General features: G+C 33.5%; 39 protein-coding genes and 2 other annotated features. Of the genes, 5 read left to right on the forward strand and 34 right to left on the reverse strand.

The annotated features are described in order from the left end of the window. The 4 genes from CAB05_RS21255 to nadB form a co-directional block, all read right to left on the reverse strand. Window positions 1–1,037, reverse strand: a 1,037-nt coding sequence (locus tag CAB05_RS21255) for a SafA/ExsA family spore coat assembly protein (protein ID WP_142283147.1), incomplete at its 3' end; no start/stop codon positions are given. A gap of 215 nt (window positions 1,038–1,252) precedes the next feature. Further along, complete coding sequence (gene nadA / locus CAB05_RS21260) at window positions 1,253–2,347, reverse strand: quinolinate synthase NadA (protein WP_488168249.1); 1,095 nt, start codon at window positions 2,345–2,347, stop codon at window positions 1,253–1,255. 39 nt (window positions 2,348–2,386) lie between these two features. Beyond that, the gene (gene nadC, locus CAB05_RS21265) at window positions 2,387–3,214 is read right to left on the reverse strand and encodes a carboxylating nicotinate-nucleotide diphosphorylase (protein WP_088004110.1); all 828 of its coding nucleotides are present in this window, start codon (window positions 3,212–3,214) and stop codon (window positions 2,387–2,389) included. Between the two features lie 12 nt (window positions 3,215–3,226). Further along, window positions 3,227–4,708, reverse strand: a complete 1,482-nt coding sequence (gene nadB, locus CAB05_RS21270) for an L-aspartate oxidase (protein WP_088004112.1) — start codon at window positions 4,706–4,708, stop codon at window positions 3,227–3,229. Window positions 4,709–4,847: 139 nt separating this feature from the next. On the opposite strand from nadB, the gene CAB05_RS21275 reads away from it, so the two are divergent. Continuing rightward, complete coding sequence (locus CAB05_RS21275; RefSeq protein WP_088004114.1) at window positions 4,848–5,999, forward strand: IscS subfamily cysteine desulfurase; 1,152 nt, start codon at window positions 4,848–4,850, stop codon at window positions 5,997–5,999. After that, window positions 5,996–6,535, forward strand: a complete 540-nt coding sequence (locus tag CAB05_RS21280; RefSeq protein ID WP_088004116.1) for a transcription repressor NadR — start codon at window positions 5,996–5,998, stop codon at window positions 6,533–6,535. Before CAB05_RS21275 ends, CAB05_RS21280 begins: the two co-directional genes overlap by 4 nt. 36 nt (window positions 6,536–6,571) lie before the next feature. On the opposite strand, the gene obgE is transcribed toward CAB05_RS21280, so the two are convergent. The 20 genes from obgE to CAB05_RS21380 all read right to left on the reverse strand — a co-directional run bounded on the left by obgE (window position 6,572) and on the right by CAB05_RS21380 (window position 26,910). Next, on the reverse strand, window positions 6,572–7,858 hold the full coding sequence (obgE, locus tag CAB05_RS21285) for a GTPase ObgE (RefSeq protein ID WP_088004118.1): 1,287 nt from the start codon (window positions 7,856–7,858) through the stop codon (window positions 6,572–6,574). A gap of 14 nt (window positions 7,859–7,872) precedes the next feature. Beyond that, window positions 7,873–8,415, reverse strand: coding sequence for a Spo0B C-terminal domain-containing protein (locus CAB05_RS21290; protein ID WP_088004120.1), 543 nt, complete (start codon window positions 8,413–8,415; stop codon window positions 7,873–7,875). 236 nt (window positions 8,416–8,651) lie between these two features. After that, entirely contained in the window at window positions 8,652–8,942 is a 291-nt protein-coding gene (rpmA, locus tag CAB05_RS21295; protein ID WP_025672162.1) for a 50S ribosomal protein L27, read from the reverse strand. A gap of 16 nt (window positions 8,943–8,958) precedes the next feature. Then, window positions 8,959–9,294 (reverse strand): ribosomal-processing cysteine protease Prp, encoded by a 336-nt coding sequence (locus tag CAB05_RS21300; RefSeq protein WP_088004122.1) that lies wholly within the window; start codon window positions 9,292–9,294, stop codon window positions 8,959–8,961. A 9-nt stretch (window positions 9,295–9,303) separates the two neighbouring features. Next, window positions 9,304–9,612 carry a 50S ribosomal protein L21 gene (rplU, locus tag CAB05_RS21305; protein WP_088004124.1) on the reverse strand — a complete coding sequence of 103 codons (309 nt, stop codon included), beginning with the start codon at window positions 9,610–9,612 and terminating at the stop codon, window positions 9,304–9,306. Between the two features lie 14 nt (window positions 9,613–9,626). After that, window positions 9,627–9,700 (reverse strand) — a sequence feature (ribosomal protein L21 leader region). Between the two features lie 77 nt (window positions 9,701–9,777). Continuing rightward, window positions 9,778–11,223 (reverse strand): Rne/Rng family ribonuclease, encoded by a 1,446-nt coding sequence (locus tag CAB05_RS21310; protein ID WP_088004126.1) that lies wholly within the window; start codon window positions 11,221–11,223, stop codon window positions 9,778–9,780. Between the two features lie 112 nt (window positions 11,224–11,335). After that, window positions 11,336–11,689: a hypothetical protein gene (locus CAB05_RS21315; protein ID WP_088004128.1), complete on the reverse strand. Its 354-nt coding sequence runs from the start codon at window positions 11,687–11,689 to the stop codon at window positions 11,336–11,338. A gap of 780 nt (window positions 11,690–12,469) precedes the next feature. Next, complete coding sequence (locus tag CAB05_RS21320; RefSeq protein ID WP_088004130.1) at window positions 12,470–13,330, reverse strand: site-2 protease family protein; 861 nt, start codon at window positions 13,328–13,330, stop codon at window positions 12,470–12,472. Beyond that, window positions 13,323–14,093 (reverse strand): M23 family metallopeptidase, encoded by a 771-nt coding sequence (locus CAB05_RS21325; protein WP_088004132.1) that lies wholly within the window; start codon window positions 14,091–14,093, stop codon window positions 13,323–13,325. The genes CAB05_RS21320 and CAB05_RS21325 overlap by 8 nt, the downstream gene beginning before the upstream one ends. A 98-nt stretch (window positions 14,094–14,191) precedes the next feature. Then, window positions 14,192–14,986, reverse strand: a complete 795-nt coding sequence (minD, locus tag CAB05_RS21330) for a septum site-determining protein MinD (protein WP_088004134.1) — start codon at window positions 14,984–14,986, stop codon at window positions 14,192–14,194. 2 nt (window positions 14,987–14,988) lie between these two features. Beyond that, window positions 14,989–15,675, reverse strand: a complete 687-nt coding sequence (gene minC / locus CAB05_RS21335; protein ID WP_088004136.1) for a septum site-determining protein MinC — start codon at window positions 15,673–15,675, stop codon at window positions 14,989–14,991. A gap of 47 nt (window positions 15,676–15,722) precedes the next feature. Beyond that, complete coding sequence (gene mreD, locus CAB05_RS21340) at window positions 15,723–16,241, reverse strand: rod shape-determining protein MreD (protein ID WP_088004138.1); 519 nt, start codon at window positions 16,239–16,241, stop codon at window positions 15,723–15,725. A 7-nt stretch (window positions 16,242–16,248) separates the two neighbouring features. After that, window positions 16,249–17,100: a rod shape-determining protein MreC gene (gene mreC / locus CAB05_RS21345; RefSeq protein ID WP_088004140.1), complete on the reverse strand. Its 852-nt coding sequence runs from the start codon at window positions 17,098–17,100 to the stop codon at window positions 16,249–16,251. 156 nt (window positions 17,101–17,256) lie between these two features. Next, window positions 17,257–18,288 carry a rod shape-determining protein gene (locus tag CAB05_RS21350; protein WP_088004142.1) on the reverse strand — a complete coding sequence of 344 codons (1,032 nt, stop codon included), beginning with the start codon at window positions 18,286–18,288 and terminating at the stop codon, window positions 17,257–17,259. Between the two features lie 133 nt (window positions 18,289–18,421). Beyond that, a complete protein-coding gene (radC, locus tag CAB05_RS21355; RefSeq protein WP_088004144.1) occupies window positions 18,422–19,108 on the reverse strand; it encodes a RadC family protein in 687 nt (228 codons plus the stop codon). Window positions 19,109–19,129: 21 nt separating this feature from the next. Next, window positions 19,130–19,690: a Maf family protein gene (locus CAB05_RS21360; RefSeq protein ID WP_088004146.1), complete on the reverse strand. Its 561-nt coding sequence runs from the start codon at window positions 19,688–19,690 to the stop codon at window positions 19,130–19,132. Between the two features lie 340 nt (window positions 19,691–20,030). Next, window positions 20,031–20,984 (reverse strand): hypothetical protein, encoded by a 954-nt coding sequence (locus tag CAB05_RS21365; RefSeq protein WP_088004148.1) that lies wholly within the window; start codon window positions 20,982–20,984, stop codon window positions 20,031–20,033. A 159-nt stretch (window positions 20,985–21,143) separates the two neighbouring features. Further along, window positions 21,144–22,862 carry a sensor domain-containing diguanylate cyclase gene (locus CAB05_RS21370; protein WP_088004150.1) on the reverse strand — a complete coding sequence of 573 codons (1,719 nt, stop codon included), beginning with the start codon at window positions 22,860–22,862 and terminating at the stop codon, window positions 21,144–21,146. 29 nt (window positions 22,863–22,891) lie between these two features. After that, the gene (locus CAB05_RS21375) at window positions 22,892–24,193 is read right to left on the reverse strand and encodes a bifunctional folylpolyglutamate synthase/dihydrofolate synthase (protein ID WP_088004152.1); all 1,302 of its coding nucleotides are present in this window, start codon (window positions 24,191–24,193) and stop codon (window positions 22,892–22,894) included. A gap of 74 nt (window positions 24,194–24,267) precedes the next feature. Beyond that, window positions 24,268–26,910, reverse strand: coding sequence for a valine--tRNA ligase (locus tag CAB05_RS21380; RefSeq protein WP_088004154.1), 2,643 nt, complete (start codon window positions 26,908–26,910; stop codon window positions 24,268–24,270). A gap of 52 nt (window positions 26,911–26,962) precedes the next feature. After that, window positions 26,963–27,206, reverse strand: a binding site (T-box leader). 228 nt (window positions 27,207–27,434) lie between these two features. Here CAB05_RS21380 and CAB05_RS21385 point away from each other — a divergent pair. Then, window positions 27,435–28,199 (forward strand): sporulation protein, encoded by a 765-nt coding sequence (locus CAB05_RS21385; RefSeq protein ID WP_088004157.1) that lies wholly within the window; start codon window positions 27,435–27,437, stop codon window positions 28,197–28,199. A gap of 133 nt (window positions 28,200–28,332) precedes the next feature. Here the strand turns inward: CAB05_RS21385 and ysxE are convergent, their stop codons facing one another. The 8 genes from ysxE to hemA all read right to left on the reverse strand — a co-directional run bounded on the left by ysxE (window position 28,333) and on the right by hemA (window position 37,722). After that, on the reverse strand, window positions 28,333–29,361 hold the full coding sequence (gene ysxE / locus CAB05_RS21390) for a spore coat protein YsxE (RefSeq protein WP_088004159.1): 1,029 nt from the start codon (window positions 29,359–29,361) through the stop codon (window positions 28,333–28,335). Between the two features lie 86 nt (window positions 29,362–29,447). Next, window positions 29,448–31,220 (reverse strand): stage VI sporulation protein D, encoded by a 1,773-nt coding sequence (spoVID, locus tag CAB05_RS21395; protein ID WP_088004161.1) that lies wholly within the window; start codon window positions 31,218–31,220, stop codon window positions 29,448–29,450. 287 nt (window positions 31,221–31,507) lie between these two features. Beyond that, window positions 31,508–32,797 (reverse strand): glutamate-1-semialdehyde 2,1-aminomutase, encoded by a 1,290-nt coding sequence (gene hemL / locus CAB05_RS21400; RefSeq protein ID WP_088004164.1) that lies wholly within the window; start codon window positions 32,795–32,797, stop codon window positions 31,508–31,510. A 6-nt stretch (window positions 32,798–32,803) separates the two neighbouring features. Continuing rightward, complete coding sequence (gene hemB / locus CAB05_RS21405; protein ID WP_088004166.1) at window positions 32,804–33,790, reverse strand: porphobilinogen synthase; 987 nt, start codon at window positions 33,788–33,790, stop codon at window positions 32,804–32,806. Window positions 33,791–33,820: 30 nt separating this feature from the next. After that, window positions 33,821–34,567 (reverse strand): uroporphyrinogen-III synthase, encoded by a 747-nt coding sequence (locus CAB05_RS21410; protein ID WP_188483312.1) that lies wholly within the window; start codon window positions 34,565–34,567, stop codon window positions 33,821–33,823. Window positions 34,568–34,580: 13 nt separating this feature from the next. After that, window positions 34,581–35,513 (reverse strand): hydroxymethylbilane synthase, encoded by a 933-nt coding sequence (gene hemC / locus CAB05_RS21415; RefSeq protein WP_088004170.1) that lies wholly within the window; start codon window positions 35,511–35,513, stop codon window positions 34,581–34,583. A gap of 13 nt (window positions 35,514–35,526) precedes the next feature. Beyond that, window positions 35,527–36,360: a cytochrome c biogenesis protein CcsA gene (gene ccsA / locus CAB05_RS21420; RefSeq protein ID WP_088004172.1), complete on the reverse strand. Its 834-nt coding sequence runs from the start codon at window positions 36,358–36,360 to the stop codon at window positions 35,527–35,529. A 9-nt stretch (window positions 36,361–36,369) separates the two neighbouring features. Continuing rightward, window positions 36,370–37,722: a glutamyl-tRNA reductase gene (hemA, locus tag CAB05_RS21425; protein WP_088004174.1), complete on the reverse strand. Its 1,353-nt coding sequence runs from the start codon at window positions 37,720–37,722 to the stop codon at window positions 36,370–36,372. 224 nt (window positions 37,723–37,946) lie between these two features. Between hemA and CAB05_RS21430 the strand changes: the two genes are divergently transcribed. Beyond that, window positions 37,947–38,429, forward strand: a complete 483-nt coding sequence (locus tag CAB05_RS21430; RefSeq protein ID WP_088004176.1) for a LiaF transmembrane domain-containing protein — start codon at window positions 37,947–37,949, stop codon at window positions 38,427–38,429. Between the two features lie 49 nt (window positions 38,430–38,478). Continuing rightward, complete coding sequence (locus CAB05_RS21435; RefSeq protein WP_235821579.1) at window positions 38,479–39,510, forward strand: ion channel; 1,032 nt, start codon at window positions 38,479–38,481, stop codon at window positions 39,508–39,510. 70 nt (window positions 39,511–39,580) lie between these two features. Here the strand turns inward: CAB05_RS21435 and yihA are convergent, their stop codons facing one another. Both yihA and lon read right to left on the reverse strand, forming a co-directional pair. Further along, window positions 39,581–40,165, reverse strand: coding sequence for a ribosome biogenesis GTP-binding protein YihA/YsxC (gene yihA / locus CAB05_RS21440; protein ID WP_088004180.1), 585 nt, complete (start codon window positions 40,163–40,165; stop codon window positions 39,581–39,583). Then, the gene (gene lon, locus CAB05_RS21445) at window positions 40,162–42,486 is read right to left on the reverse strand and encodes an endopeptidase La (RefSeq protein WP_088004182.1); all 2,325 of its coding nucleotides are present in this window, start codon (window positions 42,484–42,486) and stop codon (window positions 40,162–40,164) included. The genes yihA and lon overlap by 4 nt, the downstream gene beginning before the upstream one ends. Window positions 42,487–42,678: the final 192 nt, after the last annotated feature.

The raw sequence follows: 42,678 nt of genomic DNA on the forward strand, positions 1-42,678 counted from the left end.
ACTTGTTGATTTGGTTTTCCTGTTTGGACTGGTGACACTTGTTGATTTGGTTTTCCTGTTTGTACTGGCGACACTTGTTGATTTGGTTTTCCTGTTTGTATTGGAGATACTTGCACATTTGGCTTTCCCGTTTGTATAGGAGATACTTGTTGGTTTGGCTTACCTGTTTGTACTGGTGATACTTGTTGATTTGGCTTACCTGTTTGTACTGGTGACACTTGTTGATTTGGTTTTCCTGTTTGTACAGGAGATACTTGTTGATTTGGTTTTCCTGTTTGGACTGGAGATACTTGTTGGTTAGGTTTTCCTGTTTGGACTGGAGATACTTGTTGGTTAGGTTTTCCTGTTTGTACAGGAGATACTTGCTGGTTTGGTTTTCCCGCTTGTACTGGTGACACTTGTTCTTTTGGATTAGATGTTGATGGAGAAACTAACGATCCTGGGAAGTAGTTGTTTTTCTCTGACATGTTTTGTCCTCCCTTGGTGTTCACTTTTAAATTATTTTCATTTATTGGTTTTTTATCTGCAACTGGCATGACAGCTTGCGGTATATTCGCATTTGGCTTTCCAGTTTGAACAGGAGATACTTGTTGATTACTATTATTTGTTGCAGGAGATACAGTTGGTTTCGCAGGTGGAATCGGTACTTGAATGACAGGTTTTATGTTTTTTGTAGGCGAAACTTCTACATTAATATTAAATGTATTATCAACAGGTTTCGTTGTTGGTTGGACAGCAGGTTTTGGTTGTTCAGCAACAGGTGCTGGCTGTTCTGTTACAGGTTGAACTTGTTCTTTCTCATCTACGTCCAATTTAATACTCGTTTTTGGTTCCTTTGAAAGCTGTACCTCTTTTTGAGAACCTAAAGGTGCCTGCTTTTCTTTCATCTTTTCAGGTACTTTAATTTTCATACCTGGATAGATACTTTCTGGATTGCTTAATTGCGCATTTAATTTTACTAATTCGTCGTAATCGATGTTATATTTTTGTGCAATGCTCCAAAGGGTATCGCCCTTTTGAACTATATGAATTCTCACCTTTTCCCCTCCTGACCAATTGCCTCTACGTTGGATTGTACAGTTAGTACCTCACAACAATGTATGTCTGTAAATTTGTATTTATGATTGAAGGAATTTGAAAATATATTATTAAGCTTGTATAAGTATTTACTTTTTTCTAGTTTTTTCTATAAAAAAATCATTTAGCCAAATATGACTAAATGATTTTTATGATGAACTAAGAATTATTATGCTTAGGCAAGTTCCAGCATTTTATCAAGCGCTTTTATTGCATCACTTGCAGTTTCTTTATCTACTGTAATAATGTTTTGAATGTTGCCTTTTTCGATATTTTCTAAAGACCATAATAAATGTGGTAGATCGATACGATTCATTGTTAGACATGGACACATAAAAGGATTTAATGAAATAATTTCCTTGTCTGGATGATTTTTTATAATTCTTTGTACTAGGTTCATTTCAGTACCAATTGCCCATTTACTTCCTGCTGGTGCAGCTTCGATTTGGTCAATAATATATTTAGTTGAACCATTATCATCACTTGCAGCTACAACCTCTCTAGAGCATTCTGGATGCACAATGATTCTCATATCTGGATGGTTTTTTCTTACATTCTCGATATTTTTTACAGTGAAGTTTTCATGTACTGAACAATGTCCCTTCCAAAGAATTACTTTTATATCTTGAATATCACCATCATACTCTAATGTATCTGTAATTGGATTCCAAATAGCCATATGTTCTAGCGGCACGCCCAATTCATATGCAGTATTACGTCCTAAGTGTTGATCCGGTAAAAATAAGATTCGTTCCTTTTGAGTAAATGCCCATGATACTACTTTCTTTGCATTTGAGGATGTCACTGTCGCACCATCATTTTTCCCAACAAATGCTTTAATTGCGGCTGTTGAATTGACATAAGTTAATGGTACGATCGTATCTCCGAAAAGCTCTTGTAATGCTAACCAAGCACGATCAGTTTGATGATGGTCGGCCATATCAGCCATGGAACAACCTGCACGCATATCTGGTAATATGACAATTTGATCATCCTCAGTTAATATATCCGCTGTTTCCGCCATAAAGTGAACACCACAGAATACAATATACTTTGCTTTTTTATTGTTTGCAGCTACTTGAGCTAATTGAAGCGAGTCACCTGTTGAATCTGAAAACACAACAACTTCTTCTTTTTGATAATGATGACCTGGGATAAACAATTCCTCGCCTAGTCTTTCTTTTATCTCTCTAACTCTTTTTTCCATTTCTTCAGTTGATAACGTGTAGTATTCATCGGGAATTTGATATCCCTCATTTTTTTGAATCATATCTAATACATTCATATTTTTCACTCCATTCCCCATTACTTACAAATAAAAACTGATATCTAACGCTTTAACTGAGTGAGTTAAACATCCTAACGAAATCACATCTACCCCACAATTTTGAAAGCTTGCTAAATTATCTAAAGTAATCCCACCAGAAGCTTCTGTTTTAATTGTTTCAGGTACTAATGTAACAAATTGTTTAATCTCATCTGGCGTCCTGTTATCAAACATGATTACATCTGCGCCCGCCTCTACTGCTTCACGAACTTGTGCTTCATTCTCAGTTTCCACTTCAATCTTAATCATATGTCCAAGTTTATGTCTTAGTGCCTCTACTGCATTTTTAATTGAGCCTGCGTATGCAATATGATTATCTTTTAGCATAACTGCATCATATAGACCAAAACGGTGATTTGCACCACCACCACATGTAACAGCATATTTATCAAATAAACGTAATCCAGGCATCGTTTTTCTAGTATCAACGATTTTTATATGATCATCATTTAGCGTTTCAACAGCGTTGGCAGTTAATGTCGCTATTCCGCTCATTCTTTGTAATAGATTTAACATTACTCGTTCTCCAGATAATAAAACTTGAACTGGACCCTCTACTTCAGCAATAAGCTGACCTGGTGTTACAAATTCACCATCTGCAACATGGCATGTAACTTTAATATCTTCATGTAATAATTTATAAGTAACTTCAATTAAGTCTGTTCCACAGATTACTCCGCTTGCCTTTGCTACAACTCTTCCAATAGAACGTTCTTTCATTGGAAAGATATGAATTGAAGATACATCACCTTCACCAATATCTTCTAATAAAAATTGCTCAATCATTTTTTTTGCTTTTAACGTATTCAAGATATTTTCCCCCTATAAGTTAGCTGGTTCATTTACTATTTCGATAAAATGTGAGCCAATACTTTCTTTACGATTTAAGGCAGCATCAGCAACTAACTTGCCAGTTGTGATCATATTGTATATTTCTAATTCTTCTAAAGTCATTGCATGTGTTTCTATCTCTACTGACTCTAGATAGTACGTAAAATAACTGATGACTTTCGCTAAACCTTCTTCTGTTCTAACGATGCCAACATACTTCATCATCATATCTCTAATGTCATTTTTAGTAGGTAATGTTCTTACCCTTGGTATTTCATAATTCATTACATTCATGTCAATCATCATGCTTGGCAGTTTTGCTATGAATCTAGCAACTTTTTTTCCAAATACAATCCCTTCTAAAAGAGAGTTACTAGCTAATCGATTTGCTCCGTGCACACCAGTACTAGCTACTTCTCCTACTGCAAATAATCCTGGGATATTTGTTTCACCATTTGTATTCGTTTTGACGCCTCCCATATGAAAATGAGCACCAGGAACTACTGGAATGTATCCATCTGCTATGTCAATTCCATTGCTTTTTACATTTGAAGATATTGTTGGAAAGCGTTCTTCAAAGTTATCAATTGAGCTAATGCATAAGTATATTTCTTCACCATTTTTCATTTCATTATAAATAGCTCTGCTGACAACATCACGTGGCGCCAAGTCCTCAAATGGATGAATCCCCTTCATTATTCGACGACCGTTTTTTGTAACTAAATATGCACCTTCACCTCGAACTGCTTCAGAAACTAAGCCTTTACATTCACCATTTATATACAACATTGTTGGATGAAACTGAACAAATTCCAAGTCTGCCATTTCACAACCTGCTCGGTATGCCATTGCAATACCATCGCCTGTAATCCATTGATTATTTGAGCTGAATTGATACATTGAGCCTATTCCGCCAGTCGCCAAGAGAGTTGAATTTGCATAGTACATTTTTAACTCGCCATTTTCTGATAGTGCATAGACTCCAACACATTTGTGATCTTTTATGATAAAATCAATCGCCATTTCATTTTCGATAATTGTGATTTTATCTTTTAATCGTTTATACATCGTTTCAACAAGATGTTTTCCTGTTGCATCTCCACCTGCATGAAGAATTCTATTTTTACGATGTGCGCCTTCTCTTCCTAGATGAAATTTCCCATTTGGATCCATATCGAATTTCATACCAAAAGAAACAAGATCTTCCATCGATTTTGTTCCATTTTTTACAAGCTCTTCTACAGCTTTCTCATTATTTACATAACAACCTGCCTCAAGTGTATCTTGCTGATGTAACTCCCACGAATCATCGTCAGTCATAACTGCAGCAATTCCACCCTGTGCTAGCATTGAATTACTATCAAATATTTTTTTCTTTGTGAATAGAATCACATTTTTAGACTGACAAATTTCCTCAGCAGCCATTAATGCAGCTATCCCACTGCCAATAATGACAACATCTGCTTTTCGCATCGTTGCCCTCCCCCATTTACATATACATCTATTTAAAATTTATCATATTTAAAAAAAAGCTGTCTTGACACCTATATTTACATATAATTAAACTAATGACAAGAAATTTTTTTAAAATGGAAGAAAGAGGGGCTACAAAATGATTTATTTAGACTATTCTGCCACAACACCTATGAGTGAAGAAGCTCTCGAGACATTTGTATCTGCCTCTAAACATTATTTTGGCAATGAAAGAAGTTTACACGACGTTGGATCAAATGCATCCCTTCTACTTGAAACTTGTCGTAAACAACTTGCAAGTTTTTTAAACGCTAGTCCAGCAAGTATTTACTTTACAAGTGGGGGTACTGAATCTAATATACTTGGCTTACAAACTCTTTTAAAAAGCACCAAAAAACCAGGCCGTCATATTTTAACAACTACCTTAGAACATTCATCAATTAGTAACTATGTAAAAGTTTTGGAAGAACAAGGCTTTGAAGTTACTTATATACCAGTAAATCAAAATGGAATCGTTTCAGTTGATTTGATTAAAAAAGCAATTCGTGATGATACAATATTAGGGATCTTTCAACACGTCAACTCAGAAATAGGCGCAATTCAACCGATTAAAGACATTGCTAAATTATTTAAACCATTCAATATTATGCTACACTGTGACTGTGTACAATCTTTTGGAAAATTGGATATAAATCTTGCTGAATTCGATGTTTCTAGTATAAGTATTTCTAGCCATAAGCTATATGGTCCTAAAGGTGTTGGGGCACTCTATATAAACCCAAAACTAACTAGTCAGCCAATTTATCCAGGAACTTCTCATGAAAGTGGTATCCGTCCTGGTACCGTTAACGTACCTGCTATTGCTTCTTTTGTAACAGCAGTAGGACATATTATTAATTCAAAGGATCATAATCAACAAAGATACTTATCATTAAGACAATTATTTCGTTATGAATTGAAAGATGTTGAAAAATTAGTTCGTTTTGAAGGTTCTGATGATGACTGTATTCCAAATATAATTGGAATGAGAATTATCGGTCTAGAAGGTCAATTTGTTATGTTAGAATGCAATAGACATCAGTTTGCTATTTCAACTGGAAGTGCGTGTGCTATTGGTATGCAAAAACCGTCAGAAACGATGTTAGCAATTGGAAGAAGTGAACATGAAGCAAAGCAGTTTTTCAGGATTTCAATTGGAAAATACACGAACGAAGAAGACTTAACAAAACTTGCTTCAACTCTTAAATTAATAATGAAGCAAAATTTACTAACTGAGGAATTGAAAAAATGAATAAAAAACTTTTAGGAGAAGAGAGAAGGAATAAAGTCTTACAGTGGTTAAAAGAAGCAAAAAGTCCACTTTCAGGTAATTCCCTGGCAAAACGAGCAAATGTAAGTCGGCAAGTTGTAGTAGGTGATATCACTTTATTAAAAGCCAAAAATGAGCCTATTATGGCAACTGCTCAAGGTTATGTTTATATGCACCCTGACAATGGGTCAAACAAAATACAAAAAGTGATAATTTGTCGACATTCTAATACTGAAACAAAAAAGGAATTGGAAATATTAGTAGACCACGGTATAACAGTTAAAGATGTAATGGTCGAACACCCTGTATATGGTTATATAACAGCACAATTACAAATTACAAACCGATATGATATTTCAATTTTTCTTCAAAAGATGGAAGAAACAAATTCAGTACCACTAGCGAACTTAACAAATGGAATACATCTTCATACAATAGAAGCTGATAATGATCAGCAGCTTGAGAATGCGCTGTCTGAATTGAAAAAAGAGGGAATATTGATAGATATGTCCTCATAAAAAAAAGGTAAGCAATCTAGTTGCTTACCTTTTTTATTAATCGATAAATTCAAATTCATACTCAGAGATTTTAACAATATCTCCGTTTTTCGCACCACGTTCACGTAATGCTTCATCAATACCCATACCTCGCATTTGACGAGCAAAACGTCGAATAGATTCTTCGCGTTCAAAGTTAGTCATCTTGAATAGTTTTTCAAGTTCCTCACCTTTAACTACAAATGTTCCATCACTTTCACGCGTAATTTCAAACGTTGGTTCTTCTTTTTGATACTTGTAAAGAACACGTAATGGCTTATCTTCTTCTTCATCATGAAGTGGGAACTCTGGTGTAGATTCCACTAAATCTGCAACTGTAAATAATAATTCACGTAAGCCTTGTTTAGTAACTGCAGAAATTGGGAAAATTTGCACTTCATCTCCAACTTGCTCTTTAAATTTTGCTAAGTTTTCTTCACTTTGCGGGATATCCATTTTATTTGCAACGACAACTTGTGGTCGCTCAGTTAAACGTAAATTATATTCTTTAAGCTCTTGATTAATTGTTAAGTAATCATCATAAGGGTCGCGACCTTCAAGACCAGACATATCAATTACATGTACAATAACACGAGTTCTCTCAATATGACGTAGGAATTGATGACCTAAACCAACACCTTGGTGAGCTCCTTCAATTAATCCAGGTAAGTCTGCCATAACAAAACTACGATTATCATCTGTTTCAACAACACCAAGATTTGGAACAATTGTTGTAAAATGATACTCAGCAATTTTTGGTCTTGCAGAACTTACTACTGATAATAAAGTCGATTTTCCAACACTTGGAAATCCAACTAATCCAACATCGGCTAATACCTTTAACTCAAGCTGAATGTTACGCTCTTTACCTGGCTCACCATTTTCAGCAATCTCAGGTGCAGGATTTGCTGGAGAAGCAAAACGACTGTTTCCTCTTCCGCCACGTCCTCCTCTTGCAATGACAGCTGTTTGGCCATCCATTGTAAGGTCGGCAATTAATTCACCAGTATCAGCATCAGTTACGATCGTTCCAGGTGGTACCTTTACAATCATATCCTCAGCGTTTTTACCATGTTGATTTTTAGACATACCGTGTTGTCCACGATCTGCCTTAAAATGACGCTTATAACGGAAATCCATTAATGTTCTTAGTCCTTCATCTACTCTGAAAACTACATTGGCACCTTTACCACCATCGCCTCCAGCAGGACCACCTTTAGGAACATACTTTTCACGACGGAAAGCAACCATTCCGTTACCGCCGTCTCCACCTTTTACATATATCTTGACTTGATCAATAAACATAAATCCACCACTCTTTATTTTTCCATTTTAAATTCTATACTGCATTCTTCTGTTTCACAAAAATATGACATCATTTGAATCTTTGAATGATCACTTGAAGACGAAACAATCCATTTTAGCATTTCTTCTTTCCTTGTTAGTTTACCTCTGAAGTCAAAAAAGAAACAAACTGTTTCATCATTTATTTCAATTGTTAAGCTAACATAATTCTCCTCATAAATATGTACCCATGATTCTAGTTTGCTTAAAAAATTTCGAATCCAATCTGTCATCATTTCATCTAAATTTTTAAGAGAACAAGGATCTCCTAAAATTTCATAATCTAGTACAATTGTCCGAGGTTTCCAATTATATGTAATAATAAATTCAGCAAAAGCTGGAATTTGTAAAGAACATATTTTAGCTTCGTTCAAGGAATCCGCAATGATTTTTGTCATCGTTTCTTCTAGCATATCCTTTTGACCTGTAGCCAAATAACCTTTAATTAATTGAATTCGATTTAACCAATCATGACGTGAATGTCTTAATACCTCAAGAACGTCCCATTTTCCCTGCATTGTACTTCTCCTATTGGTTTACTTTTTTGGTATATAAGAAGGTGATCATATAAAGAAAACTCGGCATTTGATAAATCACTTATTATGTTAAGCCGTTGTTTATCTTGTTTAAAAATGCTCGAGTTATTTGGAGCATATTGTTTAGAGGTTGCTTTTCTAAAAAGCAAAAGTTTGAAAATATGTCAAATGTACAGAAAAACTCTAACCTAAAAGGTTAGAGTTTCTAAGTTAGTTTCTTAAGCTTCTTGAGCTACAGGGTATACACTTACTTGTTTGCGGTCACGGCCTAAACGTTCGAATTTAACAACGCCATCAACTTTCGCAAATAATGTGTCATCTCCACCACGACCAACATTTACACCTGGGTAAATCTTAGTGCCGCGTTGACGGTAAAGAATTGAACCACCAGTTACGAATTGTCCATCAGCACGTTTCGCACCAAGACGTTTCGACATTGAGTCACGACCGTTTTTTGTACTACCTACTCCCTTTTTAGAAGCAAATAACTGAAGATTTAATTTTAACATGGTTACACCTCCTGTTTTACTCGTTTATAGTGACATAATCACCGTAACTTGTTGCGATCGATTGTAAAGATACAAGCATCGCCTCAAGGATAAGTTGCGCTTTTTGCATTTCTTCATTGGTCAAATTCATTGGCAATTGATATTTCAAGATTCCTTGTTTTTCATCAATATGCGTAAAAGATTCTGCGTCAATGTTACAAAGAGCTTCCAGTGCATTTACTGTTCCGATAGAAACAGCTGAAATACCTGCACAAACAATGTCTGTACCGTATTCAGAAAAAAATGCATGTCCACTTATGATAAAGGAACAAATACGTCCATCTTGTAAACGTTCAATTGTTATATTAGTCATTACTTATAATTAAGCGTTGATTTTTTCGATAACAACTTTAGTGTAAGGTTGACGATGACCTTGCTTACGACGGTAGTTCTTTTTAGATTTGTATTTGAATACAAGAATCTTTTTAGCTTTACCGTTCTTTTCAACTTTAGCAGTTACAGTAGCTCCTTCAACAGTTGGGCTACCAACTTTGATGCTTTCGCCACCTACGAATAAAACTTTGTCGAATGTAACAGTGTCACCTGCGTTTGTATCAAGCTTTTCAATGTAGATTGCTTGACCTTCTTCAACTTTGATTTGTTTTCCACCAGTTTCAATAATTGCGTACATAATTGCACCTCCTCAAATAGTCTAAGACTCGCCAATGACAGGCATGCAAAAAGCATTTAATACCTGCTATGAGCGGTTGTAGCACGGGTGCGCTACAAACAATAACATTATGATGTTACCACGAGCGAATAGTTCATGTCAACAACTATTCCGCTGATAAACCTATTATAAATAGCTTTTCACGTCTTTTTCTGAACCTACTCTGACAATCTCATAGTAATGAACTTTAGAAGCTGTAATCTTTAGATAGATATTCATATATAACGCTTTTTCAAGTCTCTTGATATGTTGATTATTTTCCCCGTTTATGTAATTTGCCACATCTCGATCACATTCAACAAGAATTGCTTCATATTCGCTTGACGATGTTTCCCACAGCTCTCTTTCCAATTCAAAAGCAATTTGCTCTGCACTTTTTATTAGTCCCGTCCCATTGCATACTAAACACTTTTGATGAGTAGCTTCGATATGTGAATGAGTCGTGCGCTTTCTCGTTAGTTCAAATAATCCTAGATTTGTAAAACCAAACAACTTCGTAAATGCTCGATCATTTTGAAATGCTTCCCGTAACAAATCAGATATTTTTTTCTGTTTTTCTGTTGAAGGCATATTAATAAAGTCAATTATGACCATACCACCAATATCTCTTAGCCTCAACTGACGTGCGATTTCTACTGCAGCCAATTGGTTTGTCTGAAATATTGTCTCTTCTCTATTTTGTTTACCACTGAATTTACCAGTATTCACATCAATAACAGTCATTGCCTCAGTTTGCTCCATAATTAAAAAAGAACCATTTTTTAACCAAACAATTGATTTATATGACTTTTCGATTTGTTCTTCAATTTGATAAGCGACAAAAATATTTTCTTTTCCTTTGTAAACTGAAGTGGGTAATGTCATAGGCAGATAATTTTTTATTGAAACTAAGTCATCCACAATGATTTCGTTAATTGTATTTGCTGGGTGAAGCTTAAAAAATTTCGTATACAATGAATTTGCTTCCCACACACAAGTCACTTTTTTTGATACTTGCTTTGCATATGAAGAATAAATTGTTTGAAAGTGACCTAACTCGTTCAAGATCTCTTCATCACTCGCATGTTCACTCGAAGATCTAAATATTACCCCTTCAGATCCACTAGTGTTCTCTCTTCCTAAAAAATAGAACTTATTACGAGCTGCTTCTTTTTTTATTTTATTTGAAACCGCAACCTGTTTCGTAAGTGGAAAATAAACAACATAATCACCAGAGAATTCTAGATTATTTGTAAGCTTCGGTCCTTTTTCATCAAAGGCATCCTTAATGACTTGAACAAGAATATACTGACCTTTTTGAAATGTTTTTCGTAGGACTTCGCCAGATTGATCCGGATTTTCTTTACCTTCAATCGTATCTTCATATCTCATAAATCCATTTTTAGCTAAACCAACATCAACAAATATCGCATTTAACTTAGGCAATACATCTTGAACTTGACCAATATAAATATTACCCACAAATGAACTTGTATCAGCTGATGAAAACCACTCAACCAACTGATTATCTTCAACTACCGCTATTCTTTTTTCTGAATGTTTAACATTCATAATGACTTTCTTCAATTTCATCTTCCTAACTTTCTATAATACTTTTCATTTTATTCATTCCTTTTAGAAAAAGCTAGTTAAGATACAATCCACAAGAAAAAACACCACAAACTTGTGGTGTTTTTCTTTCTAATTACTCATCGCGTTTATCATTATCAATCATATCTTTTGGATCTTCTACAATGTCTTCTGGATCAGGGTCATTATCATTCTCATCATCACGCAGGATATTATCGTCTTCATCTACCCCAGGTGCATTCATATCATTATCCCTAATATCATTTCTTAAACCATTATTTCTTAAATCATTGTCTCTATATACATCATCATTATTTAAATCCACATCATTCATATCGTTTTCGTAATTTACAGGAGTATTCATGTTTCTTCGATTTACATCATCTCGATCATCATTTGCATTACAACCCATTAAAATCACAGAAGATAAAAATACACTAGTTAATATAAGATAAATTTTTCTGCTCATAATCATGTCCTCTCACAAATCATATTCTTTAAAAAGTTATAGCCTATTGCATTAGTTATTATCTCTATATCAAGTGTCGGTATTCGCAATTTGATGATTCAAATACAATTGGAAGTAATGCCATTAAAAGGATTTTAGAGAATTCAAAAAGCTGTTTTCGTATATATTGTTGCTATCAAGAATGCGTTAGTTTTTTTTTTCAAAAAGCAACAATCTTTGAAAAGAACAAATAAAAAAGCCACTTAAATTAAGTGACAGGTTCTGACTATTGGTAAGATAATTAAGTTAGCTTGGTTTATTTGATTAAGAAAATGGGAACAGGTTCAACACATTTAAAGGAGTATCAATATACTTTTTTTCTAAGTTTTCTAATTAAAAATCATGCCTTTATTAGAAAATGATATTTATATTTACTATAGGATGTTCTCCCCCTTTGAGATTTGTGAGACATCTAAGACTCAGCTTCTGCCACATAGAAAGCGAACATCCTTTATTGGAAATCAACATAATCAATAACTTCATACGTTTTTTATCTTTCGGTTTTTGTTCTTAAAATTAAGGACTCTCATATCAGAAAATGATTGCAACGGAAGGATGCTCGACTCCTATGGGAACTGCGGGACAGCTGAGACCCCACAGGCGCGAATGCGCCGAGGAGGCTCAGCGCCCGCCCCATGGAAAGCGAGCATCCTGCAGTGGAAATCAAAGAGATACTTCTTCATAAAAAAAATGGCAACTATTAGTTGCCATTTCACACATTTCTTCCCATAAGATTTAAATTTAACTAATCAGCTCTTCCAAAGAATAAGTTGCTTTTTTCTCCGTAAAATAAGCATGCAATAACTCATTCTCATCAAGCATCTGTTGATTTCTCTTATCAACATTAAAAACAACATTATACTTATACCCCTTATGGAAATTAGAAAACACCTGAAAAAGCTTTGTCTCCTTCGTCAATGATATAGATTTGATTTTCTGGATATACTGTTCATTTCCATAAAAACGCTCCATCAGAAAACGAATTGCAACAAAATGCCTATTCTTCCACTCAATCCATAAAGAAATATATAAAAACAACAAACAAGCCCAAATGGTTATATTAATCGGTTGAATCACTAACGTCAAAACTGTAGCAATTGATAAAAATAGAAATGACGAATAAAGACTATACAAATGCGCCTTCACAAATGGGAAAATTAAAGAAAACAACTGATTCATAAATTTCCCACCATCTAAAGGCCAAATTGGTAATAAATTAAAGCACAAAATGCTCACATTATACCCGATAAAAAGTGAATATAAATTTTCAGGAATAAAATTCATTTCAAATAAAAACTTTGCGATTACAAATAATGTTACATGTTGTATTGGACCTGATATTGTCACAATGAACTCTTCTAAAATCGGTCGATTTCCATGTTCATCTAAATCCACAACCCCGCCAAATGGTAATAATGTAATTTTGTTAATTCTCCAATTAAAACTAGTTGCTGCGATTGCGTGTCCTAATTCATGACAGAAGATAATAATCGTAATAAATAAAACCGACCAAAAATTTGCAGTTAAAATACCAATACATGCAATTAATAAATAAAGTGGATGTAGTGTAATCTTTGAAGCAAGTTTTATCCATTTATTCAAAAGATATCACCTTTTTCGGGTCAATAAATTTTTCACCCATTTTGATTGCAAAGTAATACGTTCCAAAATTACCTTCTTCATCAGGAGTCACAGTACCTAAAACCTTTTTACTATCGACTCTTTCCATATACTTAACATTTGTTGAACTTAATTTTCCGTACCAAGATTCAGATCCATCCGCATGTTGCACAATCACCGTTTGTCCCAAATCATCCTTTTCCCCAACAAAAATTACATTTCCACCTTCAATAGCCTCTACCTTTTGATTTAGTTCAGTTTGGATTAAAATACCTTGTCCGTCCGTTTTAAAGCTTTGTAGTACTTTCCCACTAGCTGGGACACCATAGTCTACACTATCAACCGTTTCATTTTTCTTATTTATTTGAGGTAAGAAGGCAATAGGAGATCCGAACCGATCTTCATACCACTTTTGTATTGATGCAAATTGAAATTCGCTGTTATACACCTTTGATAGTCCATTTCTTACTTCAGTAGAAATTGATGAATTACCTTTTAAGACGATTGCTAACCCTAGAACAATAACGGCACTTAATAAACTTCTAAACAAAAAAGTAGAATGATTCATTACTTTTTTACCTTGCTGTTCAACTAAATCATCATAAGAATACGTATACCCATTTTCGGTAGTTTGTGCTTCATTTAGAGGGAATTTTGTCATCAATTGATTTGGATGACCCCATTTATCCTCTTGTTCACGTCGTTTAGCAATTCTTTTTCGAATATCATCTACGCGTTTACTCAAAGTGTCACCTCTTTTCACAGTCTTGTTAATTAAACTATATGAAAATGGTGGACAACTTATGAGTAAAAAGAAAAACACTTCGTTAGAATAACGAAGTGTTAACGGATTCCGAATAATTTTTTAACTTTAAAGAACAAACTCTTTTCAGCTTCTAATGATTGTAATGGCACTGACTCACCTAACACTCTTCTTGCAATATTTCTATAAGCAATTGAAGCTTTAGAATTTGGATTCATCGCGACTGGTTCACCACTATTAGTAGCTTTAATTACATTCTCATCGTCTTGAACAATTCCAATTAAATCAACAGCTAGTGTAGAAGTAATATCATCTACATCCAAGCTATCACCATTTTCCATCATATGGCTTCTGATACGATTGATTACTAGTTTAGGAGGTTCGATATCCTCTTGTTCTAATAATCCGATAATACGGTCTGCATCTCTAACTGAAGAAATTTCTGGCGTTGTGACAACAATCGCTTTATCTGCTCCAGCAACTGCATTTTTATATCCTTGCTCAATTCCAGCAGGACAGTCTATCAATATATAATCATAGTCTTTTTTCAGTTCATCAACTAACACTTTCATTTGTTCAGGAGTAACAGCAGTTTTATCACTCGTTTGAGCAGCCGGTAATAAGTATAAGCACTCAAAGCGTTTGTCTTTGATTAATGCTTGATGCGTTTTACAACGACCTTCTACAACGTCAACTAAATCATAAACGATTCGGTTTTCTAAGCCCATGACAACGTCTAAGTTTCGTAGGCCAATATCGGTGTCAATTAAACATACTTTTTTACCAAACATTGCTAAAGCTGTTCCTAAATTTGCTGATGTCGTTGTTTTACCAACTCCACCTTTACCAGATGTAATTACTATAGCCTCTCCCACAGTTACATCATGCCCCTTTCTAACCTTGTCAAACTAGGTCTAAGATGAGTGAGAAATTGAATTCGATCGACAATGATATGGTTATCTTCATTTATGTATGCACATTCCATTTCATTGCCTTCTTCACCATAATGATCTGGTGCTCTGTTCATTATGCTGCAAATTCTCAACTGCATTGGTTTCATTATAGACGCTGCAATAACTGCCTCATTATTGCCATTAAATCCAGCATGAGCAGTCCCTCGAAGCGCACCCATAATAAAGATATTGCCACCTGCAATAACAGTTCCACCCGGATTAACATCACCGATTAACAGTAGATCACCTTTTACTTGGAGAACTTGACCAGATCGTACCATTCTGCAAATAGGAACGATTTCTTCTCTTTTTAACCATTCCATCGCTTCTTGTTTCGAAACAACATTACTGTCGATTGATTCAACAACAAGATTGTTCTTTTTACGAACGATAGATCGTATTATTTCATCTTGTTCGGGAGATAAGAAGCGATTTCCAATCTTTAATCGGACTGCAATTAATGGACGATCATTGCTCTCAAACAAGTGGGTAGACAGTCTTTCTTCAATTTCATCTACTAAAATCTGAAAAGAACATGTATCATCGAGGTGCAGTGTTAGACCATCTTTTGTTCCTTTTATTGTAACATATTGTTGCCTCTGTTCCATGATAAGTGTTCACCCCGAATGTATAATTCGACATGCACTCAAAAAATCCTTTATTTTTCCTCATTATTTTCACTAATTGTTCTTAATAATGATGACAGAGGAAATGCAAAAATTAATATAAAGAGTGCATTCAGTAATAATGTCGGAAATAATCGATGATTTATGAAGTAACTATTTAACATATTTGTATATCCAAATAGAATATTTAATCCATAAACTAAGTATTCTAAAGCAATTGTCCATATCAGAACTAAAATGCTTCTAATAAATAAATTAGCATAAAGTATTTTCATTGCTTGGCTTATTAAAAATATAAATAAAGGAAAAGCCGCTAAATATATTCCAATTATTTCTGTGTACGCAATATCATAGATTACGCCAAATATAACACCATATACAAGTGCTTTCTTCGGATTATAATATAATGTCATAAATAATAATCCGAAAAACAGAAAATGAGGTACGATAATTCCCTTTTCACCTAATAGTGTTGGGGACACGTTTGAAACATAAATATTTTCTAATATGAAAAGAAGTGATAGAAGAAGAGGTAAAACATACTTACTCATCTACTTTCTACTCTCCTTCCTGTACGTCAATGGTGCGTTTTACGACAATGACATGGTTAATATCATTAAAATCTGCTTGTGGCTTAATATAAGCAGTCTGAGTTAATCCATGTTCATCTGGTTCAACTTCTTCAACCTTCCCGATGACTAAAGTTTTCGGAAAAACTCCGCCAAGACCAGAAGTCACCACAGTTTGTCCTTTTTTAACTTTTGCATTAGAAGGGATTCGTTTAAACAATAGTGTTTGTTTTTCAACATCGTAACCTTCAATTAAACCAAATACTGTATTTTTCTGTTGAATTTTTGCAGAAATACGATTTGTTCGATCAGATGCACTTAGTAATTGGACAGTAGAAGAGAATTTTGAAACGTTTTTAACCTTACCAATTAATCCTTTTGCTGTAACAACCGCCATCTCTTTTTCAACACCATTAGTTGAACCCTTATCAATGGTAATAATCTGCTGCCATTTATCAGGATCTCTAATAGTTACTGTTGCTTGAATTGATTCGTAATCACTTAGGTCCTTTGTATAACCAATCAGATCTTTTAATTCTTTATTTTCTTTTTCAAGTTCCTTCTCCCGAACAGATAGCTCTACATATTTATCAAGTTTACTCTTTAGTATTTGATTTTCTTTATATGTATCTTTCAAATCCGAAATATTATTAAATAAACCCGCAATATATTGTGCGGGTTTATTAAATACTTTTTCAGTCAAACTTACTGTATCTTTAATAAACTGCTCGGGAATAGAAAGGTTTCTGTTATTTCTTAATGAATAACCTAGAAGTGCCACCAATAATATAATAGCAGCCAAGACAATCATTAAACGTTTATTTTGAAAAAATTGTGGCATCCTGACACCCTCTTATAGCAATTCAGCTTCATTTTTAAAAGATTTCATGCGTATAATCCTCACCAGAGACAGTGAGGATTACACATATTACTAATTACTTTTTCTTATTATTTAATTACTCACTTTAGACAAGATACATTTTTATTCAAAATAATATTATCTGTAATTTGAAGAATAATTCTTTTTGAAAATATCAATATTGTCTAACGCTTTACCTGTACCAATTGCAACACAATCAAGTGGATCTTCTGCAACTATTACTGGCATATTTGTTTCTTGACTAATAACTTTATCAAGATTACGAAGAAGCGCACCGCCGCCTGTTAACACAATACCACGGTCAATGATATCAGCTGCCAATTCAGGTGGAGTTTTTTCTAATGTATTTTTTACAGATTCAACAATTGCTGTTACCGTATCACTTAATGCGCTAGCAATTTCTTCACCATAAATAGTAATTGTTTTTGGTAAACCGGAAATTAAATCTCTTCCGCGAATATCCATTTTTTCTCCATTTTCTGTTTTAATTGCCGAACCAATTTCAAGCTTTAATTGCTCTGCTGTACGCTCACCGATCGCTAAATTATAATTTTTCTTAATGTACTGCATAATCGCATCGTCCATATCATCTCCAGCAGTACGAATCGATTGACTAGTAACGATACCACCTAAAGAAATAATCGCAACTTCAGTTGTCCCTCCACCGATATCTACAACCATGCTACCAGTTGGTTCCATTACAGGCAGATTAGCTCCAATTGCAGCTGCAAAAGGCTCCTCAATCAAGAACGCATCACGTGCACCTGCTTGTCTTGTAGCGTCGATTACCGCTCTCTTTTCAACTGCCGTAATCCCTGATGGTACACATACCATTACATAAGGTTTACGTGAGAAGAATCCGTTACTTTTTTGTGCTTGATGGATGTAATGCTTCATCATCGTAGCAGTCGTTTCAAAGTCAGCTATTACGCCATCTTTCATTGGTCTTGTAGCAACTACATTTCCTGGTGTACGACCAATCATATTTTTCGCATCTTTACCTACAGCAACAATTTGCTTTGTATCTGTTTGCAATGCAACTACTGATGGTTCTCTTACTACAATCCCTTTTCCTTTTACAAAAACTAAAGTATTGGCAGTACCTAAGTCTATTCCTAAATCACGTGTAAATCCGCCTAATCCTAACATATGTATCTTCCTTTCTAAAACGTACAACTTTTCATTATATTTAATGTATCTAATTATATTTTCTTATCGTTAGTAAATAACAGGTTTTTATCCATAACTTACATTATAAAACAATTAGTACTTAATGAACACCCTAAACATAACCTTTTTCTTTTAAACTGACATACTTATGTTCACCAATAATGATGTGGTCTAGTAATTCAATTCCAATTATTTTTCCACATTCAACTAATCGTTTTGTGACTTCTATATCTTCTCTACTTGGTGTAGGGTCTCCACTTGGATGATTGTGTAAACAAATTATTGAGCTAGCTGATCTTCTAAAAGCTTCTTTAAAGACTTCTCGTGGATGTACTATTGAAGCATTTAAACTACCTTTAAAAATAGTTTCGCGGGCAATAATTTGATTTTTTGTATTTAAATATAAACAAATAAAATGCTCTTGTTCAAGAAATCTCATTTCATCCATCATAAATTTAGCACAATCATCAGGACTTTTTATCACAAATCTCTCTTCAAACTGTAATCTATTGATTCTCTTACCTAATTCGAAAGCTGCTAATAATTGTGTAGCTTTTGCCTCACCGATGCCATTTATATTTGAAATTTCTTCGATCGAAGCATTCATTAAAAATCGAAGTCCATCAAATTTATGCAATAATTGGTTAGAAATTTGTAAAACAGATTCATTTTTAGTCCCAGTTCTTAATACAATAGCAAGTAATTCTTGGGTGGACAAGCTACTCGGACCCTCTTTAATTAACCGTTCTCTCGGACGGTCATCTTTTGGAAAATCTCTAATAAGTAGAGAATTTTGCAAATAACCACCTCATTTGCCTAATTAAAAAAACAGCTCATACAGTTTTTTCTTAACTTTATTGATAGGAAGCCCTACTACAGAGAAATAATCGCCGTCTATTTTCTCTACAAATGTGCCACCAAACCCTTGAATCCCATACGATCCCGCTTTATCCATCGGTTCGTTAGTATCAATATAGTCTAAGATTTCTTGATCACTTAAAACACTAAATGTGATTTTAGTACACTGATAAAAGTTGGAAGTGATCCCTTCATTGATAATTGAAACCCCTGTAAATACTTCATGGGTATTTCCAGATAGCATTTTTAGCATAGCAAATGCGTCCTCTTTTGAAGAAGGTTTACCCAGCTTTTGATCAGCAAACGTAACAATTGTATCAGCACCAATTACAATAGCATTAGGAAATTTTTTGTACACATCTGCAGCCTTTTGCTCAGCTAACTTCATTACCAATTCCGAAGAATGCAAGTGTTGCTCCATTACTTCTTCAACATCACTAGTTTCAATGATAAATGGAATATTTAACATACTTAGTAGTTCTTTTCTTCGAGGAGATGCAGAGGCTAATATAAGTTTTTTCATTTCATTCACCTATTATTTGTTTTTAAAAGGAAGGATACAACTCCATCCTACCTAGATACCCACTATAACACAAATTAGTAAAAAACACTTTTCGACTTTTATTCGTTAATAAAATGTAATAAAAATGAAAGAATTGCTATTTATTAAAATACCCTAAACATAAAAAATTCATTTTTCATTTGTAAGCGGATTAATTTTAAACAGATTTATTTACAGTACTTGTTCTATCTATAACAATTGCAACTCATCATTTTTTATTAAAAAGATTAAAATTCTTTCATTTTCCCTTTTCTCCTCCCCTACTATTGTTATATTACTGTAATAAAAAATACACTAACAATTAATTTGTTAGTGTATTTTTTTGTTCCTTTAATAACTTAAATAAGCCTAATACATCTTTTTGAACATTTTGTGTAACTTGATTTAGACTTTTACCTTCACTATTTGTCAATTCTTTTTCTATATTTTGTAAATGTTTTAACCCTGTCAGTAATTGTTGATTTTTAATTAGGTCTTTTTGATTATTTAAGATTAATAACGTAGAGTTAATTTGCTCTAACTGCTTTTCATTATTAAAATTATTACTTGTTAAGTAAGATAAAATAAATGCAAAAGTCTCGATTTCGGCTTTGTACATTTCCACTGATTGTTTTGGACCTGTATATTCTCCTCCACCTATCGATTCTTCTTTTAAATAAGCACTGTCTAGTTTCTTCTTAACCTCATCTTTAAGAAATGTACTTTCTTTTCCACTCAATGCGATCACTACGAAAAAAGCTTCATTTTTTTCATAAATGACTGCTTCGTAACCCTGCTCAGCTATTTCTTCTACATTTTTCTGAGCAGAATCCATATTTTTAAACATACCAACTTGTGCTAAATCAAAGGAAATGGCAGGAATATTCATCTGAACTTGTGTCGGAGCGACAGTGACTACGTCTGGACTTTGTTGTTCTGATTTAGATTGTTTAAATATACTTAAAAATACAAATCCAAAACATAAGCCAATCAGGCTCGCACTAATAATTGAGATAATGATACTTTTGTAAGAAGAATTATTAAGAAAAAAAGGAATTTTTCTTTTTTCCTTTTTCATTTTCGGCTTTTTCTTTGGATTCTTTTTCTTTTTCACATCATCTAAGACTATTACTTTTTTTCCTAACCCGTCAGGTGTTGGAAGTACCCATTGAAATTCGGTTTTTTCTTCTACTTTTTCATGGGGATTCACAACATCTTCTTCATATTCTTTTTCCTCTCCGTTAATTTTAATCGATATTTTTGAGGACTTGTCCATTTGAATCCTCCTAATATTTTATTTTATAACGTAACAGAATACTAACATACAAAATCAAAAAAACTAGCCGACATTTGTCGAGAACAACGATGTATCGCTCTACAAATTTCGCTTAAACTTTTATACAAAAAAGAAACTGTCTCTCATGGGAGACAGTTTCTACTTACTATATAATGCTACTTTATTTCTTCCAGCATTTTTCGCATCTGAATACATTGCACGATCCGCACAACGAATTAAATCAGTAGGCTCATTCGCAACATTCGGCGCAATTGCAGCACCGATACTAGCTGTTATCGTTAATTTTATTTTTTGATTTTCATTTTTCATGTGATCTGTTACAAAAAATGGAATATTCTCTAGGCTTGTCCTAATTTCTTCAGCGATTAAGAATGTTTCGTTCTCATCATAATTAACAAGTAGTACAGAAAATTCTTCGCCACCAAAACGAGCAACAATTCCTTTTTTTTGGACTATACTTTTAATTCTTTGTGCAACCTCATATAAAACTTCATTTCCAGCTTGATGACCATAAAGATCATTTACTCTTTTAAAATGATCTAAATCCATTAATAACAAAGATATAGATTTGATTTCAAAAGTCTTTAAACGAACAAATTCACTTTTGATCAATGCTTCTAGATATTGAAAATTATATAATCCAGTCAAAGAATCTGTTTCACTTTTCATTTTTGTTTCTAAATAAAAACGAGCATTTTCAATTGCAATTGCAAGGTATAATGCTAGGATTTCGACCATAACAACTTGATATCGTTTGTAAGCATTTTTCTGTTCAGAAGCAAGCGTTAGCACACCTATCACTTGCTTATTTTTAATAATGGGTATTGAAAGTAAACTTTCTGCATTTATATATTTCTTATGGTCATTTGTGAACCATTGTGATCTTCGGTTAAATATAAATTCTTTTTTCTCTGAGAACACTTTTTCAGTAATAGACCCTTGAAACGAATTATTGATGATGGGTTTATTATAATCTTTTTCTTCAGCATTATTTTGAAAAAAACGTTTTAATTTTAATTGATCATCATTCATTAAATATAAGGTTCCAAAAGTTACTGGAATTAGATTTGTTAATTGATCGAAAAACTCATCTATAACATTATCTTCTTCCATTCTTTGCGTCATTTTTTGGCTTATATTCATCGTTTGTTTTAAATATTTATTCATATTTAACGCTGATGATAAAGAATTAAGTATGACCATTAAAATAATATAATAAATTGCGATATAAAATAATGTTAAATAACCTTTTGTTTCTAACATTAAATATAAGCTGATACCAATAGGGTACATTAGTAAGCTGATGAAAAGATCCCATCTAAACTCACGATTAAACATTTTCGCATCTTTTTTAAATAATTTTATAGTGATTACATATAAAATGATTTGATTGATCCAAAAAGATACTAATGTGTAAATCAATAATGGAACTAAATTATTAATCATTTCGCTTGTTCCACTAAATCCGATTGTTCCACCAAATAGTTTGTAAAATATCGCACTTCCAACGGAACATATAGCAAACATTAAAGAATTAAGAGGCATCCGATATAATGTTTTCCTCGTAAGACTTAATCTTATATATAGAAATGCATATCCCATTTGGGTTATTAGTAATTCTGCAAAGAGACCATACTTTAAAAAAACTAATATAGAAATACCTAATATAAATGAAAAAGTAGCATCATTTATTTGAATTGGCATATTTGCAACTACTAAAAATAAGCAGAAGATGATAAAAAAGCTCGCTTTTTCTATTTGACCAAGAGGACTAACCACGTGAGCATAATAAAAAATGATTGGCATTAGGACTGCCCAAGAAATCCAAATTAGTCTATTATTATGCTTACTAATCATGATTAGTTTTCCCTCCCTTACGAATTTTTCTAATTGTGTTTATTTACTAAATATTTTCTCACATCTGAGATAAAATATAAAGAACCAGTTAGTAATATAATCCCATTTTTTTGAATTTTTTTAACATTTTTCTCTATTGCTTCTTTGAAATTTATTTCATAGTCTACATTTAGTGTTTCTGAAGTATGAATTAATTCTTCATGTGACATTGCTCTAGGAAAATCAAAAGTTGTCATGGTGATATTCTTAGTTATATTCTGTAGTAATTCTACCATTTCAATCACATCTTTATCTTTTAATGCAGAAAAAACAATTGTAATGTCATGTTGATTGAAATGAGATTTGATCGATTGAACAAGACTTTGTATTCCTTCTATATTATGGGCACCATCAATTAATATCATCGGTTCTGTAGAAATTTTTTCTAGTCGACCTTCTCTATAAGCTTTTTTCAAACCTGACTTTAATGCTTTTTCAGTTACTTGAAAACCATATGTATCAGTTAGTAATTCTATTGCCATTATTGCGCATGACGCATTCCTAATTTGATGTTGACCTATCATTGAAATTTCTATTTGTTCAAATTTGTTTTGTTGACTAACAAAGTTAAAACACTCATGATCCAGACCATTCATATCGATTGCTTTAAACTGTTTATCAAATTCAAAGAGTGTTGACTCATTCTTTATCGCCATTTTTTGAATAATGTTAAGTGCTTCTTCTTTTAATTCCGCCGTAATCGTAGGAATACCTTTTTTAATAATTCCAGCTTTTTGTACAGTAATCTCCTCTATTGAATTGCCGAGAATTTGATGATGGTCATGTCCAATGCTCGTAATGATACTAATTAGTGGTGTTATTACATTCGTACAATCCTCTAATCCGCCTAAACCTACTTCTACAAGAAACATGTCGTGTTCTTTGACTTGGCCAAAATAGTAAAATGCCATTGTGGTCAGAATTTCAAATTCCGTTGGTGCCCCACATGGAAGTATCTCTACTTCTTCTACGATTGGTTTCATTTTATTTACTAACATAATAAAGTCTTCTTTTCCAATCATTTCACCACAGAACATAATTTGTTCTCGATAATCAATGATATAAGGGGAAGTAAAAGCTCCGACCTTATAGCCAGCCTCTAATAGAATGCTTTGAATGTAAGATATTGTTGATCCTTTACCATTTGTTCCTGCAATATGAATTGCTTTTATATGATGATGTGGCTGATCCAATCGAAGTAACATCTCTTCCATTCTCTGTAAACCCGGTACGATTCCAAATTTTGTTCGATTTAACATCCAATTTAATGCATCATTATAAGTACTTACCATTTTCAATCACCCTTTTCGTAAAAAACGACGAATAAGATAGCTCTCAATTCGTCGTTTTGTTACTTTTCAATATATTATTTACTTAATTCAGCAATACGTAATGTAACTGCAGCTTGTTTTTCTAAATAATCTTTTTCTTTGCGACGTTCTTCCTCAATTACTGATTCAGGCGCTTTCGCTACAAATCCTTGATTACTTAGTTTCTTTTGAACGCGTTCAACTTCACTCGTCCATTTTTCTAATTCTTTTTCTAATCGTTTTTTCTCTTCATCTAAATTAATTAATCCTTCAAGCGGTAAATAAATTTCTGCTCCACTTATTACTGCAGACATACATTTTTCTGGTGCAGTTAGGTTCGTAGAAATTGTTAATTCTTCAGGATTACAGAAACGTTCGATATAAGAACGATTTTCTTCTAAAGATACCGCAATTGCTTCATCTTTCGCAGCGATCATCAGTTGTACCTTTTTGCTCATAGGCGTATTTACTTCTGCACGAATATTACGAACTGAGCGAATTAATTCAACCAACATTTTCATCGTTTCAGATGCTTTTTTATTTGTTAAATCAGCATTTACAGTTGGCCAAGCTGAAACTGTAATTGACTCACCCTTATGAGGAAGTGACTGCCAAATTTCTTCAGTTACAAATGGCATAAACGGATGTAAAAGCTTCATTGTACTTTCTAAAACATATGCTAAAACAGAACGAGTCATATTTTTTGCATCTTCATTTTCACCGTATAAAGGAATTTTAGCCATTTCAATATACCAATCACAAACATCATCCCAGATGAAATTGTAAAGTACACGGCCAACTTCACCAAATTCGTAACGATCAATTAATGAAGTTACACTTTCGATTGTTTCGTTTAATCGAGTTAGAATCCATTCATCAGCAACAGATTTTTCCTTTGTTAAATCAATTTGATCATATGTGAATCCTTCCATATTCATTAAAGCAAATCGAGAAGCATTCCAAATTTTATTTACAAAGTTCCAAGTAGCTTCAACTTTTTCAATACTGAAACGTAAATCTTGACCTGGTGCACTACCTGTTGTTAAGAAGTAGCGTAGTGAATCCGCTCCATATTTCTCAATAACATCCATTGGGTCAACACCGTTACCAAGTGATTTACTCATTTTGCGACCTTGTTCGTCTCTTACTAAACCGTGGATTAGTACATCATTGAATGGGCGCTTACCTGTAAACTCGATCCCTTGGAAAATCATACGAGATACCCAGAAGAAAATAATATCATAACCAGTTACTAATACGTTTGTAGGGAAGTATGCTTGGAAATCTTTACTTTCTTCATTTGGCCAACCTAATGTTGAAAATGGCCATAATGCTGAGCTAAACCAAGTGTCTAATACATCATTATCTTGATTCCAATTTTCAAGATCAGCTGGTGGCTCCTGATTTACATAGATTTCGCCTGTTTCTTTATGATACCAAGCTGGAATACGATGTCCCCACCATAATTGACGAGAAATACACCAGTCACGAATGTTTTCCATCCAACGAAGATACGTTTTTTCAAAACGATCCGGAACAAATTTAACACTATCATCAGAGTTTTGTAATGCAACAGCAGCATCAGCTAAAGGTTGCATTTTAACAAACCATTGAGTAGATAAATATGGCTCAACTACCGCTCCACTTCGTTCGCTATGTCCTACAGAATGCATATGCTCTTCGATTTCTACAAGAACGCCAATCTCCTGTAAGTCTTTAACGATTTGTTTACGACATTCAAAGCGATCCATGCCATTGTATTTACCAGCTTTTTCGTTCATTGTACCATCTTCATTCATAACTAGAATTCGTGGTAAATCATGACGGTTACCTACTTCAAAATCATTTGGATCATGAGCAGGTGTAATTTTTACTACTCCTGTACCAAATTCCATATCAACATAATCGTCTGCGATAATTGGAATCTCGCGGTTAACGATTGGAAGCATTACAGTCTTTCCAATCATTGCTTGATATCTTTCGTCTTCTGGATGGACTGCAATTGCAGTATCACCTAACATTGTTTCTGGACGTGTTGTTGCAATTTGAATCTTTCCAGATCCATCAGTTAAAGGATATTGCATATGATAGAATGCACCTTGAACATCCTTGTAAATTACTTCGATATCAGATAAAGCTGTTTTTGTCGCAGGATCCCAGTTAATGATATATTCTCCGCGATAAATTAAACCCTTTTTATAAAGCTTTACGAATACTTCTTTTACAGCATCAGAAAGACCTTCATCTAGCGTAAAACGTTCACGTGTATAGTCTAACCCAAGACCAATTTTCTCCCATTGAGAACGAATGTGAGAAGCATATTCTTCTTTCCATTCCCAAGCTTTTTCTAAGAACTTTTCACGTCCTAAATCGTATCTTGTTAAACCTTCTTCACGTAGTTTACCTTCTACCTTAGCTTGAGTAGCGATTCCAGCGTGATCCATTCCTGGTAAGTACAATACATCATAACCTTGCATACGTTTTGTACGAGTTAAAATATCTTGTAATGTAGTATCCCAAGCATGACCTAAATGTAATTTTCCAGTTACGTTAGGTGGTGGAATTACAATTGTATATTTTGGTTTCTCCGATTCTACTTGTGCTTCGAAAAACTTTCCATCTAACCAAAATTGGTAACGATCTTTTTCAACTAAACTTGGATCATATTTTGTTGGTAATGATTGTTGTTTTGTTTCCATGATTACATCTCCTCTTTGATATTTGAAAAATAAAAAAACTCCATTCATCCTTGAAAAGGACGAATGGAGTTTGATTCGCGGTACCACCTTTTTTTGTCAGAAAAACAGAAAAAATTTAAAACATTTCTGACACACTTAAAAAGATAACGGATCATCCGGAAACTTCTAGTCGCATAAAGCTTTCAAAGTCACTGCTCAAGGGCGACATTCCAACTCTTTTTTCTAGAAACCTCCCACCAAATGGTTTCCTCTCTGAAGAACTAGTTTGTTGTACTCTTCCCTATCAACGCATTTCAATATGAATATATTTTATAGTCTACAAAATTTTCGTAACTTTAGTCAACAGTATTTCTATTTTCTTTCTAGAATATTCTTATTGTGTCAATATTGTACCAACATTTTTAATCGATAAATTAAATAAGAAAAGGAATTGTAATGAATTTTTAACATTCACATATACTAGTACTTATTTAAATATGCGATAATTGTATAATATCTAGATATAATGTTTGAGGGGGATTACCATGGGTTTATTTAAAAATACATTAGCTCGTGTTCTTGGAATTGGAGGAACGAGAATTGATACAAAGCTTGAAAAAACTGAATACCAAGCAGGTGAACGTGTAAAAGGTGAATTACATATAAAAGGCGGAAAAGTGAAACAAGAACTTGAATCTGTTTTCTTACATGTAATGACTGATTATGAAGTTGAGTCTAATGATAAAACTTACCATCAAAATGGTACATTACAAAAAGTAATCGTGTCTGTTGATCGAGTAATCAATGCGAGCGAAGAAGTTGTCATTCCTTTCTTCTTTACTCTTTCAGAGAATACACCAGTCTCACTACACAAATCTCATATATGGATTAAAACTCATTTAGAAATAGATAAAGCAGTTGATCAATATGATGCGGATGGCATTCAAGTTATTCCTTCAATTGGATTAAAAACTGTTATCCAAGCACTTCAAGAAGAAGGGTTTGTCTTAAGAGAAAGTGAAAACAAGAAAAAGTTTGGTAAAATTATTCAGGAATTTGAATTTTATCCTATGAATGGTGAATTTAGAGGTAAATTAGACGAATTAGAAGTTAATTACTTAAGCTTCGATAAAACTGTAGACATCGTTCTTCAAGTGGATCGTAAAACAAAAGGATTAACAGGTTTATTTTCTGATTCATTAGGGACAGATGAAATAAATGTAAGAATTTCATTCTCGAAAGACCAAATTACGGATAAACAATTTGTACGTAGCAGTCTGATGAATGCAATTAAAAGATACTGTAAATAAAAAGCAATTTATAAAATGTCATTAGAATGAATGATAGAAACTAAGCTGGTAGTCTGAATTGGACAACCAGCTTAGTTTTTTTAGATTCTAGTGGTACGATAAAATATTCATCATGTCTTGTAACTAGATGCACTCAATCTACTATCATTTTTGCTGCCTCAATATCCTCCTGGATTTTTGATATAAAAAATTCAATATTATTCATATGCCAATAAGAATGTAATAACTCTTTTACTCGATCTTTTTCATTTAAATTTCCAGTCCGTTTTGTATAGGACATTATTTTTGTTGCAGTTTGAACTGGATACGCCATATAACTCATAAATAATAGTTTTTCTTCTTCCCTCAATGAAAAGTTCTTTTCATACATTTTCAACCAATTATTTCGATCTGGCTGTTGAATCGGATAGGTTTTAAATGAATTCTTATAGTAATTTGATAAATCTTGGATTGGCGTTGTTTCTTGAGCATTTTCTAAGTTAATAAATACTCCCTCGCCTCTCTCATTTACTAAGAAATGAGAAATCGAAAGACTACCATGATTCATCACAATTCTTGTATTTTCTGTTTCCTTCATTTTTTTATACCATTCTCCTAATTGATCACTAGCAAATTGATGAGCACTTAATATTTTATGAAAATAAGTACAATAACTTAATTCATATGGTGACATATACCAATTACCTTCAGCTGCTTCAATAAAATTTTCTAAAACTTCTTTTTCTTTACTCCATCTCTTAGTTAATGTATCGTAATGATTTTGCAATTGGTCTTTATCAACTTTCTTTTCTTTTTGTGTCCGGTTATGCATCTTCCCTAATGATGTAAACATCCTTTGAAAGTGTAAATTTTCATCAGATCTTGAATCTACGTTTTCAATCCATGGCATTAGATAGTAATGCTTTGTGTTATATTCAACAACATAGTCGCCATTTTGTGTATGATAAATTGGAACGACATTGCGAAAACCTCGATCTTGTAAGGAACGAACATTTTCAACTAAATTATTACGATAGATTCTACTCGGATTCGCTTCTTTTAAAGCAAATACCCCTTGGTTTGTATAAACTTTCACTACTTTTCCAACAGTTTCAAAGTAATTTGGTATTATATGATATTGTGCTAAAATGACGCTTATTTCATCTTTAGGCTTAGTATACAATGTGCGTCACTCTCACTTTCTAAATGAGTAAAAGCCTTGTATTAGTAGACAAGTATCTAAACTAATACAAAGCTCATTCTATATTATTATTGTTTTATAGCTGTAACAGGAATGTATATAATTTGACCCTCTGATAAAAATTCATCATTTAAATTGTTCACTCTATTTAGCTGTTGAGTTTGCAAATTATATTTTTTAGCTACCGTTTCAATCGTGTCACCATTTTGTGCTAAATATAGCTTCATTTTTGTATATGACTCTTCTTTACCCTCACCCGTGAATAAACTTGAGAGCAGATTGTCAGATTTCACACTTCTAGCCTCTTTAGCTTCTTCTTGTGCATTTGAAACCTCGTTAGGATCATCTCCTGAGACTTCATTTAAAGCTTCACCTGCTACTTGGGCTTGATAATATTCTGCATAGTATGGTGGAGTTTGACGTACATCATTTGCATTCAGATTTGCAGGATTAACCTGCGTATATGGATTTTGATATTGTGGTTGCTGGTTATAAGTAAAAGGCGCTTGTTGATATTGATTATTTGCAAAAGGCTGGTAGCTTTGCTCAACTGCACGTCTATACTGTTCTTCATAGCTTTGAATATCATTTTGTACATTAAAAGGATTTTGTTGCTGCGTATTGTATGCATTATACGAACTGTTTTGTTGTGCAGCAAAATCATTATTTAGAAAACTTGGTTTCTGAACTGCTTCATTATTTAAAAAGCTTTGTTGCTGAGTTGTAAATTCATTATTTAAAAAGCTTTGTCTTGGATTCACTTCATTGTTCAGAAAGCTAGGTTGAAGAGTAAATTCACTAGTAGCTTCATTTTGTTTAGTTTCGTATACATCGTGTTCTCTTGTTTCTTGAAATACTACTTGATCTACATTGCTTTCCTGGCTAGCAAGATTGACTTCTTCATTTTCATAGCTTTCTTCTAATTCACCATATACATCTTCATTCTCATAGTTCACTTCAGCTTCTCTATATACTTCCTCATATTGCTCCTCATATTGTTCCTCATATTGTTCCTCTACGTTTTCAACCGCCTGTGTTTCAAACGTAATGTTTTCCTCTTGTTGATCTGCTTGATAAGCCTCTTGATCATCTTGGTTTTCTACTGTCTCGGTAGACTGTGTTTGGAAAACCTCAAGATATGTTGGTTGTCTTGGAAATGTTGGATCTTCTTCCTGTTGATTGTCATTTTCCAACGACTGGATCCAATCACTACCATATAAATCTTCTTTATCATTTACTTCAGTTGAAACAGGTTGTTGGTTAAAAAATTGGAATTGTTCTTCAAACTCTCTATCTTCTTGCTGTTCTTCTGCTTCAGCCTCATTACTACTACGATAGTCATTACTATAATTATAATGATTATACTGATTTTGTTCTCTCTGCTCCTGATAATACTCAACAGCACGGTTATCATGAAGTCCAGAAATACATAAATCAGCAGCAATTTGTATGCAGCCTCTTTCTGTTAATTGATAATCAAATGTCTCAACTGAAACGCAAAGATTTTCTAAATCAGTAATTCGCGTTAATGGAATTGAAATATCTACCGGAAATTGATGGCGTAATTCACAGCTTCCATCGTCTAGCGATCTTACGTCCTCTACTAGTCTTGAAGGTGCTAATTCTCTTAATGAGAAGTAATCACCTTGCGTCACCTGATCAGGCGTATAATTACCTTCTAAGGTTAAGACACCCTTCACTTGAACATATTCATCGAATTGCTGTATAGTAATGTCTGGATTTAGCGAGAGTGACCTTACCTCTTTAACTTCCTGTCCTTTTTGGAACCAGACAGTTTCTTTCAATGAAAAACGAATATTTGTTTGATTTTCTGAAGACACGTTAATGTCCTCCTCTCATCGTCCATTTTGGTCTATGACAATACATCTTTATGAGAGGAAAGAAAAAATTATGAAAAAAAGATTCATATTTTGTACAAAAAATGAAACTTTATGTTCCTATCACACAGTATTTAAATGATTCAAAGCAAAACTTTTCTTATCAAATTAATTCTTAAATTTAATTGTAACTAATTTTCACATAGATGATCTTTGTTCATTGAAAGTGTAGTGCTGCAAAATCCCATGAAAAAATCCCATACATTTACATTGTATGGGATCTATTTCTATTAATTATTTAATTGAGAAAATGCATATTCTGCAGCTGCAATTGTTTTTTGAATATCCTCATCAGTATGTGAAGTAGATAAGAATAATCCTTCAAATTGTGAAGGTGGTAAGAACACACCTTGTTCAGCCATTAGTTGATAATATTTTGCAAACATTTCTAAATTAGATGTTTTTGCAGCTTCATAATTTTCAACTTTTTCATTCGTAAAGAAGAATCCAACCATTGAACCTGCACGGTTGATACAATGTGGAATATTGTATTTTTCAGCCGCAGCTTTGTAACCAGCTTCTAATAAGTCTGCTTTACGATTAAATTCATGATAATCTTCTTCAGTCAATTGACTTAATGTTTCAAAACCTGCTGTCATTGCTAGTGGGTTTCCTGAAAGTGTACCTGCTTGATAAATTGGGCCACTTGGCGCAATTTGATTCATAATTTCAGCTTTACCACCATATGCACCAACAGGTAATCCACCACCAATTACTTTACCTAAGCAAGTAATATCAGGTGTAACACCAAAGTGACCTTGTGCACAGTTGTATCCTACACGGAAACCAGTCATAACTTCATCAAAAATTAATAATGTACCATATTGCGTAGTAATTTCACGTAGACCTTCTAAAAAGCCTTCAACTGGTGGTACTACTCCCATATTTCCTGCTACAGGTTCTACAATAATTGCTGCTAAATCATCTCCAAATTGTTCAAATGCATAACGAACACTTTCAAGATCATTGTAAGGTACAGTAATTGTATTTGCTGCCACACCAGCTGGAACTCCAGGACTATCTGGTAATCCAAGTGTAGCAACACCTGAACCAGCTTTAATTAATAATGAATCACCATGCCCGTGATAGCATCCTTCAAACTTTAAAATTTTATTACGGCCAGTGAATCCACGTGCTAAACGTAATGCACTCATTGTCGCTTCAGTACCTGAGTTTACCATTCGAACAACCTCAATTGAAGGTACGCGATCAATAACAAGCTTTGCAAGTTCTGTTTCTTTTAAAGTTGGTGCACCAAAGCTAGTACCTGTTTCAGCTGTACGTTTTAATCCTTCAACTACTCGCTCATTAGAATGACCCAAAATTAATGGTCCCCATGACAGTACATAGTCAATATATTCATTTCCATCAATATCATAAATCTTAGAGCCTTTTCCGTGGCTCATGAAAATTGGAGCCATATTTACACTTTTAAATGCACGTACTGGACTGTTTACGCCACCTGGAAGAACTTGTTTTGCTTCTTCAAAAGCTTCAATAGATTTGTTATAAGATCTCATTTTCGATTACTTCCCTTCAGACATCCATCTGCAAGCATCTTTTGCATGGTATGTCATAATCATATCTGCACCTGCACGTTTCATACTGATTAGTTTTTCCATTACAATCTTTTCTTCTTCGACCCAACCATTTAAAGCAGCTGCTTTCACCATTGCATATTCCCCACTTACATTATAAGCAACAATTGGTTGGTGATAATTATTACGAATATCACGAATGATATCTAAATAAGACAGAGCAGGTTTAATAATTAAAAAGTCTGCGCCTTCAACTGTATCAGATTCTGCTTCACGGAACGCTTCTAAACGATTAGCCGGATCCATTTGGTATGCTTTGCGATCTCCTTGACCTGGTGCACTTTGAGCTGCTTCACGGAATGGCCCATAAAATGCAGATGCATATTTAACTGCATAAGACATAATTGGAGTATTTTCAAATCCTGCCTCATCTAAAGCATGTCGGATTGTCGCAACGAATCCATCCATCATATTTGAAGGAGCAATAATATCTGCGCCAGCTTTTGCTTGGCTTACAGCCGTTTTTGCTAAAAGTATTAAAGACTCGTCATTGTTAACATATCCGTCCTCTAATACGCCACAGTGTCCATGATCTGTATATTCACATAAACAAGTATCAGCAATTACAACCATTTCGGGATATTGTTCTTTAGTTTGTGTAATAGCTTTTTGTACAATACCAGTAGCACAGTAAGCTTCAGAACCTACCGCATCCTTCACATCAGGAATACCAAAGAAAATGACAGAACGAATACCTAAAGATGCGATTTCGTCCATTTCCTTCTTTAATTCATCTAATGAAAATTGGAATACACCTGGCATTGAATTAATAGGATTTTTAATTCCTTTGCCTTCAACGACAAACAGTGGATAAATAAAGTCTTCTTTATGTAAATGTGTCTCTCTCACCATTGAACGTAATGCTGGTGTTTTTCGTAAACGACGATGGCGATCAAATGGAATTGAATAATTCATTATTTTTCTCCTTCTTTACAAAGAATAACGTTATCTCGAAACGTCTTCTGCTATTTTTTGGATTAATGAGTCAATCGTAAATTTACTAGGAACTAAAATATGTTTTAACCCACTTTGACTAGCTTCTAATGCAGTAACATCACCAATACATGCAATACTAACGTGCTCTAGTTCTTTCAAGTCAATCGTTTCGTCTATTAAATAACAAAATTGTTTTACACTAAACGGGTTTAAAAATGTAATGACATCTACCTTTTTCTGTAAAAGTAACGTAATAAGATCATCTTTCACATTTGTATTTGGAATCGTTTCATATACAGTTAATAAAGTAACTTGATGTCCATTCTTTCCTAGTATGTTTGGAACAGTTTCACTAGCAAGTGACCCACGGATAAATAAAAATTTTGATTTATCCCCTACAATTGAACTTAACTCAGTTGCTAATGTTTTTCCAGTAAATTGACTTGGCATAAAAGTAACTTGAATGCCATGCTCTTCTAGGGTTTTTTTAGTTTTTTCTCCTACAGCGCCAATTTTTTTCTTATTTACTAACTCTATCAATTCTTTTGTACTATTTTGCACAAAGTAAATGACAGCGTTAACACTAGTAAACAAAAGCCAATCTGTTTCTTCTACTAATTTACAAAGCTTTTTGGGTAGAACTGAAATCTGTACAACTTTTTGAAGAGGTAAATTGATTGGACAACCACCAAACTGCTGAATTAATTGATTTAATTCAGCTGCTTGATGTTCTGCCCTAGTTACCAAGATGTTCATTCCATTTAAGGAATTATTCATCCGCTGCCTCTTTTACAGAATCAATAATCTCTTTTGCACCACGTTTAATTAATAGATTTGCAGCCTCTTCCCCAATTTCTATTGGGTTTGTTCCGACGACAGTTTCTTTTAAAATTGTAGTTCCGTCGGGTTTTGCAACTAATGCAGTTAATGAAATTTCATTCTGTTCATTCATTGTCGCAAATCCTGCTATTGGAACCTGGCAGCCACCTTCCATTTTATGAAGGAATGCACGCTCAGCTTCAACAGTTGTATATGTTAGTTCATCATTTAATCTATTTAATAGTTCACGTATTTCACTATCATTTTCACGACATTCAATTGCTAGTGATCCTTGTCCAACTGCTGGAACACAAATTGTTTCATCAATATATTCATTAATACTTTCTTCAGCCCAACCCATTCTAGTTAGACCAGCAGCCGCTAAAATAATAGCATCATATTCATTATCTCTTAATTTTTGAATACGTGTATCAATGTTTCCACGAATCCATTTGATTTCTAAATCAGGTCTTACAGCTTTAATTTGTGCACTTCTTCTTAAACTACTAGTGCCAACAATTGAACCAGGTGCAAGATCCATCAAGCCTTTTCCACTATTTGATAGAAGTGCATCCCTTGGATCGACACGTTTTGGTGTACAACCAATCATTAACCCTTCAGGTAAAATAGCTGGCATATCCTTCATACTATGTACAGCCAAATCGATTTCATTCGTTAGCATTGCGTGCTCTATTTCTTTTACAAATAAACCTTTTCCACCAACCTTAGAAAGTGTAACATCAAGAATCACATCACCTTTTGTGACAATCTCTTTCAGCTCAAATTTATAATCTGGTGCTACTTCTTTTAGTTTTTCTACAAACCATTTTGTTTGTGTTAAAGCTAACTTACTTCTCCTTGTACCAACAACTATTTTACGCATAGTTTACAGCTCCTTACGTACTCCATAAATGAAACGATGAATATAGATTTGAAACAACATAATTTCCGAACAATACTAAAAAGCAACATATGTTAAATAGGCAAAGGGATTTACCATATAAACGGTTGCTTACTTTTAAATAAATAAATGTACTAAACATGATTAATACAAAAAACGATCCAAGTACCTTCATGTCATACCAGACAAATGAGTGTAATCTAAGACTGGCCCAAATCACACCTAGAAACAAGGAAGTAAACATTAGGGGGACACCAAATAGATTAAATGTATTAACCATTTTTTCCAACTTACCTAAACTGCCTAATTTCTTTAAGTGATTAGACCACTTTTTCTTTTTTAATAAAAAGTATTGGAAGATGTACATCACTGAGAAAATAAACGATAGCGTAAATGCACCATACGCTAAAAAAGCAAGTCCAATATGAACATATAGTAACTCCGATTTTAACTGATCAACAAGTGTAGCTGTTTTTCCAGCTTTCGGAATTAAAATGGACAATGAAAATACTAAAAATGAAACAACATTCGTAAAGAATACTAAATAATCAAGCTTAACAAGCCAGTTAATAATCATTGATAAAGAAATGATGATCCAAACATATACATATAAACCTTCTCTAGAAGTAATGAAGGAAAATAAACTATATTGGCTGACTGAGTAAATCATTAATACTGTAGAAAATCCCCAAACAATTGCTAACAAATAAAAGGCAACTCTACTGGCCAGTCTATTTGTATCAATAAAATCGATAAACGAAAAAACAATACTCCATGCAAACAATAGGATGATCAAGTGGTATACAAAACTACTTTCCAATAGCTCCACTATACACTCCTACAAATATCCCAGTTCTTGTTTTACACGTAAAGTATCTTTTTCTTTTGCAGTTTGCATGTGTTTTTCTTCATTCGATTCATTCAATAATTCATCTAAATTAAAGATTTCTTTAAATAAAGCAATTTGTGCTTCGGATTGTTTAGAAGAGCCCATCTCTTTCGCTTTCATAATCGGATCACGTAACAACTGGTTTACAATACTCTTCGTATGCTTTTGAATGACTTTTAAATCTCTTTCAGATAAGTGTGGAAGTTTACGCTCTAAACTCGTCATCGTATCTGATTGAATGTCTAAAGCTTTTTCACGTAAAGCAGAAATAACTGGTACAACGCCTAATAAAGATAACCATGATTGGAAATTATCAATTTCCTCTGTAATTGATTGTTTAATTTTTACTGCTTCTCTTTCACGTTCAGCTAAATTCTCGGCTACAATTCCTTGCAAATCATCGATATCATATAAAAATGCACTGCTTATATTATGAATAGAAGGTTCAATATCTCGTGGTACCGCAATATCTACTAAAAATAATGGTTTACCTTTACGGGCTTTTTCAATACGTTGAACCATCTTTTCAGTTATGACATATTCTTTCGAACCAGTTGAGCTAATCACAATGTCCGCTTCTTTTAAAGAGTCCTCTAAAGATTCTAGACCTTTACCTACTCCATTAAATTGAGATGCAAGCTTAACTGCATTTTCAGTTGTACGATTAATAACTGTAACTTTGCCAACACCCTGCGAATAAAGGTTTTGCAAAGCAAGATTACTCATTTTACCTGCTCCAACAATTAAAACATTACATCCTTTTAAATTACTAAATATTTTCTTTGAAAGTTCTACTGCTGCATAGCTAACTGATACTGCATTTTCACCGATTCCAGTTTCAGAGTGAACTTTTTTTGCAAATGTAATTGCTTGCTTAAATAATTGATTAAAAATCGTGCCTATCACATGATCTTCTTGTGCAAGTAAGTAACTATCTTTTACTTGTCCAAGAATTTGTGTTTCACCGATTACCATTGAATCTAAACCACTTGAAACAGTAAACAAATGCTCAATCGCTTCATTACCTGTTTTAATGATTAAATATGGAGACAATTCTTCATCTTTTAAACCGAATTTTTGTAAAAGAAATCTCTTCATGTAATATTGTCCAGTGTGAATTTGATCAACGACTGCATAAATTTCTGTACGATTACAAGTTGACACGATAATGTTCTCTAAAATGCTTTTCTCATTTTTTAATGAACACATTGCTTCAGCTAGTTCACTAGGTGCAAACGCTACTTTTTCACGTACTTCAATCGGGGCAGTTTTATAATTAAGTCCGATTGTAATAATGTGCATTCCCTTTAAGCCCCCCTATTTATCTTAAGAATGACGATTTATCTATATCAATTAGGTAAAATATGATAACTATGTTCTACCTCAATATGCTATCATAAATGTTGTAATTTGTAGAATGATTAATCTTGAACATTTTATGAATTATACACAAATTATACACAAATTCTATTATACAATAATTTTTAAATAAAAGTGATTACAAAAAATGTTAAACAGGAGTTGCTATGAAAAAAAATCGTTTATTTATTGGAATCCTATTAATCGGCTTTGGTTTGTATTACTTTATTTCGAAATGGCATGTCCCTTCACTAAACATATTTACATACTGGACGACGCCAATCTTAATTACAGGAGTTGCACTTTTAGTCCAAGCTTTTAAAGGTAAAGAAACACATTATGTATTCCCTGGATTTATCGTTCTTGGATTTGGCATTCACTTTTATGCGATTTCACATGTTGACTCATGGCCAAATCATTGGTCTGTATTAACACTCATCATATCCATTGGCATGCTATTTCAATCTCAAAGAGGTAAAGGAGATCTTCTTCCAGGAATTCTATTATTTATTATGTCTTTATTTTTCCTTTTTAATGAAAAGCTTACAACAATGCTTAGCTCACTTCAGTCACAAGTTTCATATTTCCAGCAATATTGGCCAGTCTTAATTGCCTTGATTGGTTTATACCTTCTATTTTCAAAAAAATAAACATATCGTTACTTAGAAGGATTTAACTATTTTTATGGGAGGTCTGTCATTGCTATACTTCCTTACATTATGGAAAAAATTTGTTTCATTTAATTATGTATCAATTTTAATTCTCTCTATACTCATTGTCTCATTTGGGACGATTACTATACATATTTTAGAACCTGAGACATTTCCTACTTTATTTGATGGCTTATGGTGGACAATGACAACATTAACAACTGTTGGTTATGGGGATTTTTTTCCTAAGACTATAGCAGGAAGATGTTTAGGAATGTTCTTATTTATATTCGGAGTAGGTATTATCGGTTTGCTAGTTTCAAAAACTGTCGATTCCTTTTCAAAGTACCATCGTTTGAAGTTGGAGGGAAAAATTATGTATAAAGAAAATCATCATTATATTTATATCGGTTGGTCCAAAAAAACAAAAGATGCTATTGAAGAGTTATTTGATTCCTCTCCATCAGCAAAAGTTGTCTTAATCGAAAATTTAGATACATCACCTTTTGACCATCCACAAGTTCATTTTATACAAGGCGACCCATCTATAGAAAATACTTTGTTAAACGCAAATATTTTCGGCGCGAAAAGAGTATGTATTTTTGCAGATTCATTAATTGAAGATAGTGTGTTAAAAGATGGTAAAACATTATTGATTGCATCAGCTGTAGAATCATTATCTAAAACACATCAAAAACCGATTCATACAATAGTTGAAATTTCAAAAGAAAGTCATATTGTTAACTTTAAGCATGTTAATGTTGATGATTTCGTACTATCTTATGAATCTGTTTCAAGATTAATAGCAAAAACGACTTTACATCCTGGTACTTCAACAATATTTAGACATCTATTAAACACTAAATTTGATGGTAGTAATATTCATGTAATTACACCGCTAAAAGAGTGGATCACATATGAAGATGCATACTTAGAATTATTTAAAAAAGGCGCATCCTTATTAGCAGTAAATGAACAACTAAATATTCCAAAGTTCAAGAACTTACCTTTACAATCAACTGATCGATTATATATTTATTGTGAAGAAAATATGCTTAAAACGATTCAAAAAGAGAATTAAAAACTTATTTATCTCTAAACAGAACAAAAAAAAGAAGCTAGTAGGCAAATATATGCTACTAGCTTCTTTTTTATTTACAAAGTCGATCAATAATAGACCAAGCTTTTTCTTTTCCCATACCAGTCTCAGAAGAAAATAAAACTAATTCATCGCCTTCTTCGATTTGCATTGTTTCTCTAACAACTTTTGCATGTTTATCCCATTTACCTTTAGGAATTTTATCTGCTTTTGTTGCAACGATAATAACAGGGATTTGATAATGTTTTAGAAAATCATACATCATTACATCATCTTTTGTTGGTGAGTGACGTAAATCCACTAAAAGCACAACAGCTTTTAATTGGTCACGAGATGTGATATATGTTTCAATCATTTTCCCCCATGCTTCACGCTCAGTTTTAGAAACTTTCGCATATCCATAACCAGGAACGTCCACATAAAATAATTTTTCGTTAATTAAGAAAAAATTTAATGTTTGTGTCTTTCCAGGTTTTGAAGATGTACGGGCTAACGCTTTACGGTTTAACATTTTATTAATAAATGATGATTTCCCTACATTCGATCGGCCTGCCAATGCGATTTCGGGAAGCTGTGTATCTGGATACTGATTAGGGCGAACTGCACTAATCACAATATCCGCTGATGTTACTTTCATTTTTTCACTCCTACTATAGCATGCACTAAAACCTCATCTAAATGGGAAACAGGGATAACAGTTAATCCTTCTTTAACCAAAGGTGGTACATCCTCTAAATCTTTTTCATTTTCTTTTGGGATTATAACTGTTGTTAATCCAGCACGATGAGCACTTAGCATTTTTTCCTTCAATCCACCAATTGGTAATACTCGACCACGTAATGTGATTTCACCAGTCATTCCAACCTCTTTACGAATTGGTTTATTTGTTAGTGCAGAAATTAATGCAGTTGCCATCGTAATACCAGCTGAAGGACCATCCTTTGGAACAGCACCTTCTGGAACATGGATATGAATATCTAATTTCTCATAGAAATCAGGATCAATACCAAGTCCTTCTGCTTTTGAGCGTATATAGCTAAAAGCAGCTTGTGCAGACTCCTTCATTACATCCCCAAGCTTACCAGTTAAAGTTAGCTTGCCCTTACCAGGATACAGTGATACTTCAATAGAAAGCGTGTCTCCACCAAATGCAGTATATGCTAAACCAGTTGCAACACCAATTTGGTCTTCATTTTCCATTTGACCGTATGAAAAAGTTTTCTTACCTAAAAACTCTTCAATATTTTTATCAGTAAAAATTATTTTTTGTTTCTCATTTGAAACAATTAATTTTGCTGCTTTTCGGCATAATGTCGCAAGTACTCGCTCTAATGATCGTACTCCTGCTTCACGTGTATAATGACGGATAATTGCACTTAATGCACTCTCACGAATTTGAACAGTTGATTTATTTAATCCATGTTCAGCTAATTTTTTTGGGAATAAATGCTTTTTCGCAATATTAATCTTTTCGAGCTCAGTATAACCAGAAAGAGTTATAATTTCCATTCTATCACGTAACGGTCCCGGAATTGTAGATAAATCGTTAGCTGTTGCTACAAATAACACTTGTGAAAGATCAAAAGGCTCTTCAATATAATGATCACTGAAAGAATTGTTTTGCTCAGGATCAAGAACCTCTAGCATTGCCGAAGATGGATCCCCTCTAAAATCACTAGACATTTTATCAATCTCATCAAGTAAGAAAACAGGATTATTAGAGCCAGCTTTCTTTATCCCTTGAATAATGCGACCTGGCATTGCTCCGATATACGTTCTTCTATGACCTCTAATTTCTGATTCATCACGAACGCCACCTAAAGATACACGAACGAATTTTCGTGATAATGCATTCGCAATTGAACGAGCTAAGGAAGTTTTACCAACGCCTGGAGGTCCTGCCAAACATAAAATGGGACCGCGTAATGAATTTGTTAACTGTTGAACAGCTAAATATTCTAAAATTCGTTCCTTAACTTTTTCAAGTCCCTCATGTTCATTATTTAGGATCTTTTCAGAACGATGAATATCTAATGTATCCTCTGTTCCAAGTGACCATGGAAGTGAGACCATCCAATCTAAATACGTACGAACAACGCCTGCTTCTGCTGCATTTGGTGGAAGTTTTTCATATCTAGCTAATTCTTTTAAAACTAACTCTTTTGTTGATTCAGGCATCCCAGCTTCTTCTATTTTAGTTAAGAATTTATCTACTTCTTCTGTTTTACCTTCACGATCACCAAGTTCACGTTGAATCACTTTTAATTGCTCTCTTAAGAAATACTCTTTTTGAGTTTTATCGATACTTTTCTTAACTTGTTGACCAATTTTCTCTTCTAATTTAAGTAATTCTTTTTCATCTTGAAGAAAATTCAAGATACTATGTATTCTTTCAGTCACATCAACTGTTGCTAATATTTTTTGCTTTTCTTCTTCCTTCAAAGGAATAGCATCAATCATCGCATCAGCTAACTTACCAGGCTGATCCTGTTTAACAATCGTTGCGATTGTTTCAGGTAAAATACGTTTAGATAATTTACTGTACTGCTTAAAATGTTGTAACAGAGTTCTCATTAAAGCTCGAAGCTCTTTGGAATCATCTAGTGCATCTGGATATTCTTCTACCTTTGCAGAAAGGAACTCATTTTGATCAATAATTGATTTAATCTTTCCTCTGTGTAAACCCTCAACTGTGATACGAACTGTACCATTTGGCAGAGTAATCTTTTGTGTTAACTTCGCTAATGTACCAAATTGATACAACTCTTCTAGCTTAGGATTTTCAGTATCTGCATCTATTTGCGTAACCACAAAAATTAAATGATCTAAATCATTAGCTTCCTGTATGGCTTTTATTGACTTTGTTCTTCCTACATCGAGATGTGCAATTGTCGCAGGAAATACACTAATTCCTCTTAAAGGTAGGAGGGGTACAACTTTTTCTTTTGTAACATTCATTTCGTTACACCTCCATATATTTCATTCTATTTAGTTATTTTACCTTAACATCCATATCATTTACAATGAAATGAATTTGTATTTTAAGAAAAGTGGAGGCGACTGTTTAGCTCTGACAAGCATAAGGCGAAGACCGGTGAAAGTTGCTTTTTAACTTTAACTGGTATTTGACTTATGACCTCGAGGAGCTAG

The sequence above is a fragment of the Gottfriedia solisilvae genome (genome assembly GCF_002128405.1).
GTDB classification, from domain to species: Bacteria; Bacillota; Bacilli; order Bacillales; family Bacillaceae_G; genus Gottfriedia; species Gottfriedia solisilvae.

What these genes read in the sequence shown, in the direction of transcription:
- nadA (WP_488168249.1), bottom strand. Translation starts at nt 2,347, where the DNA reads ATGATTCAAAAAAATGAGGGATATCAAATTCCCGATGAATACTACACG.
- nadB (WP_088004112.1), bottom strand. Translation starts at nt 4,708, where the DNA reads ATGCGAAAAGCAGATGTTGTCATTATTGGCAGTGGGATAGCTGCATTA.
- CAB05_RS21275 (WP_088004114.1), top strand. Translation starts at nt 4,848, where the DNA reads ATGATTTATTTAGACTATTCTGCCACAACACCTATGAGTGAAGAAGCT.
- CAB05_RS21280 (WP_088004116.1), top strand. Translation starts at nt 5,996, where the DNA reads ATGAATAAAAAACTTTTAGGAGAAGAGAGAAGGAATAAAGTCTTACAG.
- obgE (WP_088004118.1), bottom strand. Translation starts at nt 7,858, where the DNA reads ATGTTTATTGATCAAGTCAAGATATATGTAAAAGGTGGAGACGGCGGT.
- CAB05_RS21290 (WP_088004120.1), bottom strand. Translation starts at nt 8,415, where the DNA reads ATGCAGGGAAAATGGGACGTTCTTGAGGTATTAAGACATTCACGTCAT.
- rpmA (WP_025672162.1), bottom strand. Translation starts at nt 8,942, where the DNA reads ATGTTAAAATTAAATCTTCAGTTATTTGCTTCTAAAAAGGGAGTAGGT.
- CAB05_RS21300 (WP_088004122.1), bottom strand. Translation starts at nt 9,294, where the DNA reads ATGACTAATATAACAATTGAACGTTTACAAGATGGACGTATTTGTTCC.
- rplU (WP_088004124.1), bottom strand. Translation starts at nt 9,612, where the DNA reads ATGTACGCAATTATTGAAACTGGTGGAAAACAAATCAAAGTTGAAGAA.
- CAB05_RS21310 (WP_088004126.1), bottom strand. Translation starts at nt 11,223, where the DNA reads ATGAAATTGAAGAAAGTCATTATGAATGTTAAACATTCAGAAAAAAGA.
- CAB05_RS21315 (WP_088004128.1), bottom strand. Translation starts at nt 11,689, where the DNA reads ATGAGCAGAAAAATTTATCTTATATTAACTAGTGTATTTTTATCTTCT.
- mreD (WP_088004138.1), bottom strand. Translation starts at nt 16,241, where the DNA reads ATGAGTAAGTATGTTTTACCTCTTCTTCTATCACTTCTTTTCATATTA.
- mreC (WP_088004140.1), bottom strand. Translation starts at nt 17,100, where the DNA reads ATGCCACAATTTTTTCAAAATAAACGTTTAATGATTGTCTTGGCTGCT.
- CAB05_RS21350 (WP_088004142.1), bottom strand. Translation starts at nt 18,288, where the DNA reads ATGTTAGGATTAGGCGGATTTACACGTGATTTAGGAATAGACTTAGGT.
- CAB05_RS21360 (WP_088004146.1), bottom strand. Translation starts at nt 19,690, where the DNA reads ATGAAAAAACTTATATTAGCCTCTGCATCTCCTCGAAGAAAAGAACTA.
- CAB05_RS21365 (WP_088004148.1), bottom strand. Translation starts at nt 20,984, where the DNA reads ATGGACAAGTCCTCAAAAATATCGATTAAAATTAACGGAGAGGAAAAA.
- CAB05_RS21370 (WP_088004150.1), bottom strand. Translation starts at nt 22,862, where the DNA reads ATGATTAGTAAGCATAATAATAGACTAATTTGGATTTCTTGGGCAGTC.
- CAB05_RS21375 (WP_088004152.1), bottom strand. Translation starts at nt 24,193, where the DNA reads ATGGTAAGTACTTATAATGATGCATTAAATTGGATGTTAAATCGAACA.
- CAB05_RS21380 (WP_088004154.1), bottom strand. Translation starts at nt 26,910, where the DNA reads ATGGAAACAAAACAACAATCATTACCAACAAAATATGATCCAAGTTTA.
- CAB05_RS21385 (WP_088004157.1), top strand. Translation starts at nt 27,435, where the DNA reads ATGGGTTTATTTAAAAATACATTAGCTCGTGTTCTTGGAATTGGAGGA.
- hemL (WP_088004164.1), bottom strand. Translation starts at nt 32,797, where the DNA reads ATGAGATCTTATAACAAATCTATTGAAGCTTTTGAAGAAGCAAAACAA.
- hemB (WP_088004166.1), bottom strand. Translation starts at nt 33,790, where the DNA reads ATGAATTATTCAATTCCATTTGATCGCCATCGTCGTTTACGAAAAACA.
- CAB05_RS21410 (WP_188483312.1), bottom strand. Translation starts at nt 34,567, where the DNA reads ATGAACATCTTGGTAACTAGGGCAGAACATCAAGCAGCTGAATTAAAT.
- hemC (WP_088004170.1), bottom strand. Translation starts at nt 35,513, where the DNA reads ATGCGTAAAATAGTTGTTGGTACAAGGAGAAGTAAGTTAGCTTTAACA.
- hemA (WP_088004174.1), bottom strand. Translation starts at nt 37,722, where the DNA reads ATGCACATTATTACAATCGGACTTAATTATAAAACTGCCCCGATTGAA.
- CAB05_RS21430 (WP_088004176.1), top strand. Translation starts at nt 37,947, where the DNA reads ATGAAAAAAAATCGTTTATTTATTGGAATCCTATTAATCGGCTTTGGT.
- yihA (WP_088004180.1), bottom strand. Translation starts at nt 40,165, where the DNA reads ATGAAAGTAACATCAGCGGATATTGTGATTAGTGCAGTTCGCCCTAAT.
- lon (WP_088004182.1), bottom strand. Translation starts at nt 42,486, where the DNA reads ATGAATGTTACAAAAGAAAAAGTTGTACCCCTCCTACCTTTAAGAGGA.